At 63.6% G+C, this 57,443-nt stretch carries 55 protein-coding genes (2 of these 55 cut by a window edge); 31 read left to right on the forward strand and 24 right to left on the reverse strand.

All coding sequences use genetic code 11. The annotated features are described in order from the left end of the window. The 3 genes from X727_RS139940 to X727_RS139930 all read right to left on the reverse strand — a co-directional run. On the reverse strand, positions 1–297 hold the 5' end (the start) of the coding sequence (locus X727_RS139940) for a sugar phosphate isomerase/epimerase (RefSeq protein ID WP_023683013.1). 555 nt of this gene lie to the left of the window's left edge; the window shows 297 of its 852 coding nt (coding positions 1–297); it begins with the start codon at positions 295–297; its stop codon lies off the left edge, out of view. A 125-nt stretch (positions 298–422) separates the two neighbouring features. After that, complete coding sequence (locus tag X727_RS139935; protein WP_023740804.1) at positions 423–1,610, reverse strand: Gfo/Idh/MocA family oxidoreductase; 1,188 nt, start codon at positions 1,608–1,610, stop codon at positions 423–425. 18 nt (positions 1,611–1,628) lie between these two features. Then, the gene (locus tag X727_RS139930) at positions 1,629–2,684 is read right to left on the reverse strand and encodes a sugar phosphate isomerase/epimerase (RefSeq protein ID WP_023726430.1); all 1,056 of its coding nucleotides are present in this window, start codon (positions 2,682–2,684) and stop codon (positions 1,629–1,631) included. A 399-nt stretch (positions 2,685–3,083) separates the two neighbouring features. Between X727_RS139930 and X727_RS139925 the strand changes: the two genes are divergently transcribed. The 5 genes from X727_RS139925 (at position 3,084) to X727_RS139905 (ending at position 7,316) form a co-directional block, all read left to right on the forward strand. Further along, entirely contained in the window at positions 3,084–3,971 is an 888-nt protein-coding gene (locus X727_RS139925) for a sugar phosphate isomerase/epimerase (RefSeq protein WP_023669836.1), read from the forward strand. Between the two features lie 9 nt (positions 3,972–3,980). Beyond that, entirely contained in the window at positions 3,981–5,150 is a 1,170-nt protein-coding gene (locus X727_RS139920) for a mandelate racemase/muconate lactonizing enzyme family protein (RefSeq protein ID WP_023686624.1), read from the forward strand. 2 nt (positions 5,151–5,152) lie between these two features. Continuing rightward, the gene (locus tag X727_RS139915) at positions 5,153–5,869 is read left to right on the forward strand and encodes a FadR/GntR family transcriptional regulator (protein ID WP_023683008.1); all 717 of its coding nucleotides are present in this window, start codon (positions 5,153–5,155) and stop codon (positions 5,867–5,869) included. Between the two features lie 85 nt (positions 5,870–5,954). Then, positions 5,955–6,935, forward strand: a complete 981-nt coding sequence (locus X727_RS139910; RefSeq protein ID WP_023686626.1) for an NAD(P)-dependent oxidoreductase — start codon at positions 5,955–5,957, stop codon at positions 6,933–6,935. 39 nt (positions 6,936–6,974) lie between these two features. Continuing rightward, positions 6,975–7,316 carry a hypothetical protein gene (locus X727_RS139905; protein WP_245260934.1) on the forward strand — a complete coding sequence of 114 codons (342 nt, stop codon included), beginning with the start codon at positions 6,975–6,977 and terminating at the stop codon, positions 7,314–7,316. Between the two features lie 22 nt (positions 7,317–7,338). On the opposite strand, the gene X727_RS139900 is transcribed toward X727_RS139905, so the two are convergent. Next, positions 7,339–8,634 (reverse strand): amidase, encoded by a 1,296-nt coding sequence (locus X727_RS139900; RefSeq protein ID WP_031204658.1) that lies wholly within the window; start codon positions 8,632–8,634, stop codon positions 7,339–7,341. Between the two features lie 116 nt (positions 8,635–8,750). On the opposite strand from X727_RS139900, the gene X727_RS139895 reads away from it, so the two are divergent. Together X727_RS139895 and X727_RS1000000169170 are read left to right on the forward strand one after the other, a co-directional pair. Then, complete coding sequence (locus tag X727_RS139895) at positions 8,751–9,098, forward strand: GFA family protein (protein ID WP_023669842.1); 348 nt, start codon at positions 8,751–8,753, stop codon at positions 9,096–9,098. A 7-nt stretch (positions 9,099–9,105) separates the two neighbouring features. Continuing rightward, positions 9,106–9,636 (forward strand): DUF4437 domain-containing protein, encoded by a 531-nt coding sequence (locus X727_RS1000000169170; protein WP_245274206.1) that lies wholly within the window; start codon positions 9,106–9,108, stop codon positions 9,634–9,636. A 27-nt stretch (positions 9,637–9,663) separates the two neighbouring features. Here the strand turns inward: X727_RS1000000169170 and X727_RS139890 are convergent, their stop codons facing one another. From X727_RS139890 to X727_RS139855, 8 genes are all read right to left on the reverse strand, one after another. Further along, positions 9,664–10,455, reverse strand: coding sequence for an ABC transporter ATP-binding protein (locus X727_RS139890; RefSeq protein WP_348524534.1), 792 nt, complete (start codon positions 10,453–10,455; stop codon positions 9,664–9,666). A gap of 80 nt (positions 10,456–10,535) precedes the next feature. Continuing rightward, positions 10,536–10,976, reverse strand: a complete 441-nt coding sequence (locus X727_RS139885; protein WP_023728570.1) for a hypothetical protein — start codon at positions 10,974–10,976, stop codon at positions 10,536–10,538. Then, the gene (locus X727_RS139880) at positions 10,973–12,061 is read right to left on the reverse strand and encodes an ABC transporter ATP-binding protein (RefSeq protein ID WP_023733630.1); all 1,089 of its coding nucleotides are present in this window, start codon (positions 12,059–12,061) and stop codon (positions 10,973–10,975) included. Before X727_RS139880 ends, X727_RS139885 begins: the two co-directional genes overlap by 4 nt. Before the next feature lies 1 nt (position 12,062). Continuing rightward, a complete protein-coding gene (locus X727_RS139875; protein ID WP_023728572.1) occupies positions 12,063–13,001 on the reverse strand; it encodes a carbohydrate ABC transporter permease in 939 nt (312 codons plus the stop codon). Between the two features lie 3 nt (positions 13,002–13,004). Continuing rightward, positions 13,005–14,066 carry a sugar ABC transporter permease gene (locus tag X727_RS139870; protein WP_023835039.1) on the reverse strand — a complete coding sequence of 354 codons (1,062 nt, stop codon included), beginning with the start codon at positions 14,064–14,066 and terminating at the stop codon, positions 13,005–13,007. Between the two features lie 80 nt (positions 14,067–14,146). After that, the gene (locus X727_RS139865) at positions 14,147–15,580 is read right to left on the reverse strand and encodes an ABC transporter substrate-binding protein (RefSeq protein WP_023728574.1); all 1,434 of its coding nucleotides are present in this window, start codon (positions 15,578–15,580) and stop codon (positions 14,147–14,149) included. Between the two features lie 46 nt (positions 15,581–15,626). After that, on the reverse strand, positions 15,627–16,739 hold the full coding sequence (locus X727_RS139860; protein ID WP_023835040.1) for an ABC transporter ATP-binding protein: 1,113 nt from the start codon (positions 16,737–16,739) through the stop codon (positions 15,627–15,629). 302 nt (positions 16,740–17,041) lie between these two features. Then, positions 17,042–17,725: a TetR/AcrR family transcriptional regulator gene (locus tag X727_RS139855; RefSeq protein ID WP_023704248.1), complete on the reverse strand. Its 684-nt coding sequence runs from the start codon at positions 17,723–17,725 to the stop codon at positions 17,042–17,044. Between the two features lie 111 nt (positions 17,726–17,836). Between X727_RS139855 and X727_RS139850 the strand changes: the two genes are divergently transcribed. The 3 genes from X727_RS139850 to X727_RS139840 are packed head-to-tail and all read left to right on the forward strand — an operon-like array spanning position 17,837 to position 20,319. Next, positions 17,837–19,030, forward strand: coding sequence for a Tm-1-like ATP-binding domain-containing protein (locus X727_RS139850; RefSeq protein WP_023726425.1), 1,194 nt, complete (start codon positions 17,837–17,839; stop codon positions 19,028–19,030). 13 nt (positions 19,031–19,043) lie between these two features. Continuing rightward, entirely contained in the window at positions 19,044–19,898 is an 855-nt protein-coding gene (locus tag X727_RS139845) for a phosphoenolpyruvate hydrolase family protein (protein WP_023726424.1), read from the forward strand. A 4-nt stretch (positions 19,899–19,902) separates the two neighbouring features. Then, positions 19,903–20,319 (forward strand): cupin domain-containing protein, encoded by a 417-nt coding sequence (locus X727_RS139840; protein ID WP_023698983.1) that lies wholly within the window; start codon positions 19,903–19,905, stop codon positions 20,317–20,319. Positions 20,320–20,490: 171 nt separating this feature from the next. On the opposite strand, the gene X727_RS139835 is transcribed toward X727_RS139840, so the two are convergent. After that, positions 20,491–21,681: a Xaa-Pro peptidase family protein gene (locus tag X727_RS139835; protein ID WP_023835042.1), complete on the reverse strand. Its 1,191-nt coding sequence runs from the start codon at positions 21,679–21,681 to the stop codon at positions 20,491–20,493. A 358-nt stretch (positions 21,682–22,039) separates the two neighbouring features. On the opposite strand from X727_RS139835, the gene X727_RS139830 reads away from it, so the two are divergent. The 6 genes from X727_RS139830 (at position 22,040) to X727_RS139805 (ending at position 28,076) form a co-directional block, all read left to right on the forward strand. Next, positions 22,040–23,650, forward strand: a complete 1,611-nt coding sequence (locus X727_RS139830; protein ID WP_023835043.1) for an ABC transporter substrate-binding protein — start codon at positions 22,040–22,042, stop codon at positions 23,648–23,650. A gap of 270 nt (positions 23,651–23,920) precedes the next feature. Continuing rightward, complete coding sequence (locus tag X727_RS139825; RefSeq protein WP_023804581.1) at positions 23,921–24,907, forward strand: ABC transporter permease; 987 nt, start codon at positions 23,921–23,923, stop codon at positions 24,905–24,907. Then, positions 24,904–25,734 carry an ABC transporter permease gene (locus X727_RS139820; protein ID WP_023835044.1) on the forward strand — a complete coding sequence of 277 codons (831 nt, stop codon included), beginning with the start codon at positions 24,904–24,906 and terminating at the stop codon, positions 25,732–25,734. Before X727_RS139825 ends, X727_RS139820 begins: the two co-directional genes overlap by 4 nt. After that, positions 25,731–26,732 carry an ABC transporter ATP-binding protein gene (locus X727_RS139815; protein WP_023835045.1) on the forward strand — a complete coding sequence of 334 codons (1,002 nt, stop codon included), beginning with the start codon at positions 25,731–25,733 and terminating at the stop codon, positions 26,730–26,732. Before X727_RS139820 ends, X727_RS139815 begins: the two co-directional genes overlap by 4 nt. Then, positions 26,729–27,505: an ATP-binding cassette domain-containing protein gene (locus X727_RS139810; protein ID WP_023744052.1), complete on the forward strand. Its 777-nt coding sequence runs from the start codon at positions 26,729–26,731 to the stop codon at positions 27,503–27,505. Before X727_RS139815 ends, X727_RS139810 begins: the two co-directional genes overlap by 4 nt. A gap of 58 nt (positions 27,506–27,563) precedes the next feature. Continuing rightward, positions 27,564–28,076 (forward strand): L-2-amino-thiazoline-4-carboxylic acid hydrolase, encoded by a 513-nt coding sequence (locus X727_RS139805; RefSeq protein WP_023824654.1) that lies wholly within the window; start codon positions 27,564–27,566, stop codon positions 28,074–28,076. 10 nt (positions 28,077–28,086) lie between these two features. Here the strand turns inward: X727_RS139805 and X727_RS139800 are convergent, their stop codons facing one another. Genes X727_RS139800 through X727_RS139780 form a run of 5 tightly spaced genes read right to left on the reverse strand, consistent with a single transcriptional unit; the run spans position 28,087 to position 33,124 of the window. Beyond that, a complete protein-coding gene (locus tag X727_RS139800; RefSeq protein ID WP_023835046.1) occupies positions 28,087–28,869 on the reverse strand; it encodes a DeoR/GlpR family DNA-binding transcription regulator in 783 nt (260 codons plus the stop codon). Between the two features lie 2 nt (positions 28,870–28,871). Continuing rightward, positions 28,872–29,675 carry an HAD-IIB family hydrolase gene (locus X727_RS139795; RefSeq protein ID WP_023824656.1) on the reverse strand — a complete coding sequence of 268 codons (804 nt, stop codon included), beginning with the start codon at positions 29,673–29,675 and terminating at the stop codon, positions 28,872–28,874. A 7-nt stretch (positions 29,676–29,682) separates the two neighbouring features. Further along, a complete protein-coding gene (locus tag X727_RS139790; protein WP_081726209.1) occupies positions 29,683–30,975 on the reverse strand; it encodes an iron-containing alcohol dehydrogenase in 1,293 nt (430 codons plus the stop codon). Positions 30,976–30,989: 14 nt separating this feature from the next. Further along, on the reverse strand, positions 30,990–32,447 hold the full coding sequence (locus tag X727_RS139785; protein WP_023835049.1) for an FGGY family carbohydrate kinase: 1,458 nt from the start codon (positions 32,445–32,447) through the stop codon (positions 30,990–30,992). Then, positions 32,447–33,124, reverse strand: a complete 678-nt coding sequence (locus X727_RS139780) for a hypothetical protein (RefSeq protein WP_023835050.1) — start codon at positions 33,122–33,124, stop codon at positions 32,447–32,449. Before X727_RS139780 ends, X727_RS139785 begins: the two co-directional genes overlap by 1 nt. A gap of 237 nt (positions 33,125–33,361) precedes the next feature. Between X727_RS139780 and X727_RS139775 the strand changes: the two genes are divergently transcribed. The 5 genes from X727_RS139775 (at position 33,362) to X727_RS1000000168110 (ending at position 37,747) form a co-directional block, all read left to right on the forward strand. Then, a complete protein-coding gene (locus X727_RS139775; RefSeq protein ID WP_023826303.1) occupies positions 33,362–34,675 on the forward strand; it encodes a sugar ABC transporter substrate-binding protein in 1,314 nt (437 codons plus the stop codon). Between the two features lie 67 nt (positions 34,676–34,742). Next, positions 34,743–35,675, forward strand: coding sequence for a sugar ABC transporter permease (locus tag X727_RS139770; protein WP_023835052.1), 933 nt, complete (start codon positions 34,743–34,745; stop codon positions 35,673–35,675). A 10-nt stretch (positions 35,676–35,685) separates the two neighbouring features. After that, positions 35,686–36,519, forward strand: a complete 834-nt coding sequence (locus tag X727_RS139765) for a carbohydrate ABC transporter permease (protein ID WP_023835053.1) — start codon at positions 35,686–35,688, stop codon at positions 36,517–36,519. Between the two features lie 11 nt (positions 36,520–36,530). Then, the gene (locus X727_RS139760) at positions 36,531–37,586 is read left to right on the forward strand and encodes an ABC transporter ATP-binding protein (RefSeq protein WP_023685718.1); all 1,056 of its coding nucleotides are present in this window, start codon (positions 36,531–36,533) and stop codon (positions 37,584–37,586) included. Next, a complete protein-coding gene (locus X727_RS1000000168110; RefSeq protein WP_023701459.1) occupies positions 37,583–37,747 on the forward strand; it encodes a hypothetical protein in 165 nt (54 codons plus the stop codon). The genes X727_RS139760 and X727_RS1000000168110 overlap by 4 nt, the downstream gene beginning before the upstream one ends. A gap of 22 nt (positions 37,748–37,769) precedes the next feature. Here the strand turns inward: X727_RS1000000168110 and ggt are convergent, their stop codons facing one another. From ggt to X727_RS139735, 5 genes are read right to left on the reverse strand one after another with little or no spacing between them, the layout of a single operon-like run. Then, positions 37,770–39,356 carry a gamma-glutamyltransferase gene (gene ggt, locus X727_RS139755; protein WP_023704262.1) on the reverse strand — a complete coding sequence of 529 codons (1,587 nt, stop codon included), beginning with the start codon at positions 39,354–39,356 and terminating at the stop codon, positions 37,770–37,772. Between the two features lie 41 nt (positions 39,357–39,397). Continuing rightward, on the reverse strand, positions 39,398–40,699 hold the full coding sequence (locus tag X727_RS139750) for an FAD-binding oxidoreductase (RefSeq protein WP_031201307.1): 1,302 nt from the start codon (positions 40,697–40,699) through the stop codon (positions 39,398–39,400). A 2-nt stretch (positions 40,700–40,701) separates the two neighbouring features. Further along, a complete protein-coding gene (locus X727_RS139745; protein ID WP_023698836.1) occupies positions 40,702–42,084 on the reverse strand; it encodes a glutamine synthetase family protein in 1,383 nt (460 codons plus the stop codon). Positions 42,085–42,090: 6 nt separating this feature from the next. Next, positions 42,091–43,374 carry a glycosyltransferase gene (locus X727_RS139740; protein WP_023698837.1) on the reverse strand — a complete coding sequence of 428 codons (1,284 nt, stop codon included), beginning with the start codon at positions 43,372–43,374 and terminating at the stop codon, positions 42,091–42,093. A 10-nt stretch (positions 43,375–43,384) separates the two neighbouring features. Continuing rightward, positions 43,385–44,323, reverse strand: a complete 939-nt coding sequence (locus X727_RS139735; protein WP_023835056.1) for a GntR family transcriptional regulator — start codon at positions 44,321–44,323, stop codon at positions 43,385–43,387. A 235-nt stretch (positions 44,324–44,558) separates the two neighbouring features. On the opposite strand from X727_RS139735, the gene X727_RS139730 reads away from it, so the two are divergent. The 9 genes from X727_RS139730 to X727_RS139690 all read left to right on the forward strand — a co-directional run bounded on the left by X727_RS139730 (position 44,559) and on the right by X727_RS139690 (position 52,499). Beyond that, entirely contained in the window at positions 44,559–45,623 is a 1,065-nt protein-coding gene (locus X727_RS139730; protein WP_023698839.1) for a spermidine/putrescine ABC transporter substrate-binding protein, read from the forward strand. A gap of 94 nt (positions 45,624–45,717) precedes the next feature. Continuing rightward, complete coding sequence (locus tag X727_RS139725; RefSeq protein WP_023701453.1) at positions 45,718–46,560, forward strand: ABC transporter permease; 843 nt, start codon at positions 45,718–45,720, stop codon at positions 46,558–46,560. A gap of 186 nt (positions 46,561–46,746) precedes the next feature. After that, entirely contained in the window at positions 46,747–47,538 is a 792-nt protein-coding gene (locus X727_RS139720) for an ABC transporter permease (protein WP_023672946.1), read from the forward strand. Continuing rightward, entirely contained in the window at positions 47,535–48,608 is a 1,074-nt protein-coding gene (locus X727_RS139715) for an ABC transporter ATP-binding protein (protein ID WP_023835057.1), read from the forward strand. Before X727_RS139720 ends, X727_RS139715 begins: the two co-directional genes overlap by 4 nt. A 9-nt stretch (positions 48,609–48,617) precedes the next feature. Continuing rightward, positions 48,618–49,892 carry a glycosyltransferase gene (locus tag X727_RS139710; protein ID WP_023835058.1) on the forward strand — a complete coding sequence of 425 codons (1,275 nt, stop codon included), beginning with the start codon at positions 48,618–48,620 and terminating at the stop codon, positions 49,890–49,892. Continuing rightward, the gene (locus tag X727_RS139705; RefSeq protein ID WP_023672949.1) at positions 49,889–50,239 is read left to right on the forward strand and encodes a cupin domain-containing protein; all 351 of its coding nucleotides are present in this window, start codon (positions 49,889–49,891) and stop codon (positions 50,237–50,239) included. The genes X727_RS139710 and X727_RS139705 overlap by 4 nt, the downstream gene beginning before the upstream one ends. 21 nt (positions 50,240–50,260) lie before the next feature. Beyond that, a complete protein-coding gene (locus X727_RS139700; protein WP_023672950.1) occupies positions 50,261–50,602 on the forward strand; it encodes a cupin domain-containing protein in 342 nt (113 codons plus the stop codon). A 23-nt stretch (positions 50,603–50,625) separates the two neighbouring features. Further along, entirely contained in the window at positions 50,626–50,970 is a 345-nt protein-coding gene (locus X727_RS139695) for a cupin domain-containing protein (RefSeq protein ID WP_023672951.1), read from the forward strand. 20 nt (positions 50,971–50,990) lie between these two features. After that, the gene (locus X727_RS139690; protein ID WP_023726406.1) at positions 50,991–52,499 is read left to right on the forward strand and encodes an aldehyde dehydrogenase family protein; all 1,509 of its coding nucleotides are present in this window, start codon (positions 50,991–50,993) and stop codon (positions 52,497–52,499) included. 55 nt (positions 52,500–52,554) lie between these two features. On the opposite strand, the gene X727_RS139685 is transcribed toward X727_RS139690, so the two are convergent. Then, entirely contained in the window at positions 52,555–53,103 is a 549-nt protein-coding gene (locus X727_RS139685) for an invasion associated locus B family protein (RefSeq protein ID WP_031196023.1), read from the reverse strand. 261 nt (positions 53,104–53,364) lie between these two features. On the opposite strand from X727_RS139685, the gene X727_RS1000000169175 reads away from it, so the two are divergent. Continuing rightward, positions 53,365–57,443, forward strand: the 5' portion of a protein-coding gene (locus X727_RS1000000169175) for a hypothetical protein (protein ID WP_155923609.1). 8,191 nt of this gene lie beyond the right edge of the window; only the first 4,079 of its 12,270 coding nucleotides appear in the window; its start codon is at positions 53,365–53,367; its stop codon lies off the right edge, out of view.

Below are 57,443 nucleotides of genomic sequence, written 5' to 3' on the forward strand. Positions count from 1 at the left end.
CGCGCCGAGCGCCTGGGCGCAATCGATCGCCCATTTCATGTAGCCGATGCCGGCCTTGCGGGTCGCGGCATCCGGCGAAATCAGATTCATCGCCGGGTCGCCCATCGCCGTAACAGCCGTGCGCTCCAACCCGATGCGGTCGAGCAGATCGCCAAGGTTCTTGTAGTCCTCTGGCGTGCCTGAGAAGATCGGTATCTCGACGCCGTCGAAGCCGGTCGCCTTGATGTCGCGCAGCAACGGCTCGTGTTTCTTAGACACGGAAGTCGTCCACAAAAACATGCACATGCCGATTTTCATCGACAGCCCCTCCCCGTTTGACGGCGCGCGCTGGTTTCTTTCGCATCTCGCACCATGCGCCCTCATTCGGCCGCTTCGCGGCCACCTTCTCCCCGAAGGGAGAAGAGACTTGGCGCCGGCGCTCCCTAAAGTTTCGTCCACGCCCCGTTCTTCTTCGATGACTTAACGCAGGCCTCGATGAACGCCATACCTTCGACGCCGTCCTGGATGGTCGGGAACACCACGTCCTTGCCCGGCTTGCCGCCCTTCTTGCGTGCCGCGCGGATCGCCCGCGCCGCCTCCTGGTAGATGTTGGCGAAGCCTTCGAGATAGCCTTCCGGATGGCCAGACGGAACGCGGCTGACGCGTCCCGCAACTGGCAGCGCGCCGGCGCCGTTGCGGGTGAGCAACTGCTTGGGCTGGCCGAACGGCGTGTACCAGAGATAGTTCGGATCGGCCTGCACCCATTCCAGCCCGCCTTTAGAGCCATAGATGCGCAGCTTCAGCCCGTTCTCGTGGCCCGGCGCCACCTGGCTCGCCCAGATCATGCCCTTGGCCGGATGCACCTTGCCGACCGGCTTGAAGCGCAGCATGACATTGACATTGTCGTCGAGCAGCCGCCCCGGCACGAAAGCGTCGAGATCGGCCGACAGGGAATCGAGCTCCAGACCCGAGACGAAGCGCGCCAGATTGTAGGCGTGCGTGCCGATGTCGCCGAGCGCGCCGCCCGCGCCCGCCTGCTTGGGGTCGGAGCGCCACGCCGCCTGCTTCTGGCCGGTGGCGGCAAGATCTTCGGTCAGCCAGTCCTGCGGGTACTCGGACTGAACGATGCGGATGTCGCCAAGCTGCCCCTTGGCCACCATCTCGCGCGCCTGCCGGATCATCGGATAGGCAGTGTAATTGTGCGTCAGCACGAACACCTTGCCGGTCTTTTCAACCACGGCCGCGAGCTTCTTGGCCTCGGCCAAAGTCGTCGCCAGCGGCTTGTCGCAGATGACGTGGATGCCGGCCTCGAGAAACGCTTTGGCCGCCGGCACGTGCACATTGTTGGGGGTGACGATCGCCACCGCTTCGATGCCGTCCGGGCGCGTGGCCTCGGCCTTGGCCATCTCGGCATAGGAGGCGTAGCTGCGCGCCGGGTCGAGACCGAGTTCGGCGGCGGAAGCCTTGGCGCGCTCGGGATTGGCCGACAGGGCGCCGGCCACCAGCACGAAGTCATTGTCCATGCGCGCCGCGATCCGGTGCACCGCGCCGATGAAGGCGCCTTGGCCGCCGCCAACCATGCCATAGCGGATCGGGCCGCCTCCCGCTTCCGACTTCGATGCGCCGACCATGTCTTTCTCCTGCTTGTCTCAAATACCCATCATGGCGCGCAGCATCTTCTTGTCGGTGGTGCCGCCGGCGAAATCATCAAAGGCCTTTTCCGTCACCCGGATAATGTGGTGCTGGATGAAGGGCGCGCCTTCGGCCGCGCCGTCCTCCGGATGCTTGAGGCAACACTCCCACTCCAGCACCGCCCAGGAATCGTAGCCATACTGGGTAAGCTTGGAGAAGATGCCGCCGAAATCGACCTGCCCGTCGCCAAGCGAGCGGAATCGCCCCGCGCGATTGGTCCAGCTCTGATAGCCGGAATAGACGCCTTGCCGCCCCGTCGGATTGAACTCGGCATCCTTGGCATGGAAGGCCTTGATCCGCTCGTGATAGATGTCGATGAATTCGAGATAGTCGAGCTGCTGCAAAAGGAAATGCGACGGGTCGTAGTTGATGTTGCAGCGCTTGTGACCGCCAACCGCATCTAGGAACATCTCGAAGGTTGCGCCGTCGAAGATGTCCTCGCCAGGATGGATCTCGTAGCCGACATCGACGCCGTTTTCGTCATAGACGTCCAGGATCGGCTTCCAGCGTGTGCCGAGCTCGGCGAAGGCCTCCTCGATCAGCCCGGCCGGCCGCTGTGGCCAGGGATAGAGGTACGGGAAAGCTAGGGCGCCGGAAAACGTCACCGAGGCTTTCAGGCCAAGATTCTTCGAGGCCTTGGCGCCAAACTCCATCTGTTCGACCGCCCATTTCTGCCTGGCCTTGGGGTTGTTGTGCACCGCAGGCGGTGCAAAGCCGTCGAACTGGGCATCATAGGCCGGGTGCACCGCCACCAGCTGCCCTTGAAGATGCGTCGACAGTTCGGTGATCTCGACGCCGGCATCCGCGCAGATGCCTTTCACCTCGTCGCAATAGGTCTTGGAAGATGCCGCCTTCTTGAGGTCGAACAGGCGTGCATCCCAGGTCGGGATCTGCACGCCCTTGTAACCGAGACCGGCCGCCCATTTGGTGATCGAGGCCAGCGAATTGAACGGCGCGGTATCCCCCGCGAACTGTGCCAGAAACAGCCCCGGACCCTTCATTGTCGACGGCATCGGCATCCTCCCAATTCATTTTTCCAAGGACCAAGCATAGCGTCTGATGAAAGCAGGGCCAGCCTCTTTGGTCTCTTGTGATGTGCATTCTCGTATCGGCATTCTGGTATTACCAAATACCGGAAATGGGTCAAGCCATTTGACTCACGCGCAAAGCTGCCGGGGCATTCCATTTTTGGCGATATATACCAGCATAATCAATACGGTACACAGATGCCGATATCGCATCGCGGCGGTTCTTGCCGCGCGACAAAAATTGCTGTAGACCTCCATTAGGGCCCAATTGGTCGAACCAGTTGCGCAAAAACGCTGGAGCGCCTTGGGGAGGAAACACGCGACGCGCCTTGTGGGGCGCATCGCAGGCGAACTGGCACAGACGAATTCTGGGAAGGATAGACCATGCATCTTTCGACGCACAACTGGATGCGCGCGGAACCGTTGGAGGTGACGCTCAAGCGCATCAAGAAATTCGGCTACGAGTCGATCGAGATTTCCGGCGAGCCCGAGCAATACAAGACCAAGGAGACCCGCGCGCTGCTGAAAGAATACGGCATCCGCTGCTGGGGGTCGGTGACGCTGATGCTGGGCGAACGCAACCTTGCCGCCAGGGACCAGGGCCAGCGCGAACGCTCGGTGCAGTACGTCAAGGACGTGCTGACCATGGTCAGCGAACTTGATGGCGAGATCATAACGCTGGTGCCCGCGACCGTCGGCAAAGTGGTGCCGGACGGCACCGAGGAGGAGGAATGGAAGTGGGTGGTCGACGCCACCCGCGAATGCTTCACCCATGCCAAGAAGGTCGGCGTCAAGATCGCGGTCGAGCCGCTCAACCGCTTCGAGACCTATCTGTTCAACCGCGGCGCGCAGGCGTTGGCCCTGGCCGATGCGGTGAGCCCCGAATGCGGCGTCTGCCTCGACGCCTATCACATCCATATGGAAGAATTTAACGTCCATGACGCGATCCGTCAGGTCGGCAAACGGCTGTTCGACTTCCACGTCGCCGACAACAACCGCTTTGCCGCCGGCCTTGGCCAGATCGATTGGCCGCGGATCGTGCAGACGCTGAAGGAAGTCGGCTATGACGGCGCGCTGACCAACGAATTCGTCGCGCCCGTCGACCGCACACCCGCCGCGCCCTATCCCGACATGGTCGACCGGAATCCGGTCGACATTTCTCCCGAACAGCTGAAGTTCATCCAGGATCACGGCTCCAGCGTGCTGACGGAGAAATTCTACACCGACCAGATGCGCATCACGGCCGAAACGCTGCTGCCGCTGATCAAGTAGCCGATCGGGATGCGCATCAAAACGGTCCAGGCGTGGTGGGTCCGCGTGCCGATTGAGGCCGCGAAGCAGCATCGCAGCGACTTTGGCCAGGTGACGACGTTCGACGCCGCCATCCTGCGCATTGAGACTGACGACGGGCTGATCGGCTGGGGCGAGGGCAAGAACGCCGCCGGCAGCGCCGGCAGCTATGGTGCGCTGGTCTACATGCTGAATCACGAGGTCGGGCCGCAGCTGATCGGCCGCGACCCCGCCGACATCGGCATGATCTGGGAGATGCTCTACAACGGCGTGCGCCATGACAGTGCCGCGCGCGCCGGCCATGCCATGCCGCAGCTGGCGCGGCGCGGCATGAGCATTGCGGCAATCAGCGCCGTCGATATCGCGCTCTGGGATATTCTGGGGAAGTCGTTGGGACAGCCGGTGTGGCGGCTCATCGGCGGCCGCAAGCTCGACCGCATGCCGGCCTACGCCTCCGGCGGCTGGGCTGCCGCCGAGGCTATCGGCGAGCAGCTCAAATCCTACATCGCCAAAGGCGGCTTCAAGGCGCTGAAGATGCGCGTCGGCGCCATGGACGGCGCCCCGCACATTTCCGCCGCCCGCGTCCGCGCCGCACGGCAGGCGCTCGGTCCTGACGTCGAGTTGATGGTCGACGCGCATGGCACCTATACGGTGGCCGAGGCCAAGCGCTTCATCAGCTTGGCCAGCGATCTCGACCTCGCCTGGTTCGAGGAGCCTGTTATCGCCGACGACAAGGCTGGTATGGCCGAGGTGCGCGCCTCGGGTTCGATCCCGATCGCCACCGGCGAAAGCGAAGCGACGCGCTACGCCTTCCGCGATCTCGCGGTGCTGAAATCCGCCGATATCTTCCAGCCGGATCCGGCCTTTTGCGGCGGTATCAGCGAGGCGATGAAGATCGGCACCATCGCCAGTGCCTTCAATCTGCGCTTTGCCCCGCATCTGTGGGCCGGCGCGCCATGCTTTTTCGCCGGCCTGCATGTTTGTGCGGCCTCGCCTGCCAGTTTTACTGTCGAATATTCGCTCGGCGCCAACCCTATGATCCACGATCTTATCGAAGAGACTGTCGAAGCAAGGGACGGTATGATAGCGATCCCTGAAAAGCCGGGTCTGGGATTCACCATTTCGGAGCGGTTCCTGGAGGCGCACGCGCAACGCGGTTGACGATGAAAGAAAAGAACCTTCTCGCCGAACTCGCCGCCTATCTGTTCGCCCATTCGGACAAGGAGAGCGGCCGCACGCCCTCGGAGCGCGAGCTGGCGGAGCATTTCGGTGTCAGCCGCGGCCAGATCCGCGAGGCGCTGGCCATTCTGGAGGCCATGCGCATCGTCGAGCGCCGCGCCAAATCCGGCATCTATGTCGACACCAGGCAGGCCAGTGTAGAAGCCTTGGCTCTTTTCGCCCGCGCGGGCCTGCCGCTCGATCCGGTGCAGATCTACGAGACCGTGGAACTGCGCAAGATCCACGAGATCAAGGCCGCCGAACTTGCCTGTTCGCGTGCCACCGAAGAGAATTTCGAACGCCTGCGGGAGATCCTGAAAGCCTCGGAGGAGTGCATCGCCGCCGGCGAAGGCCTCGCCAAGGAAGACCGCGAATTCCACCTCGAAATCGTGCGGGCGACCAAGAACGGCGTCTTCCACAATATCTGCAGCGTCTATTACCTGATGGGCGAGCAGCGGCTGCCGATCTACTTCAACGATCCCGAGCGCTCAGTGCGCTCGCATGCCGAGCATATCCAGATCTACGAGGCGCTGCTGCGTCGCGACGGCAATCTCGCCCAGGCGCTGATGAGCGCCCACCTGCAAGGCGCGGAAAGCTACTGGAAGGGGATCATCGAGGGCCGCGAGGCGCAAGCGCAAAGCCTGGCATTTGAGAAAGCCTAGAGCAATTCCAGGAAAAGTGTGAAACGGTTTCCCGGGAAAGCGCGCAGCGCTTTCCCTTGGGAATTGCGACAAACACGAGAGCCCCATGCCCAGAATCCTGTCGACGCACACGCTGCATCCGCGTGCCTCCGCAATGCTGGCGGGCGCCGGTGAACTCGTCGTCGCCTCAGCGCTCGATGCGGCAACGCTGACGGCCGAGGCGAAGCATGCCGACGTCATCATCGTTCGCGCACCGCTGCCGCCGTCGCTGTTCGAAAACGCCACGAAACTCAGAGCAGCGGTCCGCCACGGTGCCGGGCTCGACATGGTGCCGATGGAGGCCGCGGCCGCGGCCGGCGTGCTGGTCGCCAACGTGCCGGCGGTCAATGCGCGTTCGGTCGCCGAATATGTGATGTTCGCGGCCCTTGCCCTGCTTCGGCGCTTCCGTTCGGTAGACCGCGACTTGCGCGCCAAGGGCTGGAATGCCGGCCGCGACCACGCCAGCCATGCCAGCGAGCTTGCCGGCAAGACCATCGGCATCATCGGCTTCGGCGCCATCGGTCAGGCGGTCGCCCATATCGCCGCGCACGGCTTCGGCCTCGACGTCGTGGCGACGACCCGCAGCATGCAGCCGGCACCCGACAGGATCGGCTTCCTGTCGATCGATGCGCTGATCGAACAGAGCGACATCATCGTGCTCTGCTGCCCGCTGACGCCGGAAACGCGCGGCCTGATCAGCCGCGAACGCATTGCCCGCATGAAGCCGGACGCGCTTTTGATCAACATTTCGCGCGGACCGGTGATCGACGACGAGGCGCTGATCGAGGCCTTGCGCCAAGACCGGATCGGCGGCGCCGCACTCGACGTCTTTGCCACGCAGCCGCTGCCGGCAAACCATCCCTATTTCGGTTTCGACAATGTTATCGTCACCCCGCATATGGCGGGGATTACCGAGCAATCGATGATGCGCATGGGCGTGGGCGCGGCCGGCGAGACCTTGCTGGTGCTGGCCAACCGGCTGCCTGTCAATCTGCGCAATCCCGATGTGGTCGAGCATTACCGCAGACGGTTCCCGGCGGACGCGTGAACCATGTCCGGTTTTCGCTTCGCATCTCTGGTTCTCGCAGTGTCGTCGATCGTGGCCTTACCTTCGCTCGCGGCGGCACAAAGCAGCGATTATGTCTATTGCAGCAATGGGATCGTCTGCATGATGGCGCCCTGCCCGTCAGGCAATGCGCTGGATCTGACCACCGGCAATGTCGTTAAAGGCGTGGAGCTCAACACTACGGAATTGCCGCCGCTGGACAGATCGGCACCTGACCTCTCCGACAAGCTTTATGCTGGAAAACTCGTCGTCCGAGGATCGATCCAGCATCGCGGCCAGCCGAACGATCCGCCGATGCTGGTCGTTACCAAAATCGAACGCTCCTCCAAGAAAAGCGAGCGCAAGCGCTGCGCGGCACGTTGACTGCCGACCTACGGCTCGCTGCCTATCGGAGCAGCCGCTCGATTTCAGCCGCGATGCGCAGCAGATGGTGGTCGTGGCCATTGCGCGCCACCAGCATCAGCCCGGCCGGCAGCGTCATGCCGGGCATCGGTAGCGAGATCGCGCAGAGGTCAAACTGGTTGGCGACCTGGGTGTTGCGCAGCAGCAGACCTTCAGTGCGTTCACGCAGAGCCGTATCCTCGGCCATCGAAACGATAGTCGGCGCTGTCACCGGCGTGGTCGGCAGAGCCAGCACATCGACCGAACCCAACCGCTCGTCCATGGCTATGCACAGTGCCGCGCGACGACGCATTGCCCTGATATAAACCGGCGTCGGTATGGCCGCCGCCCGCGACAGCGGCCCGCTGACATGGGGATCGACCGGCATCGATGCGCCCGTCGCCAGCCAGTCGGCATGGATTTCAGCACCTTCCATGGCCGCGATCGAGCCGCGTTTGGTGGCCAGGCGCAGATCGGCAATGAGGTCGTCGATCGAAATGTCCGTGAGCCACGCGCCTGCCTGCTCGATCCCGGCAAGGCTGCGATCGAACGCGGCGGCAATCTCCGTTTCCGTGTCTTCGAAAAGCAGGCCGCGCGGAATGCCGACACGAAGCCCGGCAAGCGCTAACGGCAGGTGCAGTTGCGGCATCTGCTCGCCCGTCATCGCGGCGTCAGCCAGGGCACACGCAGCAACACTCAGCGCCAGCGGCCCGATCGAATCCAGCGTCGCAGAAAGGGGATAGGCACCAGTCAGCGGCACGCGCCGCGCCGTCGGCTTGAAACCGACGACGCCGTTCAGCGATGCCGGGATGCGCACCGAACCGCCGGTGTCGGAGCCGATGGAAATGTCGCTCGTCCCCTCGCCAACGGACACGGCGGCGCCCGACGACGAACCGCCCGGAATGCGGCTGGTGTCGGCGGCATTGCCCGGTGTGCCGTAGTGCATGTTGTCGCCGATGGCGGTGAAGGCGAATTCGGTCATGTTGGTCTTGCCGATGATGACGGCGCCGGCCTGGCGCAGACGGTTGACGACCGCAGCGTCGTGCCGACGGGGCGCGGTGTCCCTCAACATCAGCGAACCGGCCGTGGTCGATTCACCGGCGACATCGAACAGATCCTTGATCGAGATGATGGCGCCGTCGAGCGGCCCGAGCGATACGCCGGCCTTCTTGCGCGCATCGGTGGCCTCGGCCGCTGCGCGCGCCGCCTCGGCATAGAGTTTGGTGAACACCTTCTCGCCTGCCGCGCAATTGGCAAGACGTGACAGGATGATCTCGAGACGATCGCGGATTGATTGCATGTCGATGTCGGATTCCGTCAAGGTGGAGCGTCTTTAAGGCATATGGGCCGCTAGGTCAGCGGAAGGAATAACCCGGACAGCGTGCCTTTGCACCTGCCAGCGATAGGAAGAGACTGATGCTGTACAAAGGCAGCTGCCACTGCGGCAAGGTTGCGTTCGAATTCAAGGCGCAGCTGACCGGCGCCGTGCGGTGCAATTGTTCGATCTGCTCGCGCAAGGGCGCGCTGTTGGCCGCCATCCCGCATGACAGCCTGACGGTGCTGGCGTGGGGCGACGATCTCGGCACCTACACATTCGGCAATCATGCAATGGCGCATCGCTTCTGCCGCACCTGCGGCATCCATCCCTTTGCCGAGGATGTCAGTCAGGGCAGCGAACGCAGCGCCTACATCAACCTCAACTGCGTCGCCGATTTCGATCCCACCGGCCTGCCGGTCTTCGACTTCGACGGCCGCGCGGTCTGACCCTACGGTGGCCTCTCACCACAAAAGCAACGCCCCGAAAACCTTGATAGTTCTCGGGCCCGCTGCTTTAGCCAAGGATGGCTATCGGCTATTCGACGCGCTTAGGGCCGCGCGCGAACACAACGATCGCCGCCAGCAAGGTCGCAGCGCCACAATAGGCGAAGGCGCTGGCCACACCGGCATTGTCGACCACCAGGCCGCCGAAGACGGCGCGTTTCTGGTGCTCGCCGNGTGCTCGCCGTTTCTTGCGTCTTTCCCGCTCGCGCCTTTGCCCTCGAGGACAGCCTTGCTGAAAGTTCCCGGCAACTGGCGCGCGCCGGTTCATGCGCACACCGCCGACTATCGCGCGTTGGTCATCAAGGGTCTGTGGGCGCATTGGCAAATGGACGGCGGCGAAGCGACGAAGGTCGAATTGCCGCGGGGATCCTACTGGACCCAGAAGGCCAACGAGATGCACGACGACGCCTGCCTCTCAGAGACGGAGTGCGTGATCCTGCTGATCAACGATACGCCTTACGAGACCTACTTCCAGAAATAGTCAGGCGGCGCCGTCGTTCGACCGCAACTAGCTGGCGTGCCGCAAGCTCACGCCGCTGCCCTTGTCGAACAGCACCACCTTGTCCTGATTCCAGGCAAAGCGCACCGGCTGCTCGATCTGGACATCGGTTCTGGCCGGCACCGTGGCGCGCAGCGTCGTGTCGCCGACCCGCAGAGTCAGGATCTTTTCCACGCCATGGTTCTCGACATCGTGGACGCGTGCCTCGACCGGCGCACCGCTTTCAAGATACACATCCTCAGGTCGAATACCGAAGACGAGCGGGCGACCGTCGGTCGCACCGCCCGCCTTGGCACCCCCAGAGAAAGGCAGTTCGAAATTCAGCGGCGCCATCACCGCGCGGCCGTTGACCAGCTTGCCATCGATCAGGTTCATCGGCGGCGAGCCGACGAAGCTGGCCACATAGGTATCGCGCGGATTGTTATAGATCTCGTGCGGCGTGCCGGTCTGGATGATGCGGCCATGGTTGAGCACGCCCACCTTGTCGCCCATCGACATCGCCTCGATCTGGTCGTGGGTGACGAACAGGAAGGTGGCGCCAAGCTGGATCTGCAGGTTCTTCAGTTCCGTGCGCAGCGCCTCGCGCAGTTTGGCGTCGAGCGCCGACAGCGGTTCGTCCATCAGGAACACGCGCGGCTTGCGCACGATGGCGCGCCCGATAGAGACGCGCTGCATTTCGCCGCCTGAAAGGCGGTCGGTCTTGCGGTCGAGCAGATGTTCGATCCGCAGTGTCTTGGCGGCGCGGTCGACACGATCCTTGATCTCGGCGTCGGGTCCTCCGGTCAAGCCGGAGGATGACAGCGTGAGAGTTGAGAGGGCGACGCACACCGACCGTCGCGGACGGGCGCGAGCGCGACCTGCCGGATAGCGTCAGCTGCTGATCATCGCGCTGTCTTGTTGAGAGCGGTGACGATCAGCGCGAGAATCACCGCCGCGGCGGCGATTTCCCACACGAAAGCCTGCTTGTAGAAAGGCGGCGTGGCGAGCTGCGCCTTGCCGGCGAGAGTGTTGGGGTCCGGTGGATTGAGGAAGAAGACGCCGTAGAGATGCGCCGCCGTGATCGATACCAGCAGCGCAATGCAGAAGACCAGCGCCACGACCAGCGCTACGGTCACCACACTGCGCACCTTGACGCCCGGCTGGGCCAACGGCAGCAGGTTGTTGATGAGCCCGGCAAGCACCACGAGACCGCTGCCGACCGCGTACAGGCCGATGGAAAAGGGTTGAAAGATCAGCACCAGCGCCAAGACGCCGAGGCCAATGATGAAGAGCTCGAGGCGGAACGCGCCGGCGCGGCTCATGCCGGAAGAACTGTCGCTCATGACCGCACCGCCTTTCCGGCGCCATCGAAGACATGGGTTTGCCTGGGATCGGGGCGTAGATTCAGCGCCTCGCCGACCTTGACCCACTGGCTTCTCGTCACCACGACGCGGATGTCGGCGCCTGCCGCCGTGCGGGCATGAATAAGGGTTTCGGCGCCCATGGGCTCGATGAGCTCGGCTCTGGCGGAGATGGTGCCACGGTCCCCCGTATCGGTCACGGTGAAAGCACGGGGGCGGACACCGATCGTCACCTTGCCGGGCTGCAGGCGCGCGACCGCCGCGTCCGTGCGGATCGCCAGACTAATGCCGGCAACGGTCATGTCCGCCGTGCCATCGGCGAAGGCCTTGAGGTCGGCCTCGAGAAGATTCATCTGCGGCGTGCCGATGAAGCTCGCCACGAAAGCATTGGCGGGCTTGGCAAATACCTCGTGCGGTGAGCCGACTTGCTCGATCAGGCCGTCCTTCATGATGGCGATGCGGTTGGCCATGGTGAGCGCTTCGAGCTGGTCATGGGTCACGATCACGGTCGCTTTGGAGAGGCCCTGCAGCACTTCCTTGATCTGGCCACGCATGGTTTGGCGCAGTTCGACATCGAGACGCGACAAGGGCTCGTCGAAGAGGAAGCAATTGGGGTCGCGGACGATGGCGCGGGCCATGGCGGCGCGCTGCTTTTCGCCCTCGGATATCTGGTTCGGCAGCCGGTCGAGAACGTGCTCCAAGTGAAGGATCGCGGCGACGCGGTTGACGCGGGCAGTCCGCTCAGCCCCGGAAATGCCGTCATGATAGAGCGGGAAGGCGATGTTCTCGGCGATCGATGCCGACGGGTAGAGCGCGTAGAACTGGAACACCATGGCGATGTCGCGCTTTTCGGGCGGCAGTTTGTTCATCACCTTGCCGGCGACGACGACCTCGCCGTCAGTGACGCTTTCCAGCCCGGCGATGACGCGTAAGGTCGTCGTCTTGCCACAGCCGGACGGGCCGAGAAGGCAGACGACCTCACCGGCGGCCACCGACAGGTCAACGTCCTTGACCGCGGTGAAGGAGCCGAAGCGCTTGGTGACTTTGCGGAGTTCGATGGTTGACATCTCAGCGCTTCACCGTGCCGAAGGTAACACCGCGCAACAGATGGTTTTGCAAGAAGAAGGTGACCAGGAAGACTGGGACGAGGAACAGGGTTTCGATGGCGGCAAGCAAAGTCCAGTCGGTGCCGCGTCCACCCGACGACACGGCCTGGTTCATGGCGACCGGGACCGTCCTCGTGTCAGGCCCCGAGAGCAAGAGGGCGAAGAGGAACTCGTTCCAGGTGAGGATCAGGCCGAACACGAACGTGGCGGCGAGCCCGGCAATGACCTGGGGCAGGCAAATCTTGAAGAACACCCGCATTCCGGACGATCCGTCGAGGCGGGCGGCATCCTCGACGTCTGGCGACAATTCATCGAAGAAGCTCTTCATCATCCAGATGGTGAAGGCCAAGTTGAAGGCGGTGTAGAGCATGATGATGCCGAGATACGAGCCCGACAGGCCCACTACGCGGAACATCAGGATCACCGGAATGATCACCACAATCGCCGGCAGCATGCGCGTGGTCAGGATGATGAACAGGTAGGTGTCATTGCCTTTCAGCGGATAGCGCGAGAAGCCGAAGGCCGCCAGGGTGCCGATGACCAGCGCCAGCAGCACCGAAGCCGAGGCGATGAAGATCGAGTTGAAGAAATAACGGTCGAATCCTGTCGCTTCCGGGGCACCGCCCGACGTCATCGAGCGAGAAAAGACGGACCCAAAATTTTCGAGCGTGGGCTTGAACACAAAATGATCCGGAATCAAGCCGAACAGCGACGTGGGCGACAGCGTCGGAGGCACCAGAAGCGCGTCGCCCTGCGGTTTGAAGGCGGTGAATATGATGAACAGCACCGGCAGAAAATAGATAAAGGCGACGACGGCCACGGCGAGCGTCCGCCCCCAGCCGGCCTCGTCTACTCCGCTGGCCCTGCGGAAGCCGAGCTTTCCCAATATCGATTCGGTCACGGGTTAGGCTCCCTGCGTACGGCGGTTTGCGAGGTACAGGTAGAGGTTGGTGAGAACGATCACCATGAACAGCATCAGATAGGAGATCGACGCGCCCTCACTCGTCTTGTTCTGCTCGTTGGCGATGCGGATCAAGTGATAGGAGATCGTCAGCGTGTCGTTGCCGCCCTTGGTGAGGAGGATGACGAGATCCGCCAGCTTGAATGCCTCGATGGTGCGGAAGAGAAGGGCCAACATCAGAAGGCCGCGGATGTAGGGGAAGGTGATCATCCAGAATTGCCGCCAGCTGGAAATACGGTCGATGGCAGCGGCCTCGTAAAGGTATTTCGGCACCGAGACGAGGCCCGCCAGCACAAGGAGCATGACGAAGGGCGACCACATCCATGCGTCGGCGAAAACGATTCCCGCCACGGCACCGACTTTGTTGCTCATCAGGATGAACTGGTTGCCGGAGATGGAATTGATGACGTAGCTGAGAATCCCGAATGTCGGGTCATAGTAGTAGGTGAAGAACACGCCAGAGGCGACAACCGAAAGCATCATCGGTGTCAGCACCAGGATCAACAAATACTTGCGCAGCGGAAATTGCTTGGCGAACAGGATGGCCAGCAGAAAGCCGACGATCATCTGCGCGGAGACGGTGAACACGACGAACATGGCGGTGTTGATCAGCGCGCCCCAAGTCGCGTGAGCAGCGAGATCGTTGGTAAGGATCCGGATGTAGTTCCCAAGTCCGACGAAGCGGATCGTCTGCTGGTTTGCCTGGTAGGCGAAGAACGAAAGGCCCAGCGACCACAGCAGGGGGAAGATATTCATCACAAACAGAACGGCGATTGCCGGAGCGACCAGCAAGGCGCCGAAGTAGTGGCGGCGATACGCGTTGACGGTAAATGCGGCCGCGACCAACGCCACCGCGGCGCCCACCACCCAGAAGGAGACAGCCGCAGGCAAGCCCGCCATTGATATGGCCGACACGACGACAGCGACAGCGATGGCGAGTTTCCAGTTGTGGGCAACAACCGCGGTAAGGCGTGGTGTCAGCAGCGTGCTTGAAACAGCGGTCATGGGAGTCCGAAATATGGAGCGCCTGAAGTGGCAATGACGGGGAGCGGCTTTTGCCCGCTCCCCGCAGCTATGTCGGAAGGTTACTGGATAAGACCATCGTTCTTCAGGAGGTCCTCCTGGAACTTGGCGATGTTATCCAAGGTGGTCTTGGCGTCCTGCTTGCCAGTGATGGCTAGGTCGTACTGGTCCTGCTGCTGGGTGAGCAGTTCGAAGAACTGCGGCACGTGCCACATGTCCTTCTGCCAGTCGAGCGAGTTCGCCCAGGCGCGGTCCCACGGACGATAGGTCACATACTTCGGATCGCTGTAGACCGACTTGATCGCGGACTGGCCGCCGCCGGCGGCGAACTGGTGCTGGATATCAGGCGAGAGCCACCACTTCACGAAGCCAACCGCTTCCTTGATTTGCTCAGGCGTCGTCCAGGTGGTGAGAACGAAAGGCTGTCCGCCGATCTGTGACGTACGATTCACCTTGCCGTCGGCACCGCGCAGGCCTGGCGCCAATCCGAACACCAGCTTGTCGGCAACCTTCGACGTCTTGGGATCGAGCGAGGCTTCGGCGAGACCGATCCAGTCGATGTTCATGGCCACCTTGCCTTCACGGAACAACTGGTCCGAGACGAAGATGTCCATGGTGCCGGTCTTGACCACCGGCGGCATGAACTTCAGCAATTTGAGGAAATGCTCCATGCCCTCGATGGACTTCGGGGAGTTTACGACGCCTTCGGCATGTCCGGTCGGGGCCTTGGTTTCATCCCAGATGCCGCCGCCATGCTCCCAGACGAACGTGTGGACCGAGCTCGTCGAGAAGTCGTAGCCTTTGCCTGCCTGATAGGCGATGCCATAGAAATCGTCATCCAGCACCTGGCCGGCGAGCTTGTCGCCCTTCTTGCGCTGGAAGAATTCGCCAACATGCTCGAACGTGTTCCAGTCCATGGCGTCGATTTCTTCGCCGGTGCAGGGCAGCTTCTCATTGTACTTCGCCTTGTAGGCGGCCTGCTCGTCGTTGTTGCAGAGCACGTCCTTGCGGCCGTAGGTGACCAGCACGTCCGGGAACTGCGGGAAGCCGTAGTAGTTCGGCGTGCTGTTGGGATAGGTCGAGTAGGCGTTGAGCACGGCGGGATGCATCGACTCCATCGTCGCCTTGAGTTCCGGGTCGGCATCGATGAGATCGTTGATCTTGCGGAAGTAGCCGCCTTCGACGAAGGCGCCCAGCCACTGCGAGTCCGACACGATGAAGTTGTACTTCTTTTCGCCCGAGGTCAACGAGGCGTTGACGCGGGTGTAGAAATCCGGCCACGGAATGAAGTCCACATCGAGCTTCACAGTATTGCCAGACTTCGGCTTGTACTGCTCGTCGAAGAACTTCTTCATAATGCGGGTCGGGGGCCAATCCGGCACCGCCATCGTCAACGTCACTTCTTCGGCAGAGGCATAGGTCACGCCTCCCACCAGTAGTGTGGCAGCGAAGCTTGCGGCTGTCGCTAGCCCTTTCAGTTTGGTCATCGCCGTCATTCGCGTTTCCTCCCTTGGTTAACCGGATTGCTTCTCGCCTTTCGAGTCAGGTCATTGCCTGGCCGCTCGCGGCGCGGAAGACGTGGATTTTCCTGTTATCGATGGCGATCGATGCCGAATCGCCGGTCCTGATGCTGGCGGCGATCGCTTCCGGCAGCACCATGCGCAACATCTCGCCGCCGGCCTCGACCGAGATGATCGTTATGTCGCCGAGCGGTTCGACCAGATGCACCTTCGAGGCAACCCCGGCTTCGCCCTTGGCGGCGAGCCGAATGTCGCTCGGGCGAATGCCGATCAGCGCGGCCTCGTTGGCATCGGCAGTCTTTGGCGCCGTCGCCGGAACCAGAGTCCCGAGCGGCGTGTCGAAAGATCTGGTGTCGGCGCGCACCGAGGCCGTGAACAGATTCATGTGCGGCGAGCCGATCTTGCTGGCGACATAGGTATCGATCGGCTGCTCGTAAAGCTCGTCTGGCGTGCCGATCTGGACGATGCCCCCATCGCGCATGACGGCGATCGTCTCGCCCATCGAGAGAGCCTCGATCTCGTCGGGCGTGGCATAGATCACGGTCATGCCGAACTGGCGGTGCAGCCGCTTCAGCTCGGCGCGCGTCTCGTGCCGGAGCTTGGCGTCGAGATTGGTGAGCGGCTCATCGAGCAGAAGAATCTTTGGCCGGCGGATCAGGGAGCGGCCGAGCGCGACGCGCTGCTGCTCTCCGCCGGACAGGGTTGCCGGCTTGGCCTTCAGGCGGTGTGTCAGCTTCAGGATCTCGGCGGTCTCTTTCACCCGCTTGTCAATCTCGGCGCGCGCGGCTTTCTCCTCGCGCAGCGGGTAGGCGAGATTGTCATAGACCGTGAGGTGGGGGTAAAGCGCGAAAGACTGGAAGACCATCGAGATGCCTCGGCCGGCGATCGGCGCATGGGCCATGTCGCGGCCGCCGATCTCAAGCGTGCCGGAGTCGGCCTTGACGAGGCCGGCGATAGTGCGCAGCGTCGTCGTCTTGCCAACGGAGCTCGGCCCGAAGAGTACGAAGAAGCGGCCTTCGTCGACGGCGAAGCTCAGGTCGTTGATGGCGCGCACGGATCCATAGGCCTTGCTGAGCCCATCGAGGCGCAGCGCAATCCCCTTGCCGTCACTGGCGCGAGGCGACGTCTGCGTCACGATGCGCCACCTCGTGCGGACGGAACACGCGCCATCCGTATGATTCTCCTCGTCCTGCCGAAATGGACTGCGGCTGTCATTCTCGATCCGCCTTTTCTTTCCTGATCTGGTATTACCAATTTTGGATAGCCGTCAAGCTCTTTCTTGGATCACCACCGGACCTTGTATAACCGGATTTTTCATGTATCCGACTGTTTTCCCTGAATTTTCCTACTCGTTGATATAGGAGAGCCTTGTTTCGGCACTGCCATCCCGGTTAACATCAATAGTGGGCATCCAAATCTGGTCGAACCAGATTGGCGCTATTTCGCCAATGCCGCCGTCGGGGCCGCATCGATTTCAGCCGTTGATTCCGCCACCGCGGCGCGCACAAGGGCGCCCGCCGCCCATTGCGCGACCGACCGCATGCCGCGGCTATCGAGCCCCCATATATCCTTCAGCACGATCAGCACTTCGACGCCGAACATCATCGACAGCGCCTGCGCCAGGCGCTTGAACTCGCGCGGCGGCAGCCGGCCCTTGAGCGGTGCGATGGCATCCTTCAGCAGCTGGACGCGATGTCCGCGCGTGAATTGCGGCTCGCCGCCCAGCGTGCCCGCCTGCCGCTGCGCCCATTGGTCGAGCGACAGTTTCAGCGCTGCCTTGAAAGTTGCCTCGAAAGCTTCGATGCGCGGCATGGCGGTATCGAACAATTCGGCAACGCGCCGCCCGGCATCGGTGGACGTCGATTGCCAGGTCAGGATCGGCCCAAGCCCCTCGTCAACCACCGCCTGCACCAGGGCTGCCTGGCTGGGGAAATAGCGATAGGCGGTGGCGCGCGACACTTGCGCCGCCTCCGCGACTTCGCTGACCGACGGGGTGACGCCCGCCTGCATCAGCCGCGTCGCCGTCTTCAGCATCAGCCGTTTTGTGCGGGCCCGTGGGCCGCGTTCTGCAGCCTCGTTGGCGTCGTCGTTCCCAGCGGCTTGTTGACGTGAGACTTCCATGTCAATACGATACGCGCGTCTCAAAAAATTGCAATGACCTTTGCCCACCGAAAGGCCGGCAAAGGGCGACAGGCGGCCCGGCGCCGGTCGGCCGGTGACGGGAGAAACGCGATGAAGCGCATCTACGTGGTGGGCACAGCCGACACCAAGGGCGAGGAACTTGCCTTCCTGGCCGATGCTATTGCCGCCACCGGCAGTTCGGTTGCCCGCGTCGACATCGGAACGCGCGGTGCCACGGTGCCGGTCGATATCCCGGCCAGCGAGGTCGCGGCGCATCATCCGGGTGGAGCCAGTGGCGTGCTCGGCATCGATGATCGCGGCACGGCAGTGGCCGGCATGAGCGCCGCCTTCACAAATTTCATTCAGTCGCGCGACGACATATCAGGCGTGATCGGCATTGGCGGCGGCGGCGGCACGTCGATCATCACTGCCGGCATGCGCGCGCTGCCGCTTGGGCTGCCCAAGATCATGGTCTCGACGCTCGCCTCCGGCGACACCGCGCCCTATGTCGACGTCTCCGACATCATCATGATGCCATCGGTCACCGATATGGCGGGACTGAACCGGCTGTCACGCGTCGTGCTGCACAATGCGGCGCAGGCAATCGCCGGCATGGCCGCCAGGCCGGCGCCGACTGCCACCGGCAAGCCGGCACTCGGGCTCACCATGTTCGGCGTCACCACGCCTTGCGTGACCGCCATCGCGGATCAGTTGCGCGCCAACTATGACTGCATGGTTTTCCACGCCACCGGCACCGGCGGCCGCTCGATGGAGAAGCTCGCGGACTCGGGCCTGCTCGCCGGCGTCATCGACATCACCACGACGGAAGTCTGCGACCTGCTGTTCGGCGGCGTGCTGCCGGCGACGGAGGACCGCTTCGGCGCCATCGCCCGCACCAAGCTGCCCTATGTAGGCTCGGTCGGCGCCCTGGACATGGTCAATTTCTGGGCGCCGCCGACCATTCCCGAGAAGTTTAGGGGCCGGCTGTTTTACGAGCACAATCCCAACGTCACGCTTATGCGCACCACGGCGAATGAATGCCGCGGCATAGGCGAGTGGATCGGCACCAGGCTCGCTCGCTGCGAGGGCCCTGTGCATTTCCTGATCCCCGAAAAAGGCGTCTCGGCACTAGATATCGAGGGCGGCGCCTTCTTCGACCTCGAAGCCGACGCCGTGCTGTTCGATGCCATCGAGCGCACCATCAGGCCGAGCGCCACGCGCCGCGTCACACGCCTGCCGTTGCACATCAACGATCCGGAATTTGCCAAAGCCGCAACCGCGGCCTTCCTCGACATCGCCAGATAGTGAGAGTCAACAAATGCCCGCAATACCGCGCAAGGACATATTGAAGAAGTTCAAGGCGATGATCACCGACGGCGTGCCCATCGTCGGCGGCGGCGCCGGCACCGGCTTGTCGGCGAAGGCCGAGGAAGCCGGCGGCATCGACCTCATCATCATCTACAATTCCGGCCGCTACCGCATGGCCGGGCGCGGCTCGGCTGCCGGCCTGCTCGCCTATGGCAACGCCAACGAGATCGTCAAGGAAATGGCCTACGAGGTGCTGCCGGTGGTCAAAAAGACGCCGGTGCTGGCCGGTGTCAACGGCACCGATCCGTTCGTCATCATGCCGCTGCTGCTTGCCGAGCTGAAGACGATGGGCTTTTCCGGCGTGCAGAATTTCCCGACCATCGGCCTGTTCGATGGCAGCATGCGCCAGAGTTTTGAGGAAACCGGCATGGACTTCGGGCTGGAGGTCGACATGATCGCCGAGGCGCACAAGCTCGATCTTCTGACCACGCCCTATGTCTTCAACCCCGACGAGGCGCGCGCCATGACAAAAGCCGGCGCCGACATCGTCGTTGCCCATATGGGGGTGACGACCGGCGGCTCGATCGGAGCCACGTCGGCCAAGTCGCTCGACGACTGCGTGGTCGAGATCGACGCCATCGCCAACGCGGCGCGATCGGTGCGCAAGGATGTCATCCTGCTTTGCCATGGCGGACCGATCTCCATGCCGGACGACGCGAGATACATCCTCGACCGCTGCAAGGGCCTGCATGGCTTTTATGGCGCGAGTTCGATGGAACGGCTGCCGGCTGAAGCCGCGATCGCCAGGCAGACGGCGGATTTCAAGGCCGTCACGCTGCACGACCAGAAGAAAAAGAAGGGATGAGATCATGACCGACAAGAGCAAGGTGTTCGTATACCCGAAGGACGTGAGCGCCTTCGGCTTTGACTGGGGCAAGCTGTCGCTGACAGTCGCGCCGGAAGTAAATGGCGCGACGCGCTTTTCCGGCGGCGTCGTCGACCTGCCGTCAGGCAAGGGCCACACGCGCCACAACCATCCCGGCGCGGAAGAGATCATCTTCGTCATCTCAGGCAATGGCGAGCAGATGGTGGAGGACGAGGAGGGCAATCCGGTCGTCGCCAAGGTCGGCCCCGGCTGCACCATCTATGTGCCGGAAAGCCGTTTCCATTCGACACTGAACACGGGCGATGGGCCGATGCAGCTCTTCGTCGTCTATTCGCCGGCCGGACCCGAACTGGTGCTGCGGGAGTTGCCGGATTTCAGGTTGATTCCGGCGGGGAAGTAATCGCGAAAGGCCCCCTTCATCCGGCCGCTTCGCGGCCACCTTCTCCCCGAGGGGGAGAAGAGGCAGAAGCCAGCGCCGGCGCAAACTCCTCTCCCCTCGGGGAGAGGTCGGATAGCCCCGAATTGCCCTTCGAAATTCGGATGGCAATCCGGGTGAGGGGGTAGCGCCGAGCTAGGCTATCCCACCTCTATTCCACCCCCGTGCCCGATCCCCAAACATCACATACCCCGCATCCGTCACCGCCAGCGTATCCTCCAGCTTGATGAACCCCCGCGTCGGGTGAAGCATGGTCGTCTCCACCGACAGCACCATGTTCGTCTCCAGCGGCTTGGCCGAATAGGTGCCTTCATAGGTGACCGGGTGGTTGGTCATCAGGAACGGCGCTTCATGGGTGATCAGGCCCATGCCATGGGCGAAGAAATCCGTATAGGGCGCGACCTTCGACGCCTTCAGCACGCCCTCCGCGTGCGAAATCATATCGCCGCCGATGGTGCCTGCCCTCACCTTCGAGAACGCCGCCTGCTGCACCGTCTCGACCTCGGCCAACAGATCTTCCAGCTCGGCATCCGGTTCGCCCAGAATGCCCATGCGGCAGAGATCGCCGATATAGCCGTGATAATTGCCGCCGGAATCGATCGACAGCACCTCGCCCTTTTCCCAAGCCTGCGGTGACGCCGCACGGTTGTGGCTGGAGCCCAGCGTCAGCAGGCAATATTCGAAATGCGCGCCGCGATTGGTCTCCTCGCGCCTGAGCTGCTCGATCATCTCGGCCTTGGTCTTGCCTTCGTGCGCCCACTGGATGGTCGCCAACATGGAATCGGTGATCAGCTCGGAGGCGATGCGCAGCTTTTCCAGCTCGGCGTCCGTCTTGATGGCGCGCATGCGCTCCAGCATATCGGTCGCGTCGATCAGCTTCGCGTCCGGCAGCGCCTTGCGGATCAGCGCATAAGCATCGGACGGCAGGAAGGCCGGCTCGATGCCGATGCGGGCGCCTACCTTGCCGATTTTCGTCACGTGCTCGACCGCAAGATTGGCAGCATCGAGCGTGCCCCAGCAGGCGGCATGCAGCGTCGGCGTCCAGAACGGGTTGTTCTGGTGCTCGGCGCCTTCCATGCGGTTGCCGATATAGGCGGCATGATCGGGCCCACCCTTTTCATAGACGACGACAGGCAGGTAACGGCTATGGCCGATCGCATCCATGGCGGCAAAGAAGATGAACTTGTAGCCGCCGAGCAGATACTGCGTGTTGTGCTTGGACGTCGCGAGCAGAACATCGATGCCGGCCTCTTCCATCAGCCGGTCGACCCTCGCCTGGTCGAACGGGATATTGCTGACGGCGCTCTTGCCCGGGGCAATGTTCATTGTTCTCTCCCTGATTTCCGTGGGATCGCCGATCGTGCAGCGGCCGATCCCTTGGCTTTCGATCAAATCTGCACCATTTCGTTAACTCTGGTCCAGCCAGAAACAGGTTAGATTGCTTCGGCAGGCTGTCACCACTCGTCATTGCTGCACACTAAGGCAATCTGGTCCTACCAGAATACCAGAATGAAAGGGCCACCTCTAAAACTGGTCCAGCGGACGAAAATTTCAAAGCCAAGCAAGGATGCGCCAATTCCGTCTCTGGCGAAACCCTTGGCAAGGGTCATAATCGCCGCGAGGATGCTGGCGGGTGAGGCCAGCTTCGAGGGGTGCGCCCATCTGGTCGCGGAGAGGACGGAGGTTGATCATGTCGGATATTTCCAGACGCACGCTGCTTGGCGGCTCAGCTTTGCTGCTGGCCTCCACCGCCATGCCCACATTCAGCTGGGCGCAGACGCCGAAGAAGGGCGGCCGCCTCGTGCTTGCCGCCGATTCCGAGCCGCGCAACCTCAATCCGGCCATCGTCGCCTCCAACGGCGTCTTCTTCATCTCCAGCAAGATCGTCGAAACGCTGGCCGAAGCCTCGTTCGAAGGCAAGGACGGACTGGAACCCCGCCTTGCGCTCTCCTGGGAAGGTGCTGCCGATGGGCTGTCGGTGACCTTCAAACTGCGCGACGGCGTCAAATGGCATGACGGCGAGCCGTTCACCTCGGCCGACGTCGCCTTCTCCGCGCTGCAGATCTGGAAGCCGCTGCAGAATCTCGGCCGCACCGTGTTCAAGGATCTGGCCAGCGTCGACACCCCTGACGATCTGACCGCCGTCTTCAAATTCGCCAAGCCAACGCCGTTCCAGCTGATCCGCAACGCGCTGCCGGCGCTGTCAAGCGTGGTGCCGAAGCACATCTACGAGGTCGGCAAGATCGAGGACAACCCGGCCAACAATGCACCCATCGGCACCGGGCCGTTCAAGTTCGGCGAATACAAGGCCGGCCAGTATTACAAGCTGACCAGGAATGCGGATTACTGGGCCAAGGACGAGCCGTATCTCGACGAGATCATCTACCAGGTGCTACCCGACCGCACGTCGGCTGCAGCGGCGCTCGAGGCCGAAGAGATCCAGCTCGCCGCCTTCTCCGCCGTGCCCTTGGCCGACCTCGACCGCATCTCCAAGGTGCCGGGCCTGAAGGTGATCTCCAAGGGCTATGAGGGGCTGACCTATCAGCTCGTCGTCGAGATCAACCATCGCCGCAAGGAACTGGCCGACGTGAAGGTCCGCCAGGCGATCGCGCATGCCATCGACAAGGACTTCGTCGTCAAGACGGTGTTCCTCGGCTATGCCGCCACCGCCACCGGCCCGGTGCCGAAGAACGATCCGCAATTCTACACTGCCGACGTGCCGATCTATCCATTCGACGTCGCCAAGGCCAACGCCTTGCTCGACGACGCGGGGTACAAGCGCGCCGATGACGGCAAGCGTTTTGCGCTGAAACTCCTGCCGGCACCCTATTTCAACGAGACGAAGCAGTTCGGCGACTATCTGCGCCAGGCGCTGGCGGCAATCGGCATCGACGCCGTGATCGTCAACAACGACTCGGCCGCGCACATCAAGGCCGTCTACACCGACCACACCTTCGACCTCGCCGTCGGCCCGCCGGTGTTCCGCGGCGACCCGGCGATCTCGACCACCATCCTGGTGCAGAGCGGCATTCCCGACGGCGTGCCGTTCTCCAACCAGGGCGGCTACAAGAACGCCGCGCTCGACGCGCTGATCGCCAAGGCTTCGGAGACGCTGGATACGTCAGCGCGCACCGACCTCTACAAGGAATTCCAGAAACAGGTCGCGGCGGACCTGCCGCTGATCAACGTCGCCGAATGGAGCTTCATCAGCGTCGCGCGCGATACCGTGGGCAACATCGCCAACAACCCGCGATGGGCGGTGTCGAACTGGGCGGACACCTATCTGGAATCGTGACACATTTGCGCGGATGAAAGTTCGCAAAGAAATTGGTGTGAAAGCATGGCGTAGGGCCGCGTTTCATCACACCCCCCTCTGTCCTGCCGGACATCTCCCCCGCAAGGGGGGAGATCAGCAGCTTCGCTGTCGCGTACATTCGGCATCGAAGATTGGCGAAGGCAGAGGCGACATCCAATCTCCCCCCTTGCGGGGGAGATGTCCGGCAGGACAGAGGGGGGTGCCTAGACACCGCACCTCTCCCGACTGGCGCAGCGCTATGCCTTTCCCATGACCCGCGCCCTCACCCTCATGCGCCGTCGCCTCGTCGGCAGCATCTTCGTGCTGCTGATCGTCATCATCGGCACATTCCTCCTCCTGGAAGCCGCCCCCGGTGACGCGGTCGACGCCTACATCGTCTCGACCGGCGGCGACGCCGGCATGATCGAATTGCTGCGTCATCGCTGGGGCCTCGACCAGTCCGAGCTGACACGGCTCGCGAACTATCTCTGGGCGCTGCTGCATTTCGACCTCGGCCAGTCCGTTACCTTCTCGCGGCCAATTCGCGATGTCATCCTGGAACGCCTGCCGACGACACTGCTCTTGATGGTGACCGCCACCGCGCTCTCCTTCGGTTTGGGCTCGGCGCTCGGCATCTACGCCGGCGCCAGACCCGGCAGCTTTCGCGACTGCTTCCTGTCGATCGGCTCGCTGGCGCTTTATGCCGTGCCGGGTTTCTGGCTTGGCCTGGTGCTGATCGTCGTCTTTGCCGTCGACCTGCGCTGGCTGCCGATCGGCGGCATCGAGAGCCTGGCCTCGGACAAGACCGGTTTTGACCGCGCCACCGACATCGCCGTCCACCTCGTCCTGCCGGTTTCCGCGCTCGGCTTCATCTATCTCGCGCTCTATCTGCGCATGATGCGCGCCGGCATGGCCGAGGCGTGGCGGCAGGATTTTGTGCTCGCCGCCCGCGCCAGGGGGCTGTCACGCCGCCGCATCGTGCTCGCCCATGTCGCCCGCAACGCGCTCTTGCCGCTGGTCACCATGCTCGGCCTGCAATCGGCGCAGATGCTGGGCGGCAGCGTCGTCATCGAAAGCGTCTTTGCCGTGCCCGGGCTCGGCCGGCTGGCGCAGGAAGCGGTCGCTTCGCGCGACACGCCGCTGCTGCTCGGCATCATCCTCACCAGCGCCGTCCTCGTCATTGCCGTCAACCTTGCCGTCGACATCGCCTACGCCTTCCTCGACCCGCGCGTCGGCGCCGGCGAGGCCAGCGCGTGAGCGCGCTGCCGCGGTTCCTGCGCCGGCCGGAAGCGGTCGCCGGCGCGATCATCCTGGCGCTTCTGTTCGCCATGGCGCTGTTTGCGTCGCTGCTCTTCCCCGGCGACCCGCAGGCCATTGCCGGACCAGCACTGCTGCCGCCCTTCCAGGACTGGTCGCTGCCGCTCGGCACCGACCGGCTCGGCCGTGACGTGCTGGCCGAACTGTTCCACGGCGCCCGCACCTCGCTGGCGGTCGGCCTGGCGGCGGCAGCGGCGGCACTCTTCATCGGCGCGGTCGTCGGCACGCTGGCCGGTTTTGCCGGCGGCCTTGTGGACGAGGGGCTGATGCGCATCACCGATGCCTTCCAGACCGTGCCGAGTTTTCTCCTGGCGCTGGCCTTCGTCAGCGTCGTCGGGCCGTCGCTCGGCGTCGTCGTCACGGCAATAGCGCTTGGCGCCTGGACCGGACCGGCGCGTGTAGCGCGCGCCGAAGTGCTGTCGATCCGCGAGCGCGATTACGTCGCCGGCGCTCGCGTCATCGGCATGCATCCGCTTGAGATCGCTTTTCGCGAGGTGTTGCCCAACGCGTTGCCGCCGGTGCTGGCCTTGTCCTCGGTGATCGTGGCCGCCGCGATCCTCACCGAGGCGGCGCTGTCCTTCCTTGGTCTCGGCGACCCCAATCGCGTTACCTGGGGCGGCATGATTGCCGAGGGCCGCACTGTGCTGCGAACCGCGCCCTTTCTGTCGATCGCTCCGGGCATTGCCCTGGTGCTGACCGTGCTCGGCGTCTATCTCGCCGGCGAAGGCGTGGTCGAAACGACGGCGGTGCGGAGGAGCCTGTCATGACCGCACTGGCTGAGGTACGCGACCTGTCGGTGCGCTATCGGCGGGACGGGGGCGAAGTGACGGCACTGAAGGGGGTCAGCCTGGATGTTATTGCCGGCGAGCGGCTGGCGATTATCGGCGAAAGCGGGTCGGGGAAGAGCACGCTGGCGCTGGCGGTGGCTGGACTGCTGCCGGCGAGCGCCAAGATTGAAGGGCATTTCAAGTGGCAATTTCAGGCGCCGCGATCCTTCCCACCCCCTTCTGTCCTGCCGGACATCTCCCCCGCAAGGGGGGAGATCAGCAGCTTTGCCGACGGCTTCCCTTCTGCAACGTTCGTGGTTGGCGAAGGCGGAGATGAGAGAGCAATCTCCCCCCTTGCGGGGGAGATGTCCGGCAGGACAGAGGGGGGTGTGACGGAACGCCGACCTCTCAAATTAACCGAACCCAGTACGCTCCCCCTTCCCGGTCGCGACATTGGTTTCGTCTTCCAGGACCCCTCCGCCAGCCTCGACCCCGTCATGACCGTCGGCAAACAGATCGCCGAAGTCGCCCGCACCCACCTCGGCCTCGACTGGCCACAAGCTTACGCCAAAGCCAAAACCCTGCTCCAACGTGTCCGGCTGCCCGACCCACAAACCGCCATGCGTGCTTTCCCGCACCAGCTCTCCGGCGGCCAGAAGCAGCGCGTTGCTGTTGCCGCGGCCATTGCAGCCGGTCCGAAACTGCTGATCGCCGATGAGGCGACCAGCGCGCTGGACACCATTGTGCAAGCCGAAATCGTCAGCCTCATTCGGCAACTGGTGGCGGAGGACGGCATGACGCTGCTGTTCATCAGCCACGACATCGCGCTGGCCGCCGAACTCGCAGAGCGTATCGCTGTATTCCGGAACGCCGAACTGATCGAACTCGGCCCGACGGAGCAAATCATAAACGCCCCGCGCCATGCCTATACACGAACGCTGCTCGACGCCCATCTCGGCCTCGACGCCGATCCGCTGCTACGACGGGCGCCGGCATGAACTTGCTCACCGTCTCCGGTCTTACCAAGCGATACCGTCGTGGCGGCAAGGCCATCGCGCACGTCGACGGTGTCTCCTTCGCCATCGAACCCGGCGAGACGCTGGCGCTGGCCGGGCCCTCCGGCGGCGGCAAGTCGACGATCGCGCGGCTGGTGCTTAGGTTGATCGAGCCGGACGCCGGCACCGTCCAGTTCGAAGGCGATGACTTTCTGCTCTTGAAGGGTGCGGCCCTGCGCACCAAGCGCGCGCGCCTGCAAATGGTGTTCCAGGATCCGCTCGCCGCGTTCAACCCGCGCGCCACGGTGGCTCGCGTGCTTGACGATCCCTTGCGCATCCATGCCATCGCTTCCCGCGCCGAGAGGCCGGCCCGCATTGCTGCCTTGCTGGATCGCGTCGGGCTGGCAGCCGATCTCGCCCCGCGCGCCATTCACGAAATCTCCGGCGGCCAGCGCCAGCGCGTCGCCATCGCCCGCGCCATTGCGACAAACCCGTCGCTGATCGTGCTCGACGAGGCAGTGTCGGCGCTCGATGTTTCGGTGCGCGGACAGATCCTCGAACTGCTGCTCGACCTGCAAGCCAGGGAACGGATCGCCTATCTCTTCATTTCGCACGATCTCGGCGTGGTCCGTGCGATCGCTCACCGCGTCGTCCTTCTCGACGCCGGGCGGATCGCCGAGAGCGGCGACGCCCGCACCATCATCGACGGGCCGCAATCGGCGGTCGGCAAGGCGCTGGTGGCGGCCGCGCCAAGATTGAACAGGATCCGGCCATGATCCCGCAAAGTGCAAACCCGTTTGCGGACAAGATCATGGTCAAAGGCAAGGACACATCATGACCGATCCCGAAGCACCCAGAGCCGAAAAACTCTCGCGCGAACTCGATTTCGCCTTCCGCAACCGCGCCGATCTCTACCGCCTGTTTCTCGACGAGCTGACCGGCGAACTCGGCGCGGAAAAGGCCGAGGCGATCATGATTCGCACCATCGAGCAGCGCGGCAAGGAGGTGGCGGCCGCCGCCTTCGCCCGTTTCGGACCTAACGACGCGCCGGCCATCGGCGAGGCATTTTTGGCCGTCAGCCCGGATGGCGGCCTGATGTATCCGACCGATGTCGAGCGCGGGCCGGACCACATCGCATTCAAGGTGAAGCGTTGTCCGCTGAAGGACGCCTGGGTCGAGGCCGGTGTCGGTGATGAAAAACTCGCCACGCTCTGCCGCATCGCCGGCGCTTTCGACCGTGGTCTGTTCGAGGCAACGGGCGTGCGCTTCGACAATGTCACCTGGACGCCGGGCCACGGCCCCGGCTGCTGCCACATCGCGCTGACCAACCGGGATGCCGCCGGATAGCCAATGCTGATCAGTCGGCGGCAAACACATGCAGCTCCGTGCCCGCCTGTTCGGCAGCAGTGCGCAGGTCGGCCTTCGGTTCGCTGTCGGTGACGATATCGGCAATGTCGTCGAGCCCGCAGATGCGTTCCAGACTGCTGCGGCCAAACTTGTCGTGGGTCACCACCAGCACCGTCGACAGTGAACGCGATATCATTGCGCGTTTAACGGCCGCGGCGCCCGAGATCATGTCGCTCGGGCCATCGGCGCTTATCCCCGATGCCCCGATAATGGCGACGTCGGCATTGTAGCGGCGCAGGAACTCGACGGTGTCTTCGCCCAACACGCTGCCTTCCCGGCTATCATAGGTCCCGGGGCAGAGCAGCACCCGACAGGTCGGATTGGCGCCCGCCACCGAGGCCACGCCGGTGGAATTGGTGATGATGGTCAGGTCGCGCTTCAGCTGCGAAAGGTTGCGCGCCACCTCATAGGTGGTCGAACCGCCATCGATCATCACGATCTGGCCCTTCTCGACAAGGCTTGCCGCGCCGCGGCCGATGCGGGCGCGCTCCTCGATCAGGGTCAGGCCACGCTCCGAAATCACCGGTTCTGATGTCACCAGCGAGATCGTCGCACCGCCATAGGTGCGGTTGATCAGCCCGGCATCGCCGAGTTCGATGAGATCGCGGCGGATGGTCTCGCCGGCGACGCCGATGCGCCGTGCGAGCTTGGAGATGCGTATCGACGCCGACCGGCGCACTTCCGAAAGGATAAGCGCGTGCCGCTCCTTCTTCGTCAGTCGGCCTTGGTCCATGACTATTCCATTCCCTTTGCAGCAATCAGCGCGTCGCCAAGCTCGGCAAATCCCTCCGCGCCGCGACCGCTTGTGACGAAGGCGGGAGACGCCGGAAGCTCGCCGGCGAAGTCCAGCACATTAGCGACGCCGACGCTGTTGGGGAAGAAGCCGAACATTGGTGCATCGTTTGGACTATCGCCGACGAAGACAATGCTGTCCTTGTCGTGGTCGATATCTATACCGAAACAGTCCCGCAAGAATAGCCGGCTTGTCGACAGTTTGTCGTATTTGCCGAACCAGCCATTGACGTGGATGGACGAGATTTTCGCCGTCGCGCCGTAGCGCTGGAAGATGCCGACGATCTTCAGAACCTCGGTTTTGGGCAGCGGCGCCACGTCCTCGCAAAAATCGATCGCCAGATCGGCCTCGCGATAGGCCTGGTCGGCCGCGACCGCCGCACCCGGAACTTCGCGCAGAACGGTTTGCTCGATCTCCTTGAGGCGCGCGGCATCGGCCTGCCGTTCGGCAGCGCTCTTGGCGTAGTGGCGAACAATCCGCTTTTTGGCGTCGTCATAGCGGAAATAGAAGGCGCCGTTCTCGCCGATCACGCCATCGACCGGCCATTGCCGCGCGATCAGGTCGCACCAGCCGGCAGGGCGGCCGGTCACCGGCGCGACAAGAAAGCCGGCCTGCTTCAGCCGCTCGAGCGCCGCATAGGCTTTTGCCGGCAGCCGTCCCTTGTCGGTCAAGGTGTCGTCGATATCGGTCAGAACGACGGCGATGTTGCGCCGGTCCAGCGCGGTGAAGTCGGCAAGCGGACGCAGCACCCGCTCAGGCTCCCGCCGCAACCGTTTCGAGCGAGGCAGCCGCGACGTCGAGCATGGTGAACCTGTCGCGGATCAGCCGGGCATTGGCGACCGCCTCGTCGTAGAAGCCAGCCGGTATGGCAACCTCCTGCGGCGTGGTCGGCGCGCCGGCGGCGCGCAGTGCTGCCGCGATCTCGCGCGCCGGGCGTGCCACCCGCACCAGCCTTTCACGATGCGAGCGCCATTGCTTGGCCAGCATGGTGTTGATGGCGTTTGCCCGTTCGCGGTCCAGCAGCTTGGGCTTGAATGCCGCCCAGCAGGAACGTCCGAGCGTTTCGCCGAAGATCTCGATGAAGCGTTCTGGCGTATCCGCGGACGGCGCGAGCTGCAGCTCCGGCAGTGCCAGCACGCGCTCCTGCAGCCGCGCCATCGTCAACGTCGTCACCGCTATGTGTTCGCCGTGATGCGCCTCAGGCAATCCCTGGCCCCGCATGTCGATATAGTGGGCGATCAGATGTTCGCCCTGACTGGCCGGATAGGAGCCGCCGCACAAAGTCATGCCAAGACCCGACATGACCAGCGTGCGCACCAGCACTTCCATCGCCTCAAGGTCGCCGGTCCCGAGTTCGCCGGCCTTGGCGATGAGCGCCTCCTCGTCCTCGGCCAGAAGCATGAACGGCGCCTCCCGGTAGGGCGTGCCGAGCAACAGATGCGCCATCAGCCAATCGGTCTGCGCGGTCGGGCGCGCCATCGAATCGCCGAAGCCGGCAGCGATCAGCCGGTCCGGCGCCCGCGCCATGACATCGAGATCGAGGAAAACGCCGACCGGCAGGCTCGCCGTCAGCGATTTCTTCAGGCCGTCCTCGGTGATTGCCGCCGACACCGAGGTGTAGCCGTTCATCGACGGCGCGGTGCCGAACACCGCATAGGGCTTTTGGGTCAGATGGGCGGCATATTTGGTGATGTCGTTGATCGAGCCCGATCCGACCGCGACCAGGCCGCTGGCGTCTTTCGTGCGGGCGATCACCGATCGCACGGCGTCCATGTCGGGATGCGGATGGCGCGGCAGGATGATCTTGTCGACATCGCTGGAGCCGCGCAGCGCAATCGACACCCTCTCGCCGAGCGCCAGCCTTGTGTCTGGGTCCATGACCACGGAAAGCTTGCGGCCGAGCGGCAGCGGCTTGACCAGCGCATCGGCTTCGTCGCCGAGGCCGCGCCCTATGACGATGGTCTTCAGCGGCACCGACAGCATTCCCTGGCTATCCGGGTCAGGCAGCGTGCCGGCAATAAGGCGATCGAGCATTTGTCTGGACATAGGATGCAGTCCGGTCAGTCAGCATGAAGCGGGGTCAGGGCATCGAATAAGGTGCGATACCGGCGGTAACTTCTGTCGTAGGCGGCCTTGGCGGAAGGATCAGGGTCGATCGTCTCGATGTGGCCGGCCAGCCTTTCAGCCGCCTGCTGCACTGAGGAGGTAAGGCCGATGGCCGCGGCGGCAAGGATTGCCGCACCGATCGGCGAGGCATCGGCCGCACCTGCGATCTCGACCGGCCTGCCGCTGACATCGGCACGGATTTGCGCCCATACCCGGCTGCGCGCGCCACCGCCTGAGAGCCGGATGCGATCCGTCGCGATATCGAGATCGTCCAGCCGGTCGACCACGTCGCGCATGGCGAAGGCGCAGCCTTCCAGCACTGCGCGAGCGCAGGCCGCTTTGCCGTGGAAGGATGTCAGGCCGTAGAAAGCGGCACGCGCTTCGGCGATCCAGCGCGGCGCCATGGCACCGGACAACGCGGGCAAGAACAGCAAATCGTCGCTGCCGGCAACCACCGTCGCCGCCAGTTCCGACATCGCCGCCGGCGAATCGACGCCGAAGGTTGTTAGAAACCACGTCACCGCGCCGCCCGAGAGCCATCCGGGATTGGAGATGAAATAGCCGTCGCCGAGAAAGCCATGGGTCTCGACCAGGCCGCTGGGGTCGAGGCGAAGCGTGCCGGAAACCGCGCCGACCACTTCGGCCGTGCCGAGATTGCAGGCGACGACACCGGGCACGACAACCCCGGCGCCTATGGCGGCCGAAAAATCATCGCCGGTGCCAACCGCCAGCGGCGTGCGCACAGGCAGGCCGGTGAGCTCGGCGCCGGCGTGCGTCAAGGCGCCGGCGATCTCAGATGCATCGTCGATGCCGGGCAATTTATCTGCATCGATGTCGAAGGCCGCCAGCAGATCGCCGGCATAGTTGTGCTCCTTCAGTCCATAGAGCATGGTTGTCGAGGCCAGCGCGTGATCGATGACGGCACGACCGCACAGCGCCGCGACCACGAACGATACCGGTTGATGCCAGAGCGCCACCCGGCGCGCTTCGGGCAGGTTGCGCGCGGCCCAGCGGATTTTCGCCGCCATATGGGTGGCGTCCAGAACGAGACCGGTGCGCTCACGGATGAAGTCCGGATCGATGCCGGCGATCTCTCCTGCCGCCCGCCGGTCCATCCAGATGATGCACGGAGCCAGCGCCTCACCATTGCCATCGACCGCGACGCAGCCGTCGAGCTGGCCGGCAATGGCAATACCCTTGATGTCGGACGGCGCAAGCCCAGCCTTGTCGAGCGCGCCGGCAATGGCCGGCTTGAGCGCCGCCAGCCACAGCGCCGGGTTCTGTTCGGCCCAGCCGGGCGCCGGGAAGGCCGGCTGGTACAGCGCAGCGGCCTCGCCACGCAGCCGCAATTCGTCATCGACAACGATCGCCTTTAGGCTTTGTGTGCCGAGATCGATGCCGATGACTGGCATTAGACGCGCTCGCAATCCGCGAGGACATCCCGCAATTGCGAGAGGATAGAACCTTTCGTCGGCGAATAGGAGCCATCGAAAATCGCTGTGCCAATGGTAAAAGCGTTGGCGCCGGCCAGCTTGATCGCCTTGAGCCGATCGGCTGATGCCACGGCGCCGGCGACGATCAGATGCCGCGACGGACCAAGCCCGCGCCGGGCTGCGCGCACCAGTTCGGCCGGGTCGGCCTCGGTGGCGCGATAGGCGAGGATGTCGCATCCCGCACAACCCTTCTCGGCGAAGGCCCTGCAGTCGGCCTCGACGTCCTCGGCCGAGCCGCCGAGCTTGGTTGGATGGCCGACCGGCCGACCCGGAAAAGGGTAGTATTCCGTGCCGCTCCCCTCCAGCAGCGCCATGATCTCGTCGACCTGGGTTCCACCGAGCAGGCGCTGGATGCCGAGATCCCTGGCGATGCGTGCAGAATTGAGGCAGGCCTCCGCCGTCGTCGAGACAACTTCCATGTAAGTAGTGGCGCCTGTCCGCCCAATGGCGCCAGCGAGCTTTCGCAGCACATCCGGCGCGACGCCGATATCCTTGAAGCCGACATGCTTCAGGCCGACCGGCTCGATCAACTCGACCAGGTCGAGACAGTCCTCGACCGTGCGATCGTTACGCGTCAGCATAAAGATGAAGTCCATCCGAAAGGTCCCTCGCCTGGTCGGGAAAGCCGGTTTGCTGCCGGTCTGTTAACACCTCCCAACCATTTGTTGCAAGGTGCCACATTTTGATTTGCAGTACCACACATTTTATGACAGAACGGGCGCCGGCCCGCCAGGCACGACTTCTAGGGAGAGGGAAGAATGCTCAAGCCGCTGAGACGTACCGCGTCCAGACTGCTCGTCGCAGCCGTATTTGTGTGGCCCCTGACGTGGCAAGTGACACAAGCGGCCGCGTGGGATCTGAAAGAGGCGTCGAAACCCTATAGCGGCCAGACCATCCGCATGGTCGGCGAGGCGCTGCCGCCGCTCGAAGCGCTGAAGAAGATGGCGCCGGAGTTTGAAAAACAGACCGGCATCCATGTCGAAGTCGAGATGTACGAGCACTCGGAAGCCGTCAACAAGGTGCAGCTCGATCTCAACTCGCACCGCGGCCGCTACGACGTCATCATCCAGCCGCATCGCGAACTCGGCAAGTTCGCCACCAACAACCATCTGGTCGAAATCGCCAAGATGATGGCCGACCCGGCTTTGCGCGATCCGAGCTTCGAGCCGGAGAAGCAGCTCTACCAGACTGCCTGGCACGAAATCTCCTGGTATGACGGCAAGGAGTACGGTTTCCCCTTCACCGTGCTCAACATGTTCATGTGGTATCGGTCGGACCTGCTCGCCGATCCCAAGGAGCAGGCAGGCTTCAAGGCCAAGTATGGCTACGACCTCGCTCCCGCCAAGGACTGGAAGCAGTATCGCGATATCGCCGAATGGTTCTATCGCCCCGACCAGGGCTTTTACGGCACCGCCCTGCAGGGCAAGCGCCACGAGGCGCTGTGGTATGAGTGGCTCAACTTCCTTTATTCCTTCGGCGGCGACGTGCTCGACGTGAAGAGCGGCTCGGCCTGCGGCCCGGTCATCGTCAACAGCCCCAAGGCCGTCGCCTCGCTCGAATATTACAAGAGCCTGCTGCAATTCTCGCCGCCGGACAGCCTCAACTATTTCTGGGATGATGTCATGGCGCTGATGCAGCAAGCCAAGGTCGCCGAGCTGATCATGTGGAACGACGCAACCTATGCCGTATCGGTCGACACCACGGCCTCCACCGTCGTCGGCAAGGTTGGCTTCGATCTCGTGCCGCAAGGCGATGGCGGCAAGATCGGCCAGGTCGAAGGCTGGACCTATCTCATCCCGGTCTATTCGAAGAACCAGCAGGCCGCCTTCCTCTTCGTCCAGTGGATGATGGGCTATGACCGCCAGCTCGAGCAGCATCTCAATGGCGGCGCTTCAGGTCGGCCCGATGTCTATGCTTCGGCGGAGGTGCAGAAGCTGCCCTATGCCAAGGCTTCGATGGAGGCCAACGAGCATGCGGTGCCGAAGGCGACGCTGCCGCAATCGGCCGAGATGACCGACATACTGGTGCGCGAACTGTCGTCCTACCTCGCCGGCGAAAAGGAGGCGCAGGCCGCCCTCGACACCGCCGCCACCGATATCTCGACATTGCTCGGTTCTTGCGCACCCATGACCTATCCGGCACGATAGGCCTTGAGATGTCGCGCAGAGGCTACCCGCACAAGTGGGTAGCCGTTCTTGTCCGCAGGAAACGCCCGTGACGAACCGCACTCCATCGCCGCGCCGCGGAATGCCGCTTCTCGACCGTGGGGTGGGACCGCTCTTGATACTGCCGGCGACACTGCTCGTCGTCGTCTTCCTGGTCGGCCCGTTCTACTACATGGTCTACACCGCGCTGACCGACCTCAGCTTCGCTGATGCCAGCCATGGGGGCGCCTTCGTCGGCTTCGACAATTTCCGCAAGCTGATGCGCAACGATCCACTCTTCTGGGCATCGTTCCTGCTGACGCTGAAATTCGTCATCATCGCCGTCGGCCTCGAATTCCTGCTCGGCTTTGCGCTGGCCTTCCTGATCTTCCGCTTCGTCGCCAGCCAGCGGCTTCTCACCACACTGCTGCTCATCCCGATGATGATTGCGCCGGTCGCCGTCGGGCTGATCTGGCGGCTGCTGTTGCAGGGCGATTTCGGCATGCTCACCTTCTACATGCGCAAGGTTGGCCTGCTGGCGCAGAATTCGGCGGTGCTTTCGGCACCCGACCTGGTGTTTCCGACCATCGTCGCCATCGATGTCTGGCAGTGGACGCCCTTCGTCACCCTGATCATGCTCGCCGGGATGATGAGCCTGCCGCGCGCGCCGTTCGAGGCGGCGATGATGGATGGCGCAAAACCGTTTCAGATCTTTTGCGATGTCATGCTGCCGCTGCTGCGGCCCGTCATCGCGCTGGTGCTATTGCTGCGCGGCATCGATGCCTTCAAGGAGTTCGACAAGGTTTTCCTGATGACCGGCGGCGGTCCGGGAACGCTGACCGAACTGGTGTCGATCTACGCCTACCGCGTCAACTTCCGCAACTGGGATCTCGGCTACGGCGCCGCGGTCGCCTTCATGATCTATCTCGTCGTGCTGATCCTGTGCTCCGTCTTTTACAAGGCCGTCTATTGGTCGAGCCGCAAGCAGGCGGCGTCGTTTTGAGGGCGCTGCGATGATCGATCAATCCACCAACCGCGCCTGGAGCAGCTTTGCCTGGGCCGTGCTGCTGGTCGCTGTCGTGGTGGCCTTGACGCCCTACGTCTGGATGGTGCTGGCCTCGTTCAAGAACCGCGTCGACCTGTTGTCCTCGGTGCCGAAATGGGTTTTTACGCCGACGTTCTCCAACTATCCGGCGGTCTTCATCGACAAGGAATACTGGCCGCTGGCGATCAATTCGGTGCTGATCTCGGTCTCGTCGACGGTGCTCTGCATCGTCATCGGCGCGCCGGCCGCCTACGGCTTTGCCCGCTCGGATTTTCCAGGCAAGGAAGACCTGTTCTTCTTCTTCCTGACCACGCGCATGGCGCCGCCGATCTCGATCGCCGTGCCGCTGTTCCTGTTCTTCACCTCGCTGGGCCTGATCGACACCATCTACGCCGTGGTGATCGCCCACACCTCCTTCAACCTGTCGCTGGTCGTCTGGATGATGCGCGGCTTCTTCGCCGAAATCCCCAGGGAGATCGACGAGGCCGCGATGATGGACGGCCGCTCGCGGCTCGGCGCATTCTTCTTCGTCGTCGCGCCGCTGGCCGCACCCGGCATCGGCGCCACAGCGGTGCTCTGCTTCATCCTGTCGTGGAACGAGTTCCTCTATGCCTTCATCCTCGTCGCTTTCGACGGGCGGCCGCTGACCGTCGGCATACCCGGACTGGTGACGCCGCATGGCACGCTCTGGGGACAGGTCGCGGCGGTCGCCATCGTGGCGACGCTGCCGATCGTGCTTTTCACTTTCCTTGTCCAGAAACAGCTCGTGCGCGGCCTCACCTTCGGCGCGGTCAAGGGTTGAAGGGATCTCGCATGGCAATTGTTTTCGACGGCGTCACCAAGGCTTTCCCTGACGGGACGGTGGCGCTGCAGGCGCTCGACCTTGCTTTCGAGCCCGGCGAATTCCTGGTTCTGCTCGGCCCGTCCGGTTCCGGCAAGACGACAGCCTGCCGGCTGCTCGCCGGGCTGGAGCGGCCGACCGCCGGGCGCATCATGGTCGAGGGCCTCGATGTCACCGACCTGCCGCCGCGCCTGCGCGGCATGGGCATGGTGTTCCAGAACTATGCGCTCTACAGCCATAAGAGCGTCTACGAGAACATCGCCTATCCCTTGCGCATCCGAAAAATGCCGGCCGCCGAGCTTGACCGCTGCGTCCGCGCCATGGCCGAGCTGCTCGAAATCACCCGTTACCTCGACCGCCGCCCTTCGCAATTGTCGGGCGGCCAGGCGCAGCGCGTGGCTGTGGCCCGCGCACTCGTCTGGCAGCCGAGCCTCTGTCTGATGGACGAGCCGCTGTCCAATCTCGACGCCTTGTTGCGGCTCCACATGCGCACCGAGCTGAAGCGTCTGCATCGCGAGCTGAAAAAGACCTTCGTCTTCGTCACCCACGACCAGGAAGAGGCGATGACGCTGGCGACCAGGGTCGCGGTGTTGCGCGAAGGCGCACTGATCCAGTACGACGACCCGCGCGAGATCTATCGGCGGCCTGCCAATCGCTTCATCGCCGAATTCATCGGCCGTCCAGCGATGAACACGTTCGATGGCGATGTCCGCGCCGGCGTCTTCCACGCCAGCGGTTTCACTTGCCCGCTTCCGGGAAAGCCTGATGGTCCCATCGTGCTCGGCATTCGCCCGGAGCAGATCCAGCTTGTCGACGCGACTGCCGGCGACGCCATCCTGTTTGCCGTCGACGTCGTCGAACCGGTCGAGCCGGACGTGCTGATCTTCGCCAATAGCGAGGCCAACGCGCTGATCGTCAGGACTGTGAATGACGATCGCGCTTTCGATCCCGGCCAGCCGCTTTATCTACGCTTTCCGCCGGCAGCGCTGCACACATTCGATGCTGTGTCGGGAGCGCGGCTGCCGTGAGCACGCTGCTCGCTTTGGTGCCGCTGGCCGCCGCAGCCTTGGTCTGGTGGCTGTTCTACAGCTTCAACCGGTCGCGGCGCTGGTTCTCGACAGGCGAACTCATCTTCTGGGACGCCATTGCACTGGTAACCCTGCAGCTTGTCTGGCTGATCTGGTTCTGAATGCGCATTCCAGCAACGCAGATCAGTAGCCCAGCGCACAACCGTCCTTGCGAGGATCGGAGGCACCGGTGAGCGTGCCCTTTTCCCAATCGATCAGCACCAGCTGGCCGCCGCCATGCGGCTCCTCGGCGATCGAAACCTGATGACCGCGCTGACGCAGGCCGGCGATCGCCTCAGCCGGAATCCCGCGCTCGGCCAGCACGGCATTGTCCTTGTAGAACACCCGTGGCGCATCCAGTGCCTGCTGCGGGTCCATCCCGAAATCGATCATGTTGGTCAACAGATGGACATGGCCGAACGGCTGGTAGCCGCCGCCCATCACCCCGAACGGCATCACCACCTTACCCCCTCGCGTCGCCATGCCAGGCATGATGGTGTGCATCGGTCGCTTTCGCGGCGCGATACGATTTGGATGGCCTTCCGTGAGGCGAAAACTGCTGCCGCGATTCTGCAGCACGACGCCTGTCTTGGGACCGACGACGCCGCTGCCGAAGGAACCGAAGGTCGAGTTGATGAAGCTGACTGCATTGCGGTCGCGGTCGACCACGGAGATATAGACGGTGTCGCTGCGCGGCAGCTCAAGCCGCGGCAGATGCGTCATGGCGAGGGCCGGATCGATGGCGGCGCGCAGCCGCTCCGCATAAGCTGCCGACAGCAGTTGTTCGACGGGGACCTGGACGAAATCCTGGTCGCCGATGAAAGTATCGCGGTCCTGGTAGGCAAGCCGGCCGGCTTCGATCTCGAGATGCAGCCGCTGGGCACTGTTCGGCTCCAACGAACCAAGGCTGAAGCCCGAAAGCACATTCAGCATGATCAGCGCCGTCATGCCCTGATTGTTCGGTGGCATCTGATGGATATCGTAGCCGCGATAGGACGTATTCACCGACGTGACGTAGTCGCCTTGGGTCTCGGCGAAATCCTCCAATGCATGCAGCCCGCCCAGCGCGCGAAGACGTTCCACCAGATCGTCCGCGACTTCACCTTCATAAAACCCTGCACGGCCTCGGTTGGAGATGATGCGCAAGGTGTCCGCCAAGTGCGGCTGCCGATGCACATCGCCGGCTTGCGGCGCCCTTCCCTCGGGCAGGAATATGCGCGCGGCATGTTCATCGGCTGAGAGCAGGGCGACCTCGTCGGCCCAGTCGAAGGCGACGCGATCATGAACGACATAGCCTTGTTCGGCATAGCGAATGGCTGGCGCCAGCGCGGCGTCGATGCCCTTTTTTCCGTGGTCCTCGAGTAGCCGGCACCATGCATCGATGGCGCCTGGTATGGTGACGGCATGCGGTCCGGCCGCAGGCAGTTCGCAATGCCCCCGCTCCAGATACCATTCGGCGGTTGCCGCAGCGGGCGAACGCCCCGAGCCGTTGAAAGCGAGAACATCGCCCTCGCCTTTGGGACTGTAGAGCACAAAACAGTCGCCGGCGATGCCGGTCGATTGCGGCTCGACGACGCCTTGCACCGCCGCAGCGCACACAGCGGCATCCATGGCATTGCCGCCGGAGCGCAGCATGTCGATGGCGGCCAGCGTCGCCAGCGGATGCGATGTCGCCGCCATCGCTTCTGTCGCGCGAACTGGCGAGCGTCCGGGGGACTGAAAATCACGCATGCAATCGCCTCCAATGATTTCGCGCCCGCCGGCCGCAGCCTTCAATGCTTGATGCGGTCGCGCATGGCGTACCACAACATCCCCAGCACATAGAGCGGGCCCCGCAGCGCCGTACCGCCCGGGAACGGCATCGGCGTCAGCGTCGAGAACAGGTCCAGCCGCGAGGCGTCGCCCGTAATCGCTTCGGCCAAGAGCTTGCCCGACAGCGTTGACAGGATGACGCCCTTGCCGGAATAGCCATGCGCGAAATAGACCTCGCCATAGTGCCCGACATGCGGCAGCCGCGACGTGGTCACCGACACCAGACCGCCCCAGGCATGATCGATGCGGCAGCCCTTCAGTTGCGGGAAGGTGGCCTCCATGTGCGGCCGCACGAAGCCGGCGATGTCGGCCGGCGGCGATGGCGTGTAGCGCTCGCCGCCGCCGAACAGCAGCCGACCGTCCGCCGACATGCGGTAGTAGTTGACGACGAAGCGCGTGTCGGACACCGCGACATTGGCCGGGATGACATTGTGTTTGCCCTCCAGCGGTTCGGTGGCGACGATGTAGTTGCCGACCGGCATGATGCGGCTGTTGACGCGCGGCTCCAGCCCATGCAGCAACGCGTCGCCGGCCAGCACGACATGTTTGGCCCTTACCGACCCCTGCGCCGTCGAGACCCGGATCGAAGGCTCGCGCTCCAGCTTTACCGCGACGGAATTTTCATGGATGACGACACCGGCCGCCACGGCGGCACGGGCAAGGCCGAGCGTGTAGTTCAGCGGATGCATATGGCCGCCAAGCGGCTCATACATCGCGCCATGATAGGGCGTGTCCACCTTGCCGCGTGCCTGCGCCGCCGACAGGATCTCGACGTCGCGGAACTTCATCACGCTCTCGAGGCATTTGGCCTCGTCTTCGAGATCCCTGAGGTCGGAGCCATTAACGGCACCGACGAGATGGCCGGTCAGCCGCAGATCGCAATCGATGGCGTGGCGCTCGATGATGTCGAGCACCAGGCCCCGCGCCTCGAAGGCGAGGTCGAACAGCGCCTTCGCCCGCTCGGGGCCGTAAAGCTTGACCAACCCCTTGGCGCCTTTGCGCAGGCCAGGGATCATCTGGCCGCCATTGCGGCCCGACGCGCCCCAGCCGATCTTGCCGCCTTCGAGCAGCACCACCTTCAGGCCGCGCTCGGCGGCATGAAGGGCGGCCGACAGGCCGGTGCAGCCGCCGCCGACCACCACCAGATCGGCGCCGACATCTCCCACCAGCGCCGGATGGTCCGGCGCCGGATTGGCGGTGGCGACATAATAGGAATTGCCGATATCGAGGCTCGAATTGAAACCCGTCGAGCCGGAGGCCATGATCACACCTTCAGCAGCAAATGGTCGCGTTCCCAGCTCGTCACCACGCTCTGGAACAGGTCGAGTTCGACGCTCTTGACGCGCAGATAGGTCTGGAAAAAATCCTCGCCGAGCAATGCCCGCACCGGCTCGCAAGCAATGAAACGATCAAGCGCCTCCTCCATCGTTTTCGGCAGCGTGCTTTTGATCTTGTAGGCATTGCCCGAGGCCTCAGCCGAGCGCGCCAGCTTCTGCTCGACGCCGAGATAGCCGGCAAGCAGCGAACCGGCGATCGCCAGATAGGGATTGCAATCCGCTCCCGGCAAGCGGTTCTCTACCCGCCGGGCGGCGCGGCCACCTGCCGGCACGCGCAGGCCGCAAGAGCGGTTGTCATGCGACCATTCGATGTTGGCCGGTGCGCTGTGGTTCGGCCGGATGCGGCGGAACGAGTTCACGTTGGGTGCGAACAGCGGCATGATCTCGGGCACATATCTCTGCAGGCCGCCGATGAAATGGCCGAACATTTCGGTGTCTGCATCATCTCTGTCGGCAAACAGCGCGGCGCCTGTCGTTTCATCGACGACAGACATGTGCAGATGCATCGAGCTTCCCGCCTGCGCCGCGATCGGCTTGGCCATGAAGGTCGCGTGCATGCCGCTCTGTTGCGCCGCTTGGCGGGTCAGCCGCTTGAACAGCAGCACCTGGTCGGCGAGCGGCACCGCGTCGCCGTGCAAGAGATTGATCTCCAGCTGCGCGGTGCCGGACTCATGGATCAGCGTGTCGAGCGGCAGGCCGGCGGCTGCGGCATAATCATAGACGCGCCTTATCACCGGCTCGAATTCTTCCAGCGCCACCATGTCATAGGGATGCTGCGAGCCCTCGGCGCGGCCATTGGCGCCAACCGGTGCCGTCAGCGGCTGGTCGGGATTCGGATTGGGCGCGGTCAGATAGAATTCGATTTCCGGCGCCACCACCGCGCGCCAACCGCGCTTCCGGTAGAGATCGAGCACGGCGCGCAGCACATGTCGTGGCGAGGCCATCCAGGGCTTGCCTTGCATGTGGAAGGCGTCGGCGAAGACATAGGCTTTGCCGACGCCACCGCCCGGCGCCAGGCACAGCGTCGACATATCAGGCACCATGCGCATATCCGGGTCTTGATAGGCAAAGCCTTCGTCGATGGAACCGGAGTAGCGGCCATCGATGCTGACCAGGAAAGCGCTGCTCGGCAGGTAGAGTGCGCGGTCTTCCAGCGCCTTGAGGAATTTCACCGTCGGCAGCGCCTTGCCGCGCAGCACGCCATTCATGTCGGGCACCAGGCACTCGACCTCCGTGATGCCGTGCTGGGCGAGCCAGGCCTTGGGATCGTTGCCGGTGAAGAGAGCGGTGTTGGTATTTTTGTCCTGCATTTTGGTTCACGTACCTATGAGAGAGAGTATGGCTTGCGCGGCCACATCCGTTCCAGGGGTCAGCGCCATCTTGGCAGCATTGTCCCTGAGGCGGGCGCGCATCGCATCGTCGGCCAGCAGGCCGAGAATGGCTCTCTCCAATCCCCCTTCCGTCCAGGCGTCGCGGCCGATATGGTCGCCGACACCTGTCTCTCCCGCGCGTTGCGCATTGTCGTGACCGTCCCAGCAATAGGGCATGATCAGCGACGGCACGCCGAAGCGCAGCGCCTCGCAAAAGCTGTTGTTGCCGCCATGGTGGATGAACAGGTCCGACTTCGCCACCACCGAAGGCTGCGGAAACCAGGCGTCGAGATAGACATTGTCCGGCACCGCGCGATAGGCGTCGCGCAGGCCGCCGGCATTGACGATGAAGCGCGCCGGCAGCCTGTCGAAGACGGCGAGCATGCGCTCGATCAGCCCGACATCCATCGCGCCGAGGCTGCCGAAGCTGACATAGACCAGCGGGCCGCCATTGCGCGGAAACACCGGCACCTCGAATGGCCCTTCCGAACGCACGCAGCCTTCGAGATAGACAAAGCGTTTGGGGTCGAGCGGCTCGGCCCGCTCACGCCGTACGATCGCTGGCGTCAGCAGCAGATTGAGGTCGGGTGATGTCTCGAGGAACAGGCCCTTGGGCAATGGCGCCAGGCCGGCATCCGCACGAAAACGGTTGAAGCGCTCATGCGCGGGTGCGGAGGCCGCGAGATAGCGCGCTTCGAACGCCGCACGTTGCGGGTCGTCGGCACCCATCCCCGAGAGATAGGGCGGCACCTCGGCATCCGGCAGTTCCGTCTCGGCACAGGAGACGACGCGCACCCACGGGCAGCCGGCGGCGGCGATCGCCGGGAACATGATGACGTTGTCGAGCACCACCGCGTCCGGCTTCAGCCGCGCCAGCAATTGGCGCAGCGGCGCCTCGGCGTTGACGGCGGTGTCGACGATCGCTTGCCAGGTCGGCGCGACATAGGTCTCGAGCTGGTCGATCGGGCTCAGCCGGAAATGCGGCAGGTGCCGGCGCACGAAGGCCTGCCAATAGCTCTGGCGGTCGCTGTCGCTCAGCGGCTCATCCGTCGGCAGATGGTATTCCTGGAAGCCATAGTCGGTAAAGACGCCGGAGAAGCCGGCATGGCAGATGAAGACGGGGCGAGCGCCCCGTGCGCGCAATGCCTGTGCGATACCGACGCAATTCAACGCGGCGCCGAAACTGGCTTCGGGAAACAGCGCGATGGTCGGGCTGGCTTTACGCGTCAATTATTCCTCTTCAATCCGGCCGGCTGATCATGCTGAACAGTGCGGGAGCTCCGCGGCTGGCTGCTTGCGGTCGCTGGCTGCGGGAGAGCCGCAGGTGGATGCGAAGCAGATCGGCAGCCACCTCATACTGCCGGCTTTCAAGATAGTCGAGTATGCCCGAGTGTTCGCGCAACGATTGCCGCAGCCGAAACACGTTGACGCCGGAATAGATGCCCGGCAGCCGGCGCAGGCGGAGATGATCGGCCAATGCATCCGACACAAAACGGTTGGCGCAGCCCTCGGCGACCATGCCATGAAAATCCATGTCCAGCCGCTGGAACTCGCGCGTGTCGAATGTCTCGTCCGGCAGCGCTGCAAGCGCTTCCATGCCTTGCCGCAACATTGCTGCCCGCGCCCCGTCCAGCCGAAAGCCTGGCGTCAGGATGGCCGCCGGCTCCAGCACCAAGCGGAACTCGTAGCTTTCGCCTTGCGCCTCCGGATCGTCCGGCGCGCGGCGAAACAACCAGGATTGCCCAGGCGCACGATCCAGAAGATTCTCGTCGGTCAGTTTGTTAAGTGCTTTTAGTACCGTCTTGCGATCAGCGTCGTAGCGTCGCATCAGCCCCGCGATGGTCACCGTCTGGTCCAACCGTCGCGCCGAGCGGTCGCGCAGGATGGCTTCGGCGAGCTCGTCTTCCTCCGCACTGGGTAGTTCGGCGGCAATGGCGGGCTGGGCGGCGAGGTCGACCGTCAGATGATAACCGCTGTCGGCCTCCCAGCGCACCACGCCCCGTTCCGCGAGCAGGCCGAGTGCGGCGCGTACGGGCGTGCGCGAGACATTGCACAGCGAGGCGATCTGCTGTTCGGGCAGGCGGGCGCCAGGCTCGAAGCCACGCTGCCGCGCCACATCCAGGATGCGCTGCGCCAGATCGAGATGGTTGGTGCGAGGTCGTCTGGCTACGGCTTGCATGACTTTTCTCGAATGCGAATGTGGCGCATTGGTCTGGCTGATCGCCGGAACAGGGACAATCGGCCAAATTCCTCCGTCGGTTGACAGATTATGGATTGACGTACTTTTTTCTGCAATAGTACTGTCGGCACAATCGGCGAGAAAAGACCGAGGGAACAGGATCGAGGCAGGCGCGCGCGTCGCCGGCCTTGGTCCGGCAAATGATTTCGACGATCAAACCGAATGGGAGACTGCCATGACCGCTACCAGCCTGCGGCGCCGTGCGCTCAATACATCCTCAATCGCTCTCGGTCTCGCCCTGACGCTCTCGGGGCCGGCCGCCGCAGCCGACCTCGTTATTTCGAACTGGGATGGGTACATGGCACCCGACGCCATGGCCGCTTTCAAGACCGCCACCGGCGTTGCCGGCGAAGTGGTGGTGCACGCCACCAATGAAGAGATCATGGGCAAGCTGATTGCCGCCGGCGGCAAGGGCTATGACGTGGTCTTCGTCTCCTCGCCCTTCGCCGAAGTATTAAACAAGCTTGGCCTGACCGAGCCGATCGACCATGCCAAGATCCCCAACCTCGCCAACCTCTATCCCGAAGCGACCAAGCTGCCGCACGATGCCGGCAACGCTTTCTCCGTGCCTTACACCTGGGGCACGACGGGCCTCTGCTACCGCTCTGACCTTGTCAAGACGGCGCCCACGAGCTGGAGCGACCTGCTCGCCCCTTCCGACGAGATGAAGGGCAAGACCACCATGCTGGCGACCGATCGCTGGCTGCTGGCCGCCGGGCAGCTCGACAAGGGCTATTCGGTCAACGAGACCGACCCGGCCAAGATGGCCGAGGTCAAGGACCTCCTGATCTCCGCCAAGAAGACCCTGCTCGCCTATGACGACACCACCTTCTATTCCAAGCTGGTTTCCGGCGAGGCGCTGATGGTGCAGGCCTGGGACGGCTGGTGCAATTACGGCATCGCCGACAAGCCGGAGATCAAATACGTCATCCCTAAAGAAGGTTCGGACCTGTGGGTCGACACGATGGTGGTGATGAAGGCGTCCGAGCACAAGGACGACGCCTTCAAGTTCATCAACTTCATGCTCGACGCCAAGAACCACGCCTGGGCGGCGCAGAACATCGACTACAAGGTGCCGAACAAGCCGGCGATGGAAAGCCTGCCGGCCGACTTCCTGGCCAAATTCCCCAACATGGCGATGCCGGTGGCCGATCTCGTCAAGTTCGAGCAGTTGCGTGACGTCGGCGAAGCCCAGCGCGACTATTCCAAGATCGTCAGCGAGATCAAGGCCGCGCAGTAAGCGGCGCAGACTTCACGGCCGGCAGCACTTCTGCCGCCGGCCCTGAGCGGTACCCGAGAAATTGTCCCAGACCCGACTTCGTTCCTCTCTGCTGATGGCCCCGGCGCTGGTCTGGCTGACCGCGCTGATGGTTATCCCATGCGCCCTGGTGCTGGCGCTCGCCTTCTTCCGGCGCGGCGTCTATGGCGGCATCGACTACACTTTGACGCTGGAAAATTTCGGGTTGGTCTTCGACCCGCTCTATGCCGGCATCTTCCTCAACTCAGCACGTATCGCCGGTACCGCGACGCTCATCGCAGTCGTGATCGGCTATGCCGCGGCCTATGCAATTGCCGCCGCACCACGCCGGTGGCAGCCGGTGTTCCTGTTCTTCGCCGTGCTGCCGTTCTGGTCCAATTACCTGATCCGCACCTATGCCTGGATCGTGCTGCTGAACCGCGAAGGGCTGATCACCCAGCTCTTGCGCTGGTTCGGCTACACCGGCGAGTCGCCCTCGATGCTCTATACCGAAGGCGCGGTCATCGCAGGCCTCGTCTACAACTATCTGCCCTTCGTCATCCTCGCCTGCTACGCGCCGCTGTCGCGCCTCAACCCGGAACTGGCCGAGGCATCGCGCGATCTCGGCGCCTCCGCTGCCACCACCTTCCGACGTGTCATCCTGCCGCTGACCGTGCCCGGCATCGCTGCGGGTGCTGTCTTCGTCTTCGTGCTGTCGATCGGCAATTTCGTCACCCCGGCGCTGCTCGGTGGCGGCCGCTTCCAGATGATCGGCAACCTCGTCTACGACCAGTTCCTGACTGCTAATGACTGGCCGTTCGGCGCAGCGCTCGCCATGGCGCTGATCGCCATCATGCTTCTGGTGCTGATGGCGCAGGCGCTCGCCGCCGACCGCGCCGCGGGGCGTGCGGCTGAGGCAAGGGGTGACGCCTATGGCTGAGCGCCGCGCAATTCTTGCCTTCTCCCCGTTCACCGGGAGAAGGTGCCCCGAAGGGGCGGATGAGGGGCGGCGTCAACCTTTGCGACGCTCAACGCTGCCCCCCGTCTGCCTGCCGGTAGCTTCTACCCGCGAACAGGGAGAAGGACTCTGGTCGTTCGCTTGCCCTCCAATTGTCGGAGGCCGGCGATGACCCATTCCTTCACCCGTACGCTCGGCATGCGTACGATCCTCACCCTCGTCTTCGCCTTCCTCTACATCCCGATCGCCGTGCTGGTGGCGCTGTCCTTCAACGAAGGCGGATTGCCGACGGCATGGTCGGGCTTTTCGCTGAAATGGTATGCCTCGCTGGCCGGCAATTCCGCCATCCTTTCCGCTGCGCTCAACACGCTGATCGTGGCGTTGGTCTCCACGGCCATCGCCACGCTGCTCGGCACGCTGCTGGCCATCGGCATCGAGATGCGCCGGCAATACGGCAGGGGTCTCGAGGCGCTGATCTTCGCACCGATGATCATCCCCGACATCGTCCTGGCGATCGCTCTGCTGTCGTTCTTCTCCATGCTAAACCTGACCATGGGCCTGCATACCATCATCCTCGCCCATGTCGTCTTCAACCTCGCCTTCGTCTGCTCGGTGGTGCGCGCAAGGCTAAAGAGTTTCGACTGGTCGATCGTCGAGGCCTCCGCCGACCTCGGCGCCTCGGCTCTGACCACCTTCCGGCGTGTGACATTGCCGGTCATCGCGCCGGCAGTGATTGCCGGCGCTCTGCTTGCCTTCACGCTCTCGGTCGACGAGTTCATCATCGCCTTCTTCACCGCCGGTGCCGGCCGCGCCTCGACGACGCTGCCGATGCAGATCTACGCCATGATCCGCTTCGGCATCACGCCGGAGATCAACGCGCTGGCGACCATCGTCATGGCGGTATCCATCACCGCGCTGACCCTGTCGCAGCGGCTCAACCGTGGGATCATCGGCCAATGAGCGAACCGCGCACGCTGCTGGCCATTGATAACGTTTCGAAGAAGTTCGGCCGGGTCACCGCCGTCGACGGCATCTCGCTCGACATCCGCGAAAACGAGTTCTTCGCGCTGCTTGGACCCTCCGGCTGCGGCAAGACCACGCTGCTGCGCATGCTGGCCGGCTTCGAGACGCCAACCGACGGCCGCATACTGCTCGATGGCAAGGACATCGCCCGGACCCCGCCCAACAAGCGGCCGGTCAATCTGATGTTCCAGTCCTACGCGCTGTTCCCGCATATGAGCGTGCGCGCCAATGTCTCCTACGGGTTGGAGATGGAGCGCTTGCCGAAAGCTGAAATCCGTTCCCGCGTCGAGGCCATTCTGGCCACCACCGAGCTTGTCCCCTTCGCCGACCGTAAGCCTGAGCAATTGTCGGGTGGCCAAAAGCAGCGCGTCGCGCTCGCCCGCGCGCTGGTCAAACGGCCTCGGTTGCTGCTGCTCGACGAACCGCTGGGCGCGCTGGACAAGAAACTGCGCGGCGCCATGCAGATGGAGCTGAAGCGCCTGCAGCACGAAGTCGGCATCACCTTCGTCATCGTCACCCACGACCAGGAAGAGTCACTCGTCATGGCCGACCGCATGGCGGTGCTCAAGGACGGCCAGCTGCTGCAATGCGACGCGCCGCACGCGATCTACGAGCATCCCACCGACCGTTTCGTCGCCGACTTCATCGGCGTGATGAATTTCGTACCGGGCAAGGTGTCTGCGGATGGCGTGATCGCCGCGAACGGCGCGCGCATCACCGGCAAGGTTCCCGCCAAGCTCACACCCGGCGCTTCCGCTGTCGCTTCGGTGCGACCCGAGCGCATCCGGCTGTTCCCGTCACCCGAGACCGCCAACCACACCGCCGGCACGGTCGAGGCGCTGGCCTATCACGGGCTGGACCTGCAGCTGCATATCCGCACGCCTCTGTCGCCAAAACCGTTCCTGGTGCGCGTCACCGCCGATGCCGCCGACCGCCGGCCGGTCTCGTCGGGCGATCAGGTCGAACTCGGCTGGGACGCCGCCGATGTCAGAATTTTTCAGGAATAGGAGAGCTTGATGGCGCAGAAGACGATCGCGTTTTTTCCCGAAGCGGCCTACGGCCCGGCGCTCAATTCGGTCGGCATCGCGCAAGCCGTCGAGGCGCGCGGCCATAGGGTAGTGTTCCTGTCCGACCCCGGCTTTGTCGATGTCTACAAGGGTTACGGCTTCGAAGCGCATCCGGTGAACTTGTCGGAGCCGATGCCGCCCGAGCAGATGGCGAAATTCTGGGAAGACTTCATCAACGGCCACATCCCGAACTTCCGCAAATCGCCCTACGATCAGGTCGACAATTACGTGAAGGATTGCTGGACCGCGATCGTCGACAGCGCCAAATGGGCGCAGAAGGATTTGCCGCGAGTCCTGGCCGCCATCAAGCCTGATGTCATTTGCGTCGACAATGTCATCCTGTTTCCGGCCATCAAACAGTTCGGCAAGCCTTGGGTGCGCGTCATCTCCTGCTCGGAAAACGAGATCGAGGATGAGGACATCCCGCCGCATCTCTCCGGTTGCGGCGAGAACGACCATGTCGGCCACCAGCGCTATCGCGATCATTTCAATGCGGTGATCAAGCCCATCCACGACGACTTCAACGCCTTCCTCACCGCAAACAATGAAGCGCCATACCCGGTCGGTCAGTTCTTCGAGGCCTCGCCCTATCTCAATCTCCTGCTCTATCCCGAAGCGGCAAAGTTCAAACGCCGCCATCCGCTTGATACGACGAAATTCCAGTATCTCGAAGGCTGCGTGCGGCAGGAAAAGCCATACGCCGTGCCGACCTTCGCCGAGAACAATGACGGGCCGCTGCTCTATGTCTCCTTCGGCAGCCTCGGCGCCGGCGATGTCGATTTGTTGAAGCGCATCATCACAACACTGGGCAAGACCCGTTACCGCGCGCTGGTCAATGTCGGCGGCTACAAGGACCAGTACACGGATGTGCCGGGCAACGTCATCGTCGAGAGCTGGTTTCCGCAGCCTTCGGTCATTCCGCAAGTCGATGCGGTCATCCACCATGGCGGCAACAACTCGTTCACAGAGTGCCTCTATTTCGGCAAGCCGGCCATCATCATGCCCTATGTCTGGGACGGCCACGACAACGCCACCCGCGTCCAGGAAACCGGCCACGGCTTCGGTATGCCGCGCTACGACTGGAGCGACGCCCAGCTGATCAGCAGGATCGAAGCCTGCCTGACTGACACCAAGATGAAGATCAGGCTGGCGAAGACCTCGGCGCAGATGCAGGCCCAGAACGGGCCTGAGAAGGCAGCCGGGCTGCTGGAGGCGCTGCTGTGACCTCCTCCGCCCCACACCTCTACCAAGCCTCCACCCGCACCGACCTCGTCGACTGGGGCGCCCAGTCCGACGCGCTGGACGGCGCGTCGCACTCGACCGGCAGGCTTGTCCACAAAGGACCCAACAACCAGCCGGAATCCGGCATCTGGGTCTGCACGCCCGGCCGCTGGCGGCTCTCGATTCCGCGCGACGAATTGTGCCATTTCGTCGCCGGCCGCGCGACGTACCGGTCGGATGCCGGGGAGGTGGTAGAAGTCGCAGCCGGGACCGTGGTCATGTTCCCTGCCGGCTGGACAGGCGAATGCACCGTGCATGAGACCATGCGCAACGTCTACATGCTGGCTTGAACAGCAACGGAGCTTCCCAATATGCCGACACCGCACTGGCCAAAGGCCTCGACCGTGAAACTGGAGGACTGGGGCGGGGGCAGCAACACGCTTGCCGGCTCGCCGCGCGCCTCGGGCAGGATCCTCTCGCAGAACCCGGACGGCTCAAGCGAATGCGGCCTGTGGTCGTGCACGCCAGGCAGCCGCAAGGTTACCTTTGCCGCCGACGAGTTCTGCCATTTCCTGTCGGGCCGCGGGACCTATGTCCGCGAGAATGGCGAAGAGATCCCGGTCGAGGCCGGCATGCTGGTGTTCTTCCCCGCCGGCTGGGCCGGCACCTCCACCATCACGCAAACACTGACCAAGGCCTTCATGTGCCGCTGAGCACTTTTTTAAAGGAAATCGCCATGACCACGCCCATCATGCAATCCCCGCTTGCCATCACCGACCTCGTCGACTGGGGCGTCATCCCGACCATGATCGAGGGCGTGTCCCACACCTCGGGCAAGCTGCTCTACAAGGGGCCGGAGGGCCGTTCGGAATGCGGCCTGTGGGTCTGCACCCCCGGCAAATGGCACTGCCATGTCACCCGCGACGAGTTCTGCCACTTCCTTGAGGGCCGCTGCACCTATGTGCACGAATCGGGCGAGGTCATCCAGATCGAGCCGGACACGGCGGCGTTCTTTCCTCAGAATTGGAAAGGCGTCTGCACCGTCCATGAGACCATCAAGAAGGTCTACATGATCCGCTGAGCGGACCTGAAAGGACGACCATGCAATTCTCCGCTGAACGGCCGGCTTTCTTCGTCAATCCGGACTACCGGCCGATGACCGGCACGGCAAAACCGGTGATCGATCCGGCGACGCTGGAGACCGTCGGCTCGATCTCCGCCGCAACGGACGGTGAGGTCGATGCGGTGCTGTGTGCCGCAACCACGGCACAAGCCGCCTGGAAGCAGCTCGATGCCAAGAGCCGGGCAAAGCATCTGCATGCGGTCGCCAACGCCATCGAGGCGGCGGACTTCACGCGCTGCGCCGAGCTGATGGTGCGCGAGATGGGCAAGCCCTATCCCGAAGCGATCGGCGAGATCGCCAATTGCGCGCCGATCTTCCGCTACTATGCCGAGATGGCGCGCGACGACGCCGGCAAGATCGCCGGTACGACGCAGGCCGGGTCGTTCCAGTATGCGCGCTACGAGCCGTATGGCGTCTCCGTGCACATCATGCCTTACAACTTCCCGATCCTGCTGATGTGCTGGACCGTTGCGGCCTCGCTTGCCGCCGGCAATGGCTGCATCATCAAGCCGGCCGAAGCCACGACGCTGTCGACACTCGATTACATGACCGTGTTCCGCTCGCTGCCCGAAGGGCTGGTCTCCTGCCTGCCCGGCACGGCCGCCACCGCGCAGGCGCTGATCGCCTCCGAGCGCACCCACGCTGTCGCCTTCACCGGCTCGGTCGCCGCCGGCAAAGCCGTGGCAGTCGCCTGCGCCGAGCGCATGAAGCCTTGCGTCATCGAAGCCGGCGGCAGCGATCCGCTGATCATCAGCGAGCACGCGCCGCTCGACGTGGCGGCAGCCGGCAGCGTCACCGCCGCCTTCCACCTGACCGGCCAGGTCTGCACCTCGGCCGAACGCTTCTTTGTCGTCGACTCGGTTCACGATCGCTTCGTCGAGCTGTTCGCCGAGAAGACGCGGGCGCTGCGCATCGGCAATGGCATGGACAAGACCGAGATCGGCCCGCTGGTCAGCGAAGCCGCCCGGGCGAAAGTGATGCGGCTGGTCGATGATGCTATCAGCAACGGCGCTATAGCCGTTGCCGGCGGGCGCATTCCGCCGGCGCACAACACTGGCTGGTTCTACGAGCCAACGATCCTGACCGGCGTCACCCCCGATATGGCGATCGTGCGCGAAGAGTGTTTCGGACCGGTCGCCGCGATCTGCCGCGTCAAGGATTTCGACGAGGCGATCCGGCTTGCCAATGACAGCCCGTTCGGCCTCGGCGCCTCGGTGTTCACCACCGACCTCGCCGAGGCGCATGAGGCGGCCGAGCGGCTCGAGGCCGGCATGGTCTGGGTCAACAACCCGCTGATCGACAATGACGCCTTGCCCTTCGGCGGCTGGAAGGCATCAGGCCTTGGCCGCGAGCTGGGACGCCAGGGACTCGACGCCTTCCGACGCTCCAAGATGGTCATCATCGACCACAGACCGGCGATCCAGGACTGGTGGTATCCTTACCCCGACAGCTGGTTCCGCGAGACAGGCGGCCGCAAGCACGTGTGAGCCCGGCCAGTCCATAACGTAAGCTGATGCTTACGCATCTGCCGAGATAGGCCGGCTATTTCAACGCTTGAAGCTTGTCGATCGCGGCAGTGAATCCGGCAAGCGAGACCGGAATGGTCACCGGCTTGCGCGTCACCGACTCCATGCCGATGTTCAGGTTGGTTCCCGATTTCATCGCCTTGACGAGGTCCGCCGACAAAGGGGTCGCGGCATAGGCGCCGTTCTGGTCGCTGGTCTGGATGGCAATGGTCGTCTTCTGCCCCTGGTCGATCTGGTACGAGGCGCCGGAAGGCAGGAACAGCCCGTGCGGCAAGGCCAGCAGCATGGCGAGGTTGCCATTGCCGTTGTCGCGGCGAACCGTAACGGTAAGAACGCGCTGCCCCGTCTTGGCCTCGGTAAGGTTTTGGGAGACCTGGCATTGAAGCTCGATGCCGGCCGATCCGCTGGCGCAGTTTAGCGCCCACGGATTGCCTTCTGCAGGCTTGGTCTCGGCAGATGTGGTTGACTTCGGCTCTTCGGCAAGCGCCGACCCTGCCGTCACGACCAGCCATAGCGCGCCGACCCAGGCGGCCCGGCCACAAACGGTTCTCAGCAATGAAGCCACCCGATCCTCGTCGTGTCAGGGTTTCGCCGAGCGCGTTGATACAACAGCCGAGCCTGGCGGGGAAGCCAATACGGTACATGAGCTCAGGCTAAATTACTGTTGCTGAATTGTCACAATAAACAACTTTGAAATCTTGTACGTGTAAAGCAAACAATCATGCTCGCTATACACTGGGATTCGGATAGTATTAGCGACGGAGCGTGTACTCGTCGGGGTTCGCAAGGGATGGAGACGACCGAGAAAACTCGGCAGATCAATGACATGGCGACGCACGGAAGAAGCTTCCGGGCGAATAGCAAGTATCGCCGGTCAGGTTTTTCCAGGCATCTCTGGAAGACGACTGCGCTGTCCACTCTGGCACTTGCCCTTTCCGGCATAGCCGCCCATGCCGGCGACACCGGACTGTGGCAGCCGCAGGTCCGCGCCATCATCGGCGCCAACAACAATGGCGGCAACACGGCGATCGAGGGTTTCCTGCCGCTGAAGCAGAACCTCGAATCCGTTCTCTTTCTCGATGTGCGCTCGAAATACGATTTCGACGACGGCTTCGGCCAGGACGTCGGCCTCGGCGTTCGCCGCATCGTGAATCCGGATCTGATGATCGGCGGCTACGCCTATCTCAACATCCAGAACCACGACAGTCACCAGTTCGTCGCCTCGACGCTCGGCCTCGAGGCCATCACCTCAAAATACGATGCGCACGTAAACGTCTATCTGCCGATCAGCGGCGACCGCAGCACGGCCGGGCAAGAGTCGAGCCTGTCGCTGGTCGGTCATCAGCTGATCGAGCAGATATCGGCCATCGCCCACCGCGATTACGCGGCCTGGGGCATCGAGGGCGAGGTCGGCGTTCAGGTGCCGCTCAACCTGCCCGAGAACCATTCACTGCGTTTCGATCTCGGCGCCTACCATTTCGGCGATCCCGACGGCGACGACGGCAGCATCACCGGCGCCAAGGCCGGCCTGGAATATTCGATCGGCGACGTCATCGGCAAAGGCACGTCGCTGACCTTCACCGGCGAGGTGCGCAACGACAACCGCGATGACACCCAGTTCGCCGGCAGCATCCGGCTGACGGTGCCGCTCAACGCTTTCGACAAGGGCTCGTCTTCGGCCGATGACGGCGCCGAGCCGGTCTATCCGGTCAGCCCCGGCCTGCGCAAACGCGTCAACGAGCGCGTGCGTGGCGACATCGGCGTTCGCATCGAGAGCCAGGACAAAGTTACCGGCACGTCGACGCGGGTGGCGATCAATGCCGCCACCAACACGGCATTCGGCCAGTTCTTCTTTGCCGATGGTGACAACGACGCGCTCGGCCTCGGCACGATCGGCGACCCGACCACGCTCGACAATGCGGTCGCCGGCGCCGGCGCGAACGCCGTCGTCGTCGCGCTCGGCGGCAAGGGCAACATTACGACAGCCGGTGTGACGCTCGCCAACGGCCAGACCGTCATCGGCGGTGGCGGGGGCGTCCAGGCGCGGCTCGTCGACGGCAGCATCGGCACCTACAATTTCGGCGGATCCAACGGCACCCTCCAGGGCACCAACCCCGCCAACAACGTCCTGACGCTCGCCAACGGCAACACGCTGAGCGGCATCATCATCACAGGCGGCAAGGACGGCATCTTCGGCAACAACATCACCGGCGCCACGTTGACCAACGTCACGGTCACCGGCACCGGCGGCCACGGCGCCGACTTCACCGGTACATCGACCGGCGTCAATGGCTCGAACTTCACCGCGACCGGCAACGGCCTCGACGGACTGCACATCGAAGGCGACGGCACCTATAACTTCACCGGCACGACGCTACTGCAGGGCAATGGCGACGACGGCCTGGATATAACCGGCCACGGCACCTACACTTTCGCCACCCTCAACTCGCTCGACAACAACGATGCCGGCATTACCGTGAAGGGCACCGGGGTCGCCGGCTCGATCACCATCAGCGGCGGCCAGGTGTCGGCCAACAAGGCGCTCGGCGACGACGGCGTCGGTGTCTTCATCGATCCGATCACCGCCCATATCGTGCTGGATTCGATCACCCAGACGGGCGGCGCATCGGGCGTCGTGCTCGAGAATCTTTCGGGCAGCTTCACCGTCAACGGCTCGACGACGATCTCGAACACGACCGGACCGGGCATCGCGATCACGGATTCGCCGGCCGCGATCCGCTTCGGCGACATCAACATCACCGATCCCGGCACCGACGGCATGGTGTTTACCGGCGTCAATGCGTCCGTCATCGCCGGCAACATCATCATCTCGGGGCTCGGCTCCAGCATCGGCCTCGACTTCTCCGGCAGCCAGACGAATTTCACCGCGCAGTCCCTGAACATAAACGGCACCGGCGGCACGACGTCCATCGGCATCGACCTTGTCCAGACCAACGGCGGCACGATCATCATCACCAATGGCGGCACCATCGCCAATGTCGGCACCGGCGTGCGGCTCGGCATTGCCGGCTCGCCGGCCGACACCGCCAACGCCCAATTCACCTTCGGTGGCGGCTCGATCGGCGGCAACCTCGCCTCGCTCGACGCACGCGGCCTCAATTCCGGTTCGGGCCAATACGCATTCGGCACGACGACGTTCAACGGGCCGCAACTGTTCGACCAGACGCAGCTGATCTTTGTCGCCGCAGGCGGCACAGGCGACGGTACCTCGCTTTCGGACCTGGCTTCGATCACCGACGCCGACAACAATACCGACGGCACCGCGATTTTCGTGCTGGTCAATCGCGGTGTCATCGACGACACCGACGGCTTTACGCTCGAAGCGGGGCAGACCCTGGCCTCTTTCGGCAACGGCCGCACCTTCTCGCTCGGCGGCCTGCCGATCAATGTGACCGGCGACAACGTCGATCACGGCAGCACCATCTCGGATGCGGCCGGCGCCGCAACGCTGACCGCTTCGGGCAGCGGCGACGTCGTCACGCTGGCCAACAATACCTCGCTCCAGGACTTCAACATCTCCGGCGGTACCGCCAACGGCATCCATGGCAGCGGCGTTACCGGCGTCGTGCTGACCGGCATGACCGTGTCGGGGGCCGCCCTCAATGGCGTGCTGTTCGATGGCGCCAACGACGTTTCCGGCAGCAATCTGAGCTCGACCGGTAATGGCGGCGCTGGGCTGTCGATCCAGGGCGACGGCACCTACAATTTCACCGGCACGACGACGGTGTCGGATAATGCCGGCGACGGCTTGCTGATCAACAGCAATGCCATCACCAGCTTCCAGACGCTCAACGCGACCAGCAATGGCGGCAGCGGCGTCCAGGCCACGTCAACTGGCACCGGCTCGCTTTCGATCGACGGCGGTACCGTCAACAACAACACCACATCCGCCTTTACGGCGTCGAATATCGGGCTCGGTGTCACGCTCTCCAACATCGGCCACGTCGGCGGCACAACCGGCGTCAGCCTTTCGGGCGTCAGCGGCAGCGTCAGCGTTACCGGCCCGACGACGATCGGCAGCACCACCGGCGACGGCATCTCGATCAGCGGCAGCACGGCAACGGTCGGCTTCAGCGGCGACGTGCTCATCAGCCAGGTGCTTGGCAATGGCATCGCGCTCAACGGCAACACCGGCGCCGTCAGCTTCGGCTATGCGGAAATCGGTGCGCCGGGCCTCAATGGCATCGACGTTCAAGGCGTCAACGGCACGATCAGCTTCGACTCAATCTATATTGGCGGCGTCGAGGCCACCGGCCTCGACCTGTCGGGCAGCCAGTCGGCCTTTAGCGCCAATTCGCTCACCGTCTTCGGTGGCGCCACGTCGACCGGTATCGACCTGTCGGGCACTACTGGCGGCTCGGTCACCATCGGCACCGGCACCATTACGGCCGACACCGGCGTGCAGATGGGCACACATGGCGCAGCCGGCACCACCGCCAACACCACCTTCTCGTTCGGCGGCGGCACGATCACCGGCACCACCGCTTCGCTCGACATGCGCGGCCTGATGGCCGGCAGCGGCACCTATGCCTTCAACGCCACTCATCTGGTCGGACCGCAGCTGTTCGATGCCGCCAACATCGTCTTCGTTGGCGCCGCAGACACCGGAACGGGCTCCGGCGCGAGCGTTGGCGACCTTATCAACGCCGACGCCGCCGACGGTCTGACGACCGACGCCAACACCATCTTCGTCCTTGTCAACAACGGCGCTGGAACCATCAACACCGATGCCGACGGCTTCACGCTTGCCGACGGCCAGCAGATCGTCTCCTTCGCCAACGGCAACACCGTCGCTCTCGGCGGGCCGCCCGCCAACGTCACCGGCGCCGAGGTGGTTACGTCGGGCACCCAGGTCGATCCGTTCGGCAATGGCGCCGCCACTCT

The sequence above is a fragment of the Mesorhizobium sp. L103C105A0 genome, from assembly GCF_000502215.1.
GTDB lineage: Bacteria > Pseudomonadota > Alphaproteobacteria > Rhizobiales > Rhizobiaceae > Mesorhizobium.

What these genes read in the sequence shown, in the direction of transcription:
- X727_RS139850 (WP_023726425.1), top strand. Translation starts at nt 17,837, where the DNA reads ATGAAGCGCATCTACGTGGTGGGCACAGCCGACACCAAGGGCGAGGAA.
- X727_RS139930 (WP_023726430.1), bottom strand. Translation starts at nt 2,684, where the DNA reads ATGCCGTCGACAATGAAGGGTCCGGGGCTGTTTCTGGCACAGTTCGCG.
- X727_RS139900 (WP_031204658.1), bottom strand. Translation starts at nt 8,634, where the DNA reads ATGCAATCAATCCGCGATCGTCTCGAGATCATCCTGTCACGTCTTGCC.
- X727_RS139750 (WP_031201307.1), bottom strand. Translation starts at nt 40,699, where the DNA reads ATGGCCTCCGGCTCGACGGGTTTCAATTCGAGCCTCGATATCGGCAAT.
- X727_RS139690 (WP_023726406.1), top strand. Translation starts at nt 50,991, where the DNA reads ATGCAATTCTCCGCTGAACGGCCGGCTTTCTTCGTCAATCCGGACTAC.
- X727_RS139855 (WP_023704248.1), bottom strand. Translation starts at nt 17,725, where the DNA reads ATGGAAGTCTCACGTCAACAAGCCGCTGGGAACGACGACGCCAACGAG.
- X727_RS139870 (WP_023835039.1), bottom strand. Translation starts at nt 14,066, where the DNA reads ATGACCGCTGTTTCAAGCACGCTGCTGACACCACGCCTTACCGCGGTT.
- X727_RS139700 (WP_023672950.1), top strand. Translation starts at nt 50,261, where the DNA reads ATGCCGACACCGCACTGGCCAAAGGCCTCGACCGTGAAACTGGAGGAC.
- X727_RS139880 (WP_023733630.1), bottom strand. Translation starts at nt 12,061, where the DNA reads ATGTCAACCATCGAACTCCGCAAAGTCACCAAGCGCTTCGGCTCCTTC.
- X727_RS139765 (WP_023835053.1), top strand. Translation starts at nt 35,686, where the DNA reads ATGATCGATCAATCCACCAACCGCGCCTGGAGCAGCTTTGCCTGGGCC.
- X727_RS139915 (WP_023683008.1), top strand. Translation starts at nt 5,153, where the DNA reads ATGAAAGAAAAGAACCTTCTCGCCGAACTCGCCGCCTATCTGTTCGCC.
- X727_RS139730 (WP_023698839.1), top strand. Translation starts at nt 44,559, where the DNA reads ATGACCGCTACCAGCCTGCGGCGCCGTGCGCTCAATACATCCTCAATC.
- X727_RS139790 (WP_081726209.1), bottom strand. Translation starts at nt 30,975, where the DNA reads ATGTCCAGACAAATGCTCGATCGCCTTATTGCCGGCACGCTGCCTGAC.
- X727_RS139810 (WP_023744052.1), top strand. Translation starts at nt 26,729, where the DNA reads ATGAACTTGCTCACCGTCTCCGGTCTTACCAAGCGATACCGTCGTGGC.
- X727_RS139745 (WP_023698836.1), bottom strand. Translation starts at nt 42,084, where the DNA reads ATGCAGGACAAAAATACCAACACCGCTCTCTTCACCGGCAACGATCCC.
- X727_RS139715 (WP_023835057.1), top strand. Translation starts at nt 47,535, where the DNA reads ATGAGCGAACCGCGCACGCTGCTGGCCATTGATAACGTTTCGAAGAAG.
- X727_RS139825 (WP_023804581.1), top strand. Translation starts at nt 23,921, where the DNA reads ATGACCCGCGCCCTCACCCTCATGCGCCGTCGCCTCGTCGGCAGCATC.
- X727_RS139695 (WP_023672951.1), top strand. Translation starts at nt 50,626, where the DNA reads ATGACCACGCCCATCATGCAATCCCCGCTTGCCATCACCGACCTCGTC.
- ggt (WP_023704262.1), bottom strand. Translation starts at nt 39,356, where the DNA reads ATGCGTGATTTTCAGTCCCCCGGACGCTCGCCAGTTCGCGCGACAGAA.
- X727_RS139840 (WP_023698983.1), top strand. Translation starts at nt 19,903, where the DNA reads ATGACCGACAAGAGCAAGGTGTTCGTATACCCGAAGGACGTGAGCGCC.
- X727_RS139725 (WP_023701453.1), top strand. Translation starts at nt 45,718, where the DNA reads ATGGCCCCGGCGCTGGTCTGGCTGACCGCGCTGATGGTTATCCCATGC.
- X727_RS139835 (WP_023835042.1), bottom strand. Translation starts at nt 21,681, where the DNA reads ATGAACATTGCCCCGGGCAAGAGCGCCGTCAGCAATATCCCGTTCGAC.
- X727_RS139935 (WP_023740804.1), bottom strand. Translation starts at nt 1,610, where the DNA reads ATGGTCGGCGCATCGAAGTCGGAAGCGGGAGGCGGCCCGATCCGCTAT.
- X727_RS139865 (WP_023728574.1), bottom strand. Translation starts at nt 15,580, where the DNA reads ATGACGGCGATGACCAAACTGAAAGGGCTAGCGACAGCCGCAAGCTTC.
- X727_RS139805 (WP_023824654.1), top strand. Translation starts at nt 27,564, where the DNA reads ATGACCGATCCCGAAGCACCCAGAGCCGAAAAACTCTCGCGCGAACTC.
- X727_RS139920 (WP_023686624.1), top strand. Translation starts at nt 3,981, where the DNA reads ATGCGCATCAAAACGGTCCAGGCGTGGTGGGTCCGCGTGCCGATTGAG.
- X727_RS139785 (WP_023835049.1), bottom strand. Translation starts at nt 32,447, where the DNA reads ATGCCAGTCATCGGCATCGATCTCGGCACACAAAGCCTAAAGGCGATC.
- X727_RS139780 (WP_023835050.1), bottom strand. Translation starts at nt 33,124, where the DNA reads ATGGACTTCATCTTTATGCTGACGCGTAACGATCGCACGGTCGAGGAC.
- X727_RS139710 (WP_023835058.1), top strand. Translation starts at nt 48,618, where the DNA reads ATGGCGCAGAAGACGATCGCGTTTTTTCCCGAAGCGGCCTACGGCCCG.
- X727_RS139760 (WP_023685718.1), top strand. Translation starts at nt 36,531, where the DNA reads ATGGCAATTGTTTTCGACGGCGTCACCAAGGCTTTCCCTGACGGGACG.
- X727_RS139885 (WP_023728570.1), bottom strand. Translation starts at nt 10,976, where the DNA reads ATGAGCGACAGTTCTTCCGGCATGAGCCGCGCCGGCGCGTTCCGCCTC.
- X727_RS139910 (WP_023686626.1), top strand. Translation starts at nt 5,955, where the DNA reads ATGCCCAGAATCCTGTCGACGCACACGCTGCATCCGCGTGCCTCCGCA.
- X727_RS139720 (WP_023672946.1), top strand. Translation starts at nt 46,747, where the DNA reads ATGACCCATTCCTTCACCCGTACGCTCGGCATGCGTACGATCCTCACC.
- X727_RS139735 (WP_023835056.1), bottom strand. Translation starts at nt 44,323, where the DNA reads ATGCAAGCCGTAGCCAGACGACCTCGCACCAACCATCTCGATCTGGCG.
- X727_RS139815 (WP_023835045.1), top strand. Translation starts at nt 25,731, where the DNA reads ATGACCGCACTGGCTGAGGTACGCGACCTGTCGGTGCGCTATCGGCGG.
- X727_RS139895 (WP_023669842.1), top strand. Translation starts at nt 8,751, where the DNA reads ATGCTGTACAAAGGCAGCTGCCACTGCGGCAAGGTTGCGTTCGAATTC.
- X727_RS139800 (WP_023835046.1), bottom strand. Translation starts at nt 28,869, where the DNA reads ATGGACCAAGGCCGACTGACGAAGAAGGAGCGGCACGCGCTTATCCTT.
- X727_RS139925 (WP_023669836.1), top strand. Translation starts at nt 3,084, where the DNA reads ATGCATCTTTCGACGCACAACTGGATGCGCGCGGAACCGTTGGAGGTG.
- X727_RS139845 (WP_023726424.1), top strand. Translation starts at nt 19,044, where the DNA reads ATGCCCGCAATACCGCGCAAGGACATATTGAAGAAGTTCAAGGCGATG.